The sequence below is a fragment of the Brevibacterium sp. S22 genome (assembly GCF_004745485.1).
Classification (GTDB): Bacteria; Actinomycetota; Actinomycetes; order Actinomycetales; family Brevibacteriaceae; genus Brevibacterium.
In genome coordinates this window covers 1-57671 of record NZ_RHFG01000007.1, presented here as the reverse complement: position 1 = coordinate 57671, position 57671 = coordinate 1, and the positions used below count along the sequence as shown (strand labels likewise).

Annotated in this window: 51 protein-coding genes and 1 pseudogene (1 of these 52 running past the window's edge); 16 read left to right on the top strand and 36 right to left on the bottom strand. The window is 64.7% G+C overall.

All coding sequences use genetic code 11. The features are described 5' to 3' along the window. Positions 1-104, top strand: the end of a protein-coding gene (locus EB835_RS08410) for an MFS transporter (protein WP_135809018.1). 1345 nt of this gene lie to the left of the window's left edge; the window shows 104 of its 1449 coding nt (coding positions 1346-1449); the start codon falls outside the window, past its left edge; its stop codon occupies positions 102-104. Positions 105-197: 93 nt separating this feature from the next. Further along, positions 198-1193: a PCC domain-containing protein gene (locus tag EB835_RS08405; RefSeq protein WP_135809017.1), complete on the top strand. Its 996-nt coding sequence runs from the start codon at positions 198-200 to the stop codon at positions 1191-1193. A gap of 86 nt (positions 1194-1279) precedes the next feature. On the opposite strand, the gene EB835_RS08400 is transcribed toward EB835_RS08405, so the two are convergent. The 9 genes and pseudogenes from EB835_RS08400 to EB835_RS08360 form a co-directional block, all read right to left on the bottom strand. Then, complete coding sequence (locus EB835_RS08400) at positions 1280-2047, bottom strand: SDR family NAD(P)-dependent oxidoreductase (RefSeq protein WP_135809016.1); 768 nt, start codon at positions 2045-2047, stop codon at positions 1280-1282. Between the two features lie 132 nt (positions 2048-2179). Further along, a complete protein-coding gene (locus tag EB835_RS08395; protein WP_135809015.1) occupies positions 2180-3703 on the bottom strand; it encodes a TRAP transporter large permease in 1524 nt (507 codons plus the stop codon). After that, positions 3700-4290, bottom strand: coding sequence for a TRAP transporter small permease (locus tag EB835_RS08390; RefSeq protein ID WP_135809014.1), 591 nt, complete (start codon positions 4288-4290; stop codon positions 3700-3702). Before EB835_RS08390 ends, EB835_RS08395 begins: the two co-directional genes overlap by 4 nt. A gap of 1 nt (position 4291) precedes the next feature. After that, positions 4292-5332, bottom strand: a complete 1041-nt coding sequence (locus tag EB835_RS08385) for a DctP family TRAP transporter solute-binding subunit (RefSeq protein ID WP_240688639.1) — start codon at positions 5330-5332, stop codon at positions 4292-4294. Positions 5333-5487: 155 nt separating this feature from the next. Next, a pseudogene (locus tag EB835_RS20605) lies at positions 5488-6329 on the bottom strand (SDR family oxidoreductase). Between the two features lie 77 nt (positions 6330-6406). Next, positions 6407-8089: an AMP-binding protein gene (locus tag EB835_RS08375; protein ID WP_135809013.1), complete on the bottom strand. Its 1683-nt coding sequence runs from the start codon at positions 8087-8089 to the stop codon at positions 6407-6409. Further along, positions 8089-9252 carry a thiolase domain-containing protein gene (locus EB835_RS08370; RefSeq protein WP_135809012.1) on the bottom strand — a complete coding sequence of 388 codons (1164 nt, stop codon included), beginning with the start codon at positions 9250-9252 and terminating at the stop codon, positions 8089-8091. Before EB835_RS08370 ends, EB835_RS08375 begins: the two co-directional genes overlap by 1 nt. Before the next feature lie 296 nt (positions 9253-9548). Then, a complete protein-coding gene (locus EB835_RS08365; RefSeq protein WP_135809011.1) occupies positions 9549-10937 on the bottom strand; it encodes a sodium/glutamate symporter in 1389 nt (462 codons plus the stop codon). Between the two features lie 11 nt (positions 10938-10948). Then, positions 10949-12091 (bottom strand): NAD(P)/FAD-dependent oxidoreductase, encoded by a 1143-nt coding sequence (locus tag EB835_RS08360; RefSeq protein WP_135809010.1) that lies wholly within the window; start codon positions 12089-12091, stop codon positions 10949-10951. A 119-nt stretch (positions 12092-12210) separates the two neighbouring features. Between EB835_RS08360 and EB835_RS08355 the strand changes: the two genes are divergently transcribed. Further along, the gene (locus tag EB835_RS08355; protein ID WP_135809009.1) at positions 12211-13068 is read left to right on the top strand and encodes a MurR/RpiR family transcriptional regulator; all 858 of its coding nucleotides are present in this window, start codon (positions 12211-12213) and stop codon (positions 13066-13068) included. Between the two features lie 419 nt (positions 13069-13487). Here the strand turns inward: EB835_RS08355 and EB835_RS08350 are convergent, their stop codons facing one another. The 4 genes from EB835_RS08350 to EB835_RS08335 form a co-directional block, all read right to left on the bottom strand. Continuing rightward, positions 13488-16022 carry a GcvT family protein gene (locus EB835_RS08350; RefSeq protein ID WP_135809008.1) on the bottom strand — a complete coding sequence of 845 codons (2535 nt, stop codon included), beginning with the start codon at positions 16020-16022 and terminating at the stop codon, positions 13488-13490. Positions 16023-16085: 63 nt separating this feature from the next. After that, positions 16086-17447, bottom strand: coding sequence for an MFS transporter (locus EB835_RS08345; RefSeq protein WP_135809007.1), 1362 nt, complete (start codon positions 17445-17447; stop codon positions 16086-16088). A gap of 84 nt (positions 17448-17531) precedes the next feature. Continuing rightward, positions 17532-19052: an iron-sulfur cluster-binding domain-containing protein gene (locus EB835_RS08340; protein WP_135809006.1), complete on the bottom strand. Its 1521-nt coding sequence runs from the start codon at positions 19050-19052 to the stop codon at positions 17532-17534. After that, the gene (locus tag EB835_RS08335) at positions 19049-20347 is read right to left on the bottom strand and encodes an aromatic ring-hydroxylating oxygenase subunit alpha (RefSeq protein ID WP_135809005.1); all 1299 of its coding nucleotides are present in this window, start codon (positions 20345-20347) and stop codon (positions 19049-19051) included. The genes EB835_RS08340 and EB835_RS08335 overlap by 4 nt, the downstream gene beginning before the upstream one ends. 191 nt (positions 20348-20538) lie before the next feature. Here EB835_RS08335 and EB835_RS08330 point away from each other — a divergent pair, with 191 nt between their 5' ends. Both EB835_RS08330 and fdhA read left to right on the top strand, forming a co-directional pair. Further along, positions 20539-21471, top strand: a complete 933-nt coding sequence (locus tag EB835_RS08330; RefSeq protein ID WP_135809004.1) for a LysR family transcriptional regulator — start codon at positions 20539-20541, stop codon at positions 21469-21471. Positions 21472-21645: 174 nt separating this feature from the next. Continuing rightward, the gene (gene fdhA / locus EB835_RS08325) at positions 21646-22860 is read left to right on the top strand and encodes a formaldehyde dehydrogenase, glutathione-independent (protein ID WP_135809003.1); all 1215 of its coding nucleotides are present in this window, start codon (positions 21646-21648) and stop codon (positions 22858-22860) included. A gap of 526 nt (positions 22861-23386) precedes the next feature. On the opposite strand, the gene eutH is transcribed toward fdhA, so the two are convergent. From eutH to EB835_RS08300, 5 genes are all read right to left on the bottom strand, one after another. Continuing rightward, the gene (gene eutH, locus EB835_RS08320) at positions 23387-24685 is read right to left on the bottom strand and encodes an ethanolamine utilization protein EutH (RefSeq protein ID WP_135809002.1); all 1299 of its coding nucleotides are present in this window, start codon (positions 24683-24685) and stop codon (positions 23387-23389) included. Between the two features lie 44 nt (positions 24686-24729). Beyond that, positions 24730-25896: a D-arabinono-1,4-lactone oxidase gene (locus tag EB835_RS08315; protein WP_240688638.1), complete on the bottom strand. Its 1167-nt coding sequence runs from the start codon at positions 25894-25896 to the stop codon at positions 24730-24732. A 195-nt stretch (positions 25897-26091) separates the two neighbouring features. Beyond that, positions 26092-27585, bottom strand: a complete 1494-nt coding sequence (locus EB835_RS08310; protein WP_135809000.1) for an aminobutyraldehyde dehydrogenase — start codon at positions 27583-27585, stop codon at positions 26092-26094. Positions 27586-27751: 166 nt separating this feature from the next. After that, complete coding sequence (locus EB835_RS08305) at positions 27752-28504, bottom strand: cache domain-containing protein (RefSeq protein WP_135808999.1); 753 nt, start codon at positions 28502-28504, stop codon at positions 27752-27754. Positions 28505-28531: 27 nt separating this feature from the next. After that, the gene (locus EB835_RS08300; protein WP_168216670.1) at positions 28532-29281 is read right to left on the bottom strand and encodes a FadR/GntR family transcriptional regulator; all 750 of its coding nucleotides are present in this window, start codon (positions 29279-29281) and stop codon (positions 28532-28534) included. 248 nt (positions 29282-29529) lie between these two features. On the opposite strand from EB835_RS08300, the gene EB835_RS08295 reads away from it, so the two are divergent. After that, complete coding sequence (locus EB835_RS08295) at positions 29530-30210, top strand: GntR family transcriptional regulator (protein WP_135808997.1); 681 nt, start codon at positions 29530-29532, stop codon at positions 30208-30210. Between the two features lie 193 nt (positions 30211-30403). Here EB835_RS08295 and EB835_RS08290 read toward each other — a convergent pair whose 3' ends face one another. The 6 genes from EB835_RS08290 to EB835_RS08265 all read right to left on the bottom strand — a co-directional run bounded on the left by EB835_RS08290 (position 30404) and on the right by EB835_RS08265 (position 35367). Beyond that, on the bottom strand, positions 30404-31450 hold the full coding sequence (locus EB835_RS08290; RefSeq protein WP_135808996.1) for an LLM class flavin-dependent oxidoreductase: 1047 nt from the start codon (positions 31448-31450) through the stop codon (positions 30404-30406). 85 nt (positions 31451-31535) lie between these two features. Further along, the gene (locus tag EB835_RS08285) at positions 31536-31733 is read right to left on the bottom strand and encodes a 2-hydroxymuconate tautomerase (protein ID WP_135808995.1); all 198 of its coding nucleotides are present in this window, start codon (positions 31731-31733) and stop codon (positions 31536-31538) included. A 4-nt stretch (positions 31734-31737) separates the two neighbouring features. Further along, positions 31738-33219 (bottom strand): aldehyde dehydrogenase, encoded by a 1482-nt coding sequence (locus EB835_RS08280; protein WP_135808994.1) that lies wholly within the window; start codon positions 33217-33219, stop codon positions 31738-31740. A 25-nt stretch (positions 33220-33244) separates the two neighbouring features. Continuing rightward, positions 33245-34093 carry an alpha/beta fold hydrolase gene (locus EB835_RS08275; protein ID WP_168216669.1) on the bottom strand — a complete coding sequence of 283 codons (849 nt, stop codon included), beginning with the start codon at positions 34091-34093 and terminating at the stop codon, positions 33245-33247. 15 nt (positions 34094-34108) lie between these two features. Further along, positions 34109-34660, bottom strand: a complete 552-nt coding sequence (locus EB835_RS08270; protein ID WP_135808993.1) for an amino acid synthesis family protein — start codon at positions 34658-34660, stop codon at positions 34109-34111. Then, a complete protein-coding gene (locus EB835_RS08265) occupies positions 34657-35367 on the bottom strand; it encodes an amino acid synthesis family protein (protein WP_135808992.1) in 711 nt (236 codons plus the stop codon). The genes EB835_RS08270 and EB835_RS08265 overlap by 4 nt, the downstream gene beginning before the upstream one ends. A gap of 142 nt (positions 35368-35509) precedes the next feature. On the opposite strand from EB835_RS08265, the gene EB835_RS08260 reads away from it, so the two are divergent. Both EB835_RS08260 and EB835_RS08255 read left to right on the top strand, forming a co-directional pair. After that, positions 35510-36469, top strand: a complete 960-nt coding sequence (locus tag EB835_RS08260) for a flavin reductase (protein ID WP_135808991.1) — start codon at positions 35510-35512, stop codon at positions 36467-36469. Positions 36470-36729: 260 nt separating this feature from the next. Then, the gene (locus tag EB835_RS08255) at positions 36730-38244 is read left to right on the top strand and encodes a BCCT family transporter (protein ID WP_276605992.1); all 1515 of its coding nucleotides are present in this window, start codon (positions 36730-36732) and stop codon (positions 38242-38244) included. A 316-nt stretch (positions 38245-38560) separates the two neighbouring features. Here EB835_RS08255 and EB835_RS08250 read toward each other — a convergent pair whose 3' ends face one another. Beyond that, positions 38561-39763, bottom strand: coding sequence for a M20 metallopeptidase family protein (locus EB835_RS08250; RefSeq protein ID WP_135808989.1), 1203 nt, complete (start codon positions 39761-39763; stop codon positions 38561-38563). A 182-nt stretch (positions 39764-39945) separates the two neighbouring features. Between EB835_RS08250 and EB835_RS08245 the strand changes: the two genes are divergently transcribed. Beyond that, the gene (locus EB835_RS08245) at positions 39946-40503 is read left to right on the top strand and encodes a dihydrofolate reductase family protein (RefSeq protein WP_205749893.1); all 558 of its coding nucleotides are present in this window, start codon (positions 39946-39948) and stop codon (positions 40501-40503) included. A gap of 35 nt (positions 40504-40538) precedes the next feature. Here EB835_RS08245 and EB835_RS08240 read toward each other — a convergent pair whose 3' ends face one another. Further along, on the bottom strand, positions 40539-40874 hold the full coding sequence (locus EB835_RS08240; RefSeq protein ID WP_205749892.1) for a winged helix-turn-helix transcriptional regulator: 336 nt from the start codon (positions 40872-40874) through the stop codon (positions 40539-40541). Between the two features lie 67 nt (positions 40875-40941). Here EB835_RS08240 and EB835_RS08235 point away from each other — a divergent pair, with 67 nt between their 5' ends. Next, the gene (locus EB835_RS08235; RefSeq protein WP_135808987.1) at positions 40942-41775 is read left to right on the top strand and encodes an NAD(P)H-dependent oxidoreductase; all 834 of its coding nucleotides are present in this window, start codon (positions 40942-40944) and stop codon (positions 41773-41775) included. A 56-nt stretch (positions 41776-41831) separates the two neighbouring features. Further along, positions 41832-43073, top strand: a complete 1242-nt coding sequence (locus EB835_RS08230; RefSeq protein ID WP_240688636.1) for an epoxide hydrolase family protein — start codon at positions 41832-41834, stop codon at positions 43071-43073. A gap of 108 nt (positions 43074-43181) precedes the next feature. On the opposite strand, the gene EB835_RS08225 is transcribed toward EB835_RS08230, so the two are convergent. Beyond that, positions 43182-43538, bottom strand: a complete 357-nt coding sequence (locus EB835_RS08225) for a VOC family protein (RefSeq protein WP_135808986.1) — start codon at positions 43536-43538, stop codon at positions 43182-43184. Positions 43539-43810: 272 nt separating this feature from the next. On the opposite strand from EB835_RS08225, the gene EB835_RS08220 reads away from it, so the two are divergent. From EB835_RS08220 to EB835_RS08205, 5 genes are all read left to right on the top strand, one after another. Continuing rightward, a complete protein-coding gene (locus EB835_RS08220) occupies positions 43811-44596 on the top strand; it encodes a SurA N-terminal domain-containing protein (RefSeq protein ID WP_240688635.1) in 786 nt (261 codons plus the stop codon). Between the two features lie 267 nt (positions 44597-44863). After that, positions 44864-46234, top strand: a complete 1371-nt coding sequence (locus tag EB835_RS08215) for an L-lactate MFS transporter (protein WP_135808985.1) — start codon at positions 44864-44866, stop codon at positions 46232-46234. 17 nt (positions 46235-46251) lie between these two features. Beyond that, positions 46252-46422, top strand: a complete 171-nt coding sequence (locus EB835_RS20265) for a hypothetical protein (RefSeq protein WP_168216668.1) — start codon at positions 46252-46254, stop codon at positions 46420-46422. Between the two features lie 208 nt (positions 46423-46630). Beyond that, positions 46631-48181, top strand: coding sequence for a S1C family serine protease (locus EB835_RS08210; RefSeq protein ID WP_168216667.1), 1551 nt, complete (start codon positions 46631-46633; stop codon positions 48179-48181). A 127-nt stretch (positions 48182-48308) separates the two neighbouring features. Then, a complete protein-coding gene (locus EB835_RS08205; RefSeq protein ID WP_135808983.1) occupies positions 48309-49124 on the top strand; it encodes a TVP38/TMEM64 family protein in 816 nt (271 codons plus the stop codon). A gap of 54 nt (positions 49125-49178) precedes the next feature. Here the strand turns inward: EB835_RS08205 and EB835_RS08200 are convergent, their stop codons facing one another. The 9 genes from EB835_RS08200 to paaA form a co-directional block, all read right to left on the bottom strand. Further along, complete coding sequence (locus EB835_RS08200; RefSeq protein ID WP_135808982.1) at positions 49179-49955, bottom strand: enoyl-CoA hydratase/isomerase family protein; 777 nt, start codon at positions 49953-49955, stop codon at positions 49179-49181. Between the two features lie 64 nt (positions 49956-50019). Further along, a complete protein-coding gene (locus EB835_RS08195; protein WP_135808981.1) occupies positions 50020-50877 on the bottom strand; it encodes a 3-hydroxyacyl-CoA dehydrogenase family protein in 858 nt (285 codons plus the stop codon). After that, on the bottom strand, positions 50874-51887 hold the full coding sequence (locus tag EB835_RS08190) for an enoyl-CoA hydratase/isomerase family protein (RefSeq protein ID WP_240688634.1): 1014 nt from the start codon (positions 51885-51887) through the stop codon (positions 50874-50876). Before EB835_RS08190 ends, EB835_RS08195 begins: the two co-directional genes overlap by 4 nt. Then, on the bottom strand, positions 51884-53047 hold the full coding sequence (locus EB835_RS08185; protein ID WP_135808980.1) for a thiolase family protein: 1164 nt from the start codon (positions 53045-53047) through the stop codon (positions 51884-51886). The genes EB835_RS08190 and EB835_RS08185 overlap by 4 nt, the downstream gene beginning before the upstream one ends. Before the next feature lie 139 nt (positions 53048-53186). After that, on the bottom strand, positions 53187-54293 hold the full coding sequence (gene paaE, locus EB835_RS08180) for a 1,2-phenylacetyl-CoA epoxidase subunit PaaE (RefSeq protein WP_135808979.1): 1107 nt from the start codon (positions 54291-54293) through the stop codon (positions 53187-53189). Beyond that, positions 54293-54874: a 1,2-phenylacetyl-CoA epoxidase subunit PaaD gene (paaD, locus tag EB835_RS08175; protein WP_205749891.1), complete on the bottom strand. Its 582-nt coding sequence runs from the start codon at positions 54872-54874 to the stop codon at positions 54293-54295. The genes paaE and paaD overlap by 1 nt, the downstream gene beginning before the upstream one ends. 5 nt (positions 54875-54879) lie before the next feature. Beyond that, complete coding sequence (paaC, locus tag EB835_RS08170) at positions 54880-55860, bottom strand: 1,2-phenylacetyl-CoA epoxidase subunit PaaC (protein WP_135808978.1); 981 nt, start codon at positions 55858-55860, stop codon at positions 54880-54882. A gap of 13 nt (positions 55861-55873) precedes the next feature. Continuing rightward, positions 55874-56140: a 1,2-phenylacetyl-CoA epoxidase subunit PaaB gene (gene paaB / locus EB835_RS08165; protein WP_135809100.1), complete on the bottom strand. Its 267-nt coding sequence runs from the start codon at positions 56138-56140 to the stop codon at positions 55874-55876. A 110-nt stretch (positions 56141-56250) separates the two neighbouring features. Further along, the gene (gene paaA / locus EB835_RS08160; RefSeq protein ID WP_135808977.1) at positions 56251-57219 is read right to left on the bottom strand and encodes a 1,2-phenylacetyl-CoA epoxidase subunit PaaA; all 969 of its coding nucleotides are present in this window, start codon (positions 57217-57219) and stop codon (positions 56251-56253) included. Positions 57220-57671: the final 452 nt, after the last annotated feature.

Genomic DNA, 57671 nt, shown 5'->3' with positions numbered 1-57671 from the left:
CGGGGGCCGCAGGTGCGATGACGATGGGAGCCGGAATCGCGGCACTCGGCGGCATCGGAATCGCGTGTGCCGTGATGATCTGGCGTCGCACTTCTGTGGCGTGATTCCTCGGGAACCGAGCAGCACCGCCCCAGCCTCGTGTTCCACATCATGGGTCCGAGCGGGCGCCGACACGCACCGCCGCCGATAATCGAGACATGAGCAATGGAGCCGAGACGACAGATCTGCCCGGACCGACCTTTCCCCTCAACCGACCGGGCACGGCGGTCATCCATGCCGGACCCCGCCAGGATCCCCGCATCGTCTCCGTGCCGACTCGCTGCGCCGAGCACACCCTTGGACTTCCCGAGGGCGCCGACGTGTTCGCCGCACTCGAGCGGTCTCTGGCCGATCACACCGCCTCCGGCATCATGGCCGAGTTCGACGACGGTCAGTTCGACCGCATCGACTATGTCCATCCCGCCTACGGCCCCGATGCCGATCACCCGATGTCGTTCACCGAGGCGTTCAGCGTCAGCGGTCCTGCACAGCTGCGCCATGCCTCGGCCACCGTCGGGTTCCGGAACGATGCCCCGTTCTGCCACATCCATGCTTCGTGGACCGATGCTGATGGCACGGTCCGGGGCGGGCATCTGCTGCCGGGCACGCTGGCCGGTCCCGAGGGTCTGAGGATTCGCCTGTTCGTTCTCGCTGATGCCCGGCTGGTCAGCGACGTCGATCCCGAGACCGGGTTCTCCGCCTTCGCTCCGCACCCGCTGGATCCGGATCCGGCCACCGCCGAGGCGCGGACAGCCGCGACCGACGCACCGACACAACCCGACGCACCGTCGCGGCCCGCTGCCCCATCGCCGACGGGCACTCCCGGCGCCGTCGTCTCCCGTGTCCGTCCTGGCGAACTCCTCGACGAGGCGGTCCTCGCTGCCGTCCGGGACGCCGGCTACGCGGAGGCCGAGGTGCTCGCGAGTCTCGGCAGCACGACCGGTGCCGTGTTCACAGGCGGCTCCGCGCCGTGGCCGGCCGTCGAGTTCACTCACCTGGCGGGCACCGTCACCGGCGCCCAGTCCGAGGATCCCTATGTCAGCCTCACCGGCGAAGTCGTCGACGTCGCCGGCGATGTCCACAACGGCACTCTCGCACCGGCAGCGAATCCCACCGCCGTGACCTTCGAACTCTTCGTCCGTCGAATCGGCTGAGCAGTGCCGCGCCTTCCCGACGGTGGGAGCCCGCGGCCCCGCCCCTTTACGCCGCCACGCCGCCACGCCGCCACGAGGTCACTCGGTCACGACATCACGGCACCGCCGTCGACGCGGAGGATCTGTCCCGTCGTGAACGCCGCGCCGTCACCGGCGAGGTAGGCGACCGCCTCGGCGATCTCCTCCGGCTGGCCCATCCGATCAAGCGCCTGACCCGAGGTGTCGTAGATCTGGCCGACGGTGAGGGCGGACTCGACCGGTCCCGGCGCCACCGAATTGCAGCGGATGCCCTGGCGTCCGTACTCCTTGGCCACCCATTTCGTCAGCGCGATGATCCCACCCTTGCTCGCCGCGTACGCCGGTCCCGACCGGGCTCCGGCCTCACCGTCGGAGACCGCTCCGCCGTTGATGCCCGAGATCGACGAGATGTTGATGATCGACCCGGTTCCCGCCTCGATCATGTGCGGGTGGACGGCGGCCTTGATGAAGTTGAACGTCCCGCCCAGATTGGTCGAGATGTCGCGCTGCCACTGCTCGGCCGTGATCTCATCGATGCCGATGCGTGCGGCCGTGCCCGCGTTGTTGACGAGCACATCGAGTCCGCCGAAGGTCTCGACGAACGAGCCCACCGCGGCGGTCACTTCGTCGGCGTCGCGGACGTCGAGTGAGAAGGCGGCGAAGCGCTGGTCCGGGAACTGTTCGGCCAGGGCTGCGGCAGCATCGTCGGCGCCCTTGAGGTCGACGATGCCGACCGAGGCGCCACGTCGGGCGAGCGCGGTGGCGATCGCCAGGCCGATTCCCTGCGCGGCCCCGGTGACCAGGACCGTCTTGTTCGTGAGCAGATAGGGTTCCATGATTCTCCTTCGAGGGTTGAGAGTGAAGCGTAGGCTGCGCTCGCCGATCCCGGCCGACCGAGTCCGCCGATCCCGGCCGGCCGAACGCGAGAGGCGCCGGCCGGCCGAGCCGAGCTCGGCCGACCCCATCGCCTACCCGACCCCGAGGAGGTCGGGCAGCCAGTTCGAGATCGCCGGAATGTAGGTGATGAGCAGCAGTGCGACGATCGCGCAGATGAGGAACGGCATGATTCCGCGCACCACTTCCTCGAGTCGCGTCTTGCCGATGCCGGCACCCACGTAGAGGTTGAGGCCGACCGGCGGAGTGAACAGCCCGATCGCGAGGTTGACGGTCATGAACACGCCGATCGTCGTCATATCCACGCCGACGCCGAGGAGGATCGGCACGAGAATCGGAATGAACAGATAGAACGCGCTGATCGCATCGACGAATGCGCCGACGATGAGCAGGATGACCGTGATCACCGCGAGGATGAGGTACTTGTTGTCCGTCACCGACAGCACCGCCGTCGAGATCCTCTCCGCGATGCCCTCGACGGTGATGACGTAGGAGAAGAGGCTCGCCACCCCGACGATGAACATGATCACCGCGGTCGAGACCCCGGACTCGAGGAAGACCTTCGGCATGTCCTTCCACCCGAGCTCGCGGTAGACGAACACACCCACGATGAGCGCGTAGACGGAGGCCACGGCACCCGCCTCGGTGGGGGTGAAGATTCCGCCGTAGATCCCGCCGAGGATGATCACCGGGATGAGCAGGCCGGGGATGGCCTTGACCAGCGCGGCGAGGATCTCCCCGAACCCGCCCTCGGGATTGACCGTGGCCGTCGGATCCGCCGATCCGACTGACCCGGCCCCGGACCCGGAACTCGCCGAGGCGGCCTTCCCCTTCGTCGTCAGCAGCTGAGTCTTCCCGCCTGCCGCGCCCTCACCGGAACCTCCGGTCCCGTTCGATCCGGCCCTATTCGGCTCAGCACCATCGGATTCAGCGCCGGTCGACGCGGACCCGGGTCCCGCCTCGGCGCCGGCCTTCACCGGCAGTCCCGCCATCTCACGAACCCGCGGCACGAAGAGAGCCGCGATGAAGAAGGCCACGGCCATGATGATGCCGGGAATGATGCCGGCGATGAACAGGCGCGAGATCGAGATCGATCCGAACTCGGCCGCGACGACGGCGAAGATGATGAACGCGATCGACGGTGGGACGACGATGCCCATCGAGCCGGAGGCTGCGACGAGGGAGACCGCGTGCTTCTTCTGGTACCCGTTGCGCACAAGCGCGGGGATGAGGATCGCACCGATCGCGGCCACGGTCGCCGGTCCCGAACCGGAGATCGCGGAGAAGAAGAACGCGGAGATGATCGTCACCGCGGCCAGCCCATGACTGAACCGACCGAAGATGAGGAACGCGAGGTCGACGAGCCGCTGCGAGATGCCCGTGTACTGCATGACGATGCCGGCGAGGACGAAGAACGGGATCGCCAGCAGCGTGCCCGAACTCATCGACGGGAACATCACGGAGGGCACCACGTCGAGCACCTGCACACCGTCGGTGGTGACGAGGGTGACGACGGCGGACAGGCCGAGGGCGAAGGCGACGGGGATCCCGAGGCCGAGGAACAGGAAGAAGCTGCCGAAGAGCAGGAGCGTGATCATTTCCGGCCTCCTTCGGAATCGGACGAGAGTTCGGACGGTGCATCGGACCGGGCACCGGACGAGAGTTCGGCATCGTCGATGACCGGAGCGGCTTCGCTGGCGAGTCGCCGGGTGACCGCCTCGGCGGAAGTGTCCTCATGAAGCGAGGTCCGCAGGGCCTGGATGCTACGGACGATCCCGAGCAGACCCGCCAGTGGGATGGACAGGGTGAACAGCCACTGCGGAATGCCCAGTGAGGGGGTCGCCCGTCCACGCAGACCCTGCGCGATCGTCATCTCGCCGCCCCAGATGAGGAGAACAGCGAGGAAGAGCACGATGAGCACGGTGCCGGTGATGAGCAGTGCCTTGCGCACCTGGCCCTTCGCGTTCTCGACGAGGTAGGTGAACCCGAGATGCGCGCCGAGGCGGATGCCGACGACGGCTCCCATCATCGTCATGACGACGAGGAAGTTGATGGTCAGCTCCTCGGAGAACGCCAGCGAGGCCTTGAAGATGTAGCGGGAGAGGACGTTGACGAAGGTGACGATCACGATGATCATGAACGAGGCGATGACGACCCAGTCCTCGAAGAATCTGATGACTCTCATCTCACAGTCCTTTCGGGATGAACGCCTGGGCCATATCGGGTCCCCAGACCTTGCGGTATTCGTCGTAGATCGGCTTCAGCTTCGTGCGGAAGGCGTCCTTCTCCTCGTCACTGAGTTCATTGACCTCCATACCGGAGTCCTTCAGTTCAGCGATGAGCTTCTCTTCGCCGTCCCGGTTCTTATCGATCTGGAATTCGTTGGCCTCACCGGCCAGGCGGGTCACGAGTTCCTGATCTTCCTGCGTCAGCGAGTCGAAGAGGTCCTTGTTGATACCCAGCACCAGCGGATCGTACGAGTAGTTCCACAGCGTCAGATACGGCTGGACCTCTTGGAGGTTCGAGGAGTGGATGACGTCGATCGGGTTCTCCTGACCGTCGATCGCTCCCTGCTGGAGTGCGGTGAACACTTCGCCGAAGGGCATCGTCGTCGGGTTCGCGCCGATCTGCCGGTAGAGGTCGGTGTACATGCCGAAGCCGGGGATGCGGAACTTCAGGCCGCGCATGTCCTCGGGCGTGTGGATCGGCCGGTGCGTGTTCGTCAGCTGCCGCATCCCGGATTCGCCGAAGCCGAGCAGGTGGACACCTCGTTCGGCGAGGTAGTCGCCGTAGACGTCCCCGCCTGTGCCGGCGAGCGCCTTCTGCCCGTCCTCCACGGTATCGAAGACGAAGGGGGCCGTCACCGCACCGAAGCGCGGGTCGACTCCGGCGTAGATGATCGGCGAGTTGTAGGAGAAGTCCTTCGCCCCGTCCATGAGCTGTTCGACTCCGGCCGTGGCCTCACCGGCCGACAGTCGTTCGTTGGCGAAGACCTTCATCGTGATCCGCCCGTCGGTGGCCTCGTCGAGGTCCTTCGCGAACTTCTCGGCCGCGAGGTACCAGGTGCTCGTCGAGCCCGTGGTCACCGTCATCTTCCACCGGTAGCGCTGCTTTCCGTCGTCGGTGGTGCCGAAGTTCGTCCCGCACCCCGCCAGCAGCAGGGCGCACACCATCAGTACGGCGGACCAGACGAGCATCGTCCTCGTCGTCCGTGTTCTCGGCACCATTGCCTCCTTCATTCCGTTATTTCGCTGTCGTATCCGTGGTCGGCAGGGTTATGCCCGCGCCGAGGTGGCCCGCAGTTCCGCACGCGAACGCCCGTCCGCGCCGGTCGGGTCTTCCCCCGCCGAGGTGGCCGCCGCCATCCGTTCGCACCGTGCCCTCACCGCTTCGGCATCCCTGCGTAATGAGTCAGTCCCCCGTCAACGGGGATGAGCGTGGAGTTGATGTACGCCGATTCGCTTGATGCGAGGAACACCGCGAGGTCGGCGATATCCTCGGGCCGGCCCATCTTTCCCGTCGGCGACTGGGCATGGCGGGCGGCGAGCATGTCCTCGACCGAGTCGTAGTGGCCGCTGATCGAGCGGTGGATGAGCGGGGTCTCGATGAGTCCCGGAGCGATCGAGTTCGCGCGGATGCCTTCGGAGGCGTACTGCGCGCCGACGACCTTCGTCAGTTCGATGAGTCCTGCCTTCGAGGCCGCATACGCCGGGTAGTCGTACCCCATGTAGCGCATGCCCCCGACGGAGGAGACCGTGATGATCGACCCTGTGCCCGCGGCGCGCATATGCGGCAGGGCGTGTTTGATCGCGGTGAAGGCCCGGTGAGATTGATGTCCAGGGCCCGCCGGAACCCGTCGGCATCAAGGGTGTCGACTCCCCCGTTGACGACGATGCCGACGTTGTAGTGGAGGACGGTCGGTCCGCCGAGGCGGTCGGCGCAGTGCGCGAACGCCGCTTCCACGGAGGCCTCGTCCCCGACATCGGCGACGACCGTGGTCAGCTGAGTGTCGAGGTCGACCTCGCCGAGGTGGCCCGCCGTTCCGGGGCCGTCGACCCTCCTGATGCCGGCGGCTGCCATCTCACCGAGCTCCTTGGCCGCCTCGTCGAGGGCCCGTGGATCACGGTCGACGATGCACACTCGTGCACCCTCACGCAGGAACGCAGTCACCGCGGCGAAGCCGTTGTTGACCTCCCCGTCCGGCGTGCCGCAGCCGATGGCCATGATCGTCGTACCGGCCAACCTGCCTGCCGCGCCTGCCACCCGCCCGGTCGTGCTCGTGCTGTCGCTTCCTGCCGCGCTCATCGTGCGCTGCCCCGTCCTTGGGAGTATTCGGCCTTGAGTTCCTTGCGGGCGAGTTTGCCGTAGGCGGTGACCGGCATCGTCTCGACGAAGTGGATCTCCTTGGGCACTTTGTACGAGGCAAGCCCCGACTTACACAGCGCGGTCAGGCGCTCCTGCAGATCATCGGCACGGCTCACAGCCGCCGCGAGGTCTGCGCCCGACGAGTTGCCTCCATCCGGTCCGCCGCCTCCATCTGTACCGGCGGGAGTCTCCGCTCTTTCGATGACGGCCACGCCGATCTCTCCCCACTGCGGATCGGGCACGCCCACGACGACGGCTTGGGCCACCTCGGTGTCGGTGAGGAGGAGTTCCTCGATCTCACGCGGGTAGACGTTCGATCCGCCGGAGATGTACATATCGGACTTCCGGCCGGTGAGGAACAGAAAGCCGCGCTCGTCGAGGTAGCCGACGTCGCCGGTGTGGAAGACGCCGCCGGCGAAGGATTCGGCGTTGGCGTCGGGGCGGCCGAGGTATCCGGCGCACACGGTCGGTCCGGCCACGCAGACTTCACCCTGTTCGCCGGCGGGCAGCTGCGTGCCGGTCTCGTCGATGATGATGATCTCGACTCCGGTGCGGGCGCGTCCGCACGTCCCGATACCCGCGTCGTCGACGGGGATGGCTCCGTGATCCTCGGGGCGGAGGATCGTGATCGCTCCGGTCACCTCGGCGAGTCCGAAGTACTGGACGAGGCAGGGCCCGAGGCGGTCGAGTGCCCGGGCCTGGTCGGTCGCGAGCATCGGGGCTCCGGCGTAGATGACGCGCTCGAGGGTGTGGTCCTCGGGGCCGCGCCCGGTCGGGTAGCCGGCGGCGATGCGGTTGAGGATCGTCGGGACGGTGAAGGCGTTGGTGATTCCGTAGCCGTCGATGGCCGGCCACAGGGACTCCACGTTGGGTCTGCCACCTGGGTGGATGATCGACGGTGTGCCGCCGAAGACCTGACCGAGCATGTGGATGCCTGCCCCGTGCGACAGCGGAGCGAGGACGAGGGAGGCCCCGGTCTCATCCTCGTTGGGGAACAGGTCGCAGCGGTGATTCATCAGCACCGCGCCGAGGTGGCGGTGTGTGAACGTCGCGGCCTTGGGTCGGCCGGTCGAACCGGAGGTGAAGAAGTACCAGCAGGGGTCGTCCTCGTCGACCGCTGAGTTGACGGCCTCCGCCGGTGCGGCTCCTGCCTGGGCGGTGGGCAGCTCCCCGATCCACAGGACGGGGCCGGAGAAACCGGTGTCCTTGAGGGCCGTGACGAAGCCGGAGTGGGCGCGATCGGCGATGACGGCGGCGGGGGCCACCTCGGCGCTGATGCCCAGCAGCTCCTCGGTGGACAGGGCCGCGTTCGGTGGGGCGATGACGCCGCCGGAGCGCAGGATGCCCCAGAAGGACTGGATCACCTCGGCGTGGTTGGCCGAGACGAGGAGGACGGTGTCGCGGCGGCCGACGCCGCCGGATTGGAGGGCGGCAGCGAGCGCTTCGGCGCGGGCGTCGAGTTCGGACCAGGTCCAGCGCTGTCCGTGGTCGTCGTCGACGACGGCGAGGCGGTCGGGCAGACGTCGGGCGGTCTGGGTGAGGAAGTGGGAGACGTTGACCCCGCGCCGAGGTGTGGGCGTGAAGTCCTTCGCCGGTGAGGTCGGGGAGATCGCGCGCATCAGCGGACGCGCTCGAGGACGGAGGCGAAGTTCGACACGGCGGCGCCGCCCATATTGAAGACTCCCGCGAGGTCCGGGCTCTCGATCTGGATGCCGGGTGAGCGGCCGGTGAGCTGGGCGGCGGCCAGGGCGTGCATGGACACACCGGTGGCGCCGATGGGGTGGCCCTTGGCTTTGAGTCCGCCGGAGGGGTTGACGGGCAGGCGGCCGCCGACTTCGGTGGCTCCGTCGTTGAGCAGGGTGTGTCCCTGGCCGGGGGCGGCGAGTCCGAAGGCTTCGTATTCGAGGAGTTCGGCGATCGTGAAGCAGTCGTGGGTCTCGAGGAAGTCGAGGTCGTCGATGCCGATGCCGGCGGACTTCAAGGCCTGGTCCATGGCGGCGCGGGCTCCGGCCATCTCAAGCGGGTCGCGCTGGGACAGGGGCAGGACATCGTTGGCGTTGCCCATGCCGCGCCAGGTCACGGCCTGCGGGGCGGAGGCGGCGACATCCTCGGCGGCCATGACCAGCGCTGCGGCGCCGTCGGAGACCATCGAGCAGTCGGTGCGGCGCAGAGGTTCGGCGACGAAGGGGTTCTTCTCTGACACGGTATTGCAGAAGTCGAAGCCGAGGTCTTTCTGCATGTGGGCCAGCGGGTTGTGGGCTCCGTTGGCATGGTTCTTGGCGGCGATCTTCGCGAGGGTCTCCGAGTGGTCGCCGTACCGGTCGAAGTACTGGCGGGCGATCTCGCCGAAGACTCCGGCGAAGGATTTATAGTGCTCTTCCTCTTCCCGGAAACTGGCGCTCAGCAGCACCTCGTTGACGTCGTGGCCGGAGGCCTGAGTCATGCGTTCGGCGCCGATGACCAGAGCGGTGCGGTAGCGGCCGGCGGCGATGGAGTCGTGGGCGGCGAAGATGGCTGCGGAGCCGGTGGCGCAGGCGTTCTCATGTCGGTGGGCGGGGGTGCGGGCGAGTTCGGGGAACACGGTGCCCGGCAGTGCGGCTTCGAAGCCTTGGCGGGAGAGTCCGTTGTTGAATACGCCGACATGGATGACGTCGATGTCTGCCGGTTCCAGGCCCGCCTCGGCGATGGCGTCACGGGCGACGTCGGCCATCATCTGCGGCAGCGGGGACTCGGATCGGCCGAACCTGCCGTGGGACCAGCCGATGATTGCGGGCTGAGGCATGGACACTCCTTCGGGTACCGGGCTCGTGGGTGTCGAGCGCATGAAAGGAAGACATCGTCCCAGGTGATGGCCGTGAGAGACGTTCCCGACGGCCGCCTCGGCGACACTGTGACTTCCCTCTCAATACTCGCGGCACGTTCACAGCCTGGTCAAAGAAAATCCACCATATGGAACATTCGTCCGGTGGATCGACTCTTACGCGACCGCCACCAGCCACAGGCATCGGTGATCATTCTGGCCCGACTGCCCCGCAGGGGAACCCGACCGGAATGGCCACCTACCGCTCCGCAGGAGTCTCAATAGTCGCGCGCGGCCTCCACCCGCTCCGCATCTTGACGCTTTGCTGAACTCGATGGCGCCCACAACCCGATCGCCCTGGCAAGCGGCATGAGAACAATGCAGAACAGCAGACATCCCAGCCCCACCCACAGATTGCCGTACTCCATGACGAGAATCGGAAACAGCGCTGTAACCAAGCCTCCTCCGATGAAAGGACTGATGAACGGTCGGCTGAGGGCAAGGCCACGATAGCCGTTGGATCGCATCTTCGGATCCGCGGTGCGAAGCAGCAGCAGAGCAGTCGCCACGACTCCAGTCTGTGTGCCGAACTGCACGAGACCGTTCTCGAACCAGTCCCGTTTGAAGATCCGAGGCGCGAGGAAGAAGAAGATGCCCAAGCTGAGAACGGCCATCGTCAGCGAGATGACTGTCAATGCGATCCAGTTCTCAAGAATCACGGGTATCGACAGGCTCGCAACTGCAGACACCACGAGGAAGTCGAGAAACACTGCTGCGATCGCGTCGAGCGTCGACTTGTCGACGAGCCGATAGAGACTCGTGCGGGAGATGGCCAGGTGCACGACGAAACCACCGATCATCGCCAGCGGAAACAGCGGCATTCCCGTGATGATCGGGTCGAGGACTGTCTTGAGCCCGAAGCCGATGAGAATGGCCACGAGGATTAGGGCAAAGTGGAAGCCCAGAGTACTCAGGGATTGGGGACTCAGCCGGGTCACCATGTGGCCCTCGCTCTCTTCTTCGCCAAGTACATCGGACCCGCCCGCATCGGACTTCTCGCCCAGGTATTTGAGGTGTCCTCGCCGAGCACCGATATTGATCAAAATGGTCCCCATAAGAATGCCGAAGATGAGACTGATGGTGGCGGCACCCAACGCCAAGGAAGTTCCTTCCTCCCACCCCAATGCCGACCATGCCTGTTCCATACCGGCAGCCGTCCCGTGGCCACCCGACCAGGAGGCTTCGAAAATGGTGGAGAACAGTGGATTTGTCCCTGTTCCCTGCTCAAAGACCAGGAACAGCAGAAGACACGGAATCGCGACCTGCGCCGCCGTGCTGAACCATGCCATCCAAACGTGCGGCCCGGCATCCTCGGCGACTTCCTTGATGCGAGGCAGCTTCTGACCGAGCAGCATCGGTGCGAACACGACCGATATCAGGACTCCGGCCAGCCCGCTCCACGTCGCAGAGATTCCCTCCGACACCAGGCCCACGACATTAGGGCCGAGAACGAGTCCGATCACACCGCCCACGAGCGAGGCGGGGAGGAAGATCCTCCGCAGCAGTGGCACCCAGATCCGGAGAAGTACGCCCAGGACGAGCAGGACCCCCAAACCAGCCACTGCCATCAGCAGTACAGTGAGCCCGTCACTGTCGAATTCCATCATTTCCATATGTCTCAGCCCCTCAAGCGTTCAATGGCGGTGTGGTCGATCTGATGCGGTCGGTGTCCTGTCGCCAGGAAGTCGGCGATATGGGCTGACATCGCGGGGAGCAATGCCCAACCATGGCCGCTCCATCCTGTGGCAACGACGACGCCCTGAGTACCTGGGATGGCGTCGATGATCGGAAGTTGGTCGACTGAACCGGACTCGGCACGGGACGTGTCGACTCCGAGTCGATTCAGTGAGCCCAAACCAGGGAACGTCGCCTCCAGTTCGCGGATGCTTCCGGCCACGTTGCCTTCCACAGGTGTGCCGGACCCTGTTGCCGGGTCGAAACGTCCCCGCCACCCGCCGCTGAGTTGGATGACACCCTCGTTGTCGACCTTCACTGACAGAGTTCGGCTGTCGTGTCCGACCAGGTACGGACACTGAAACTCGTTCTCGGGACGCAGCCAGACGGCCTGCGGGTATGCCGTCCACGTCGGAAGTCTGTACCCAAAGCTCTCGGAGGTGAGTGATCCGGCCGTGGCATTGGTGGTGATCAGGACAGCCTGACTCGCACTGACGAGCCCCGACTGGGCAGCTTCTGCACCGTGGCGAGCTCCACCGCCCCTATCGAAGATGCGCACGACCGGATCGTGCTCAGTGATCTCCGCACCGGCTCTTCTGGCCGCAGCGGCATATGCAAGGGTGGTGTCCTGGTGGCCGGCGACACCGTCCAGGGGAGCGTACAGTGCACCCTGTATCGATGAGCTCGCCTGCGGAAGCCTCTCCTGCACATCCTCTGCGGTCCAGAATTCCGTGGGCACCCCCAAATCTGACTGAGTCGCTCGAATCGCCTCTGCCGCCACCATGCCTCCGCGCATTCCGACGGATTCCTTTTCGATCAGGTTCACACCCCCCGTCCGCACATAACCCGTCGGGCCTCCGAGTTCCTCGGCCAAGGACGGCCACAGCTGATACGCCTCGCTGATCAAGGGCAGTTCACGGATGTCACGGCGGTTCCCGCGCACTCCACGCTTGCCACCTCCACCTGACGCTTCCGCAGCGATCTCGCCGGCCTCCAAGACGCGGACACTGTGCCCGCGTTTTGCAAGGTGATAGGCCACAGCGCATCCATAGGCACCGGCTCCGACGATGACGAACTCGTAGACCACGAGATCAGCTCCCTTTCGATAATGAGGTTCAGATCACTCTCGAGTGTAGATTTTCCTCCAATCAGATTCAATAGGTAGAAAATTCTACATGGGAGAATGGGAGCGTGACCTTTAAGGAGATGACTGGCGACGCGCAGCAGGAGCCTCTGAGCCCGAGCGAGGAGAGAGTTGCCGAATTTGCGCAACGTGACCCCCTGCGCTTTGCCACGATCACAGCAGCAGAGATCGCCGCACAGACCATGACAAGCGACGCAACAGTCGCGAGGACTGCACGGAAGCTCGGGTACGCAGGAATCCGCGAGTGGAAACGTCTCTGTGCCGAAAACGTCGACCGCGCCATCGGCTTGGATTCGAATCTCCGGTCTCAGCTCTCACGTCTGCCTGAACGAGACGAGGAGGGAGGGCAGGCAATTGCCATCAAACGGATACTTTCGACGTCCGCCCGATCCCTCGTCGAACTTGGAGACCAGCTCGACACTGAGACCTTCGCCGAGGCTGTCAGAGCCATCTCAGAGGCTGGAAGAGCAACGACTTTCGGTCTTGGCACCGGATTTCACGCAGCCGAGTACTTGAGCCTCAGCCTTGAACGCGTCGGCATCCGCTCTCAGGCGACAACCGGGAGCGGCCACATGCTCGCCGATGTTTTCCCTCGCCTACAGCATGATGACGTCAGCGTCGTCGTCGCGCCTCGGCTGCTGACAGCTGATGTTCTCTGGCATATCGAAGAATCTCTCAAGCGATGCCATATAACTGTGCTCATCTCGTCGGCAGCTCCACCACGCAACCTCGCGAAGGGCCTGCTGCACCTCTCTTTGCCCAGCGGAGAGGACGCCTCGGTGAACCGCATGGTCTGTACGTTCGCTCTGATCGACGTGCTCGCTTACGAACTCGCCCGACTCGCCCCATCTCGCGCAGTCGAACGAAGCGCCGAAGTCCAGAAGATCCGCGACCGGTTGAATCGATCACGCAGGAAATAGCTATTGGACACGCGAGGTCCAGAACCCAGCCCTGGTGCAGAACGTCGATACGCGGCGGATCGAGCCAGATGCCGATATTTCGAGCCAGATGCCGATATCGGGAAAGGCACTGACGTCGAAGCTCACGGCAGCTTCATGGAGCGCAATCATCGATCCTGCGATCCTCGTACACCACGGACTTGGGCAGTCATTCTGGCCCGACTTTCTTGCCTGTGGGAATCCCGACCGGAATGACCACCTACGCCGCTGCACGACAGCCGAACGTCACCCACCTCAGCGTTCCCCTACTCCTCGAGACAACGACTGAGCGCCGAGGCCACTGTGTGTGCACAGTGGCCTCGGCGCTCAACCGTTGTTTCGGCGATGCGGCTGCAGCCCTCACCCCTGCGACGCCCATGTCTCAGGGGTGAAGACGAGACTCACCCCTTCAGGCGCGTCATCTCCGGGTCGAAGAGCGGCTCGGCCGTGACTGTGGCCGGCAGGCGCTTACCCAGGTACTCGATCTCGACCGAGTCACCGACGTCCAAAGTGTTCGGCAGCCACGCGTAGGCGATGGACTTCCCGATTGTGTACCCGTACGCCGCCGAGGTGACATAGCCGTCAGCCTTCGCGCCCGTGTCGCCGGCAGCGCCCGAATTACCGGCGCCCCCGACCACGTACACGGGCTCGTTGCCGAGCACCACATCGGAGGGCACGTCCAGGGTCAGGCAGGTCAGCTTCGTCGTCGCCCGCGCAGCCCTGGCCTCGAGCGCCGACTTGCCGATGAAGTCATCGGTCTTCGACGCCTTGACTGCGAACCCGAGGCCAGCCTGCACCGGCTCGTGTTCGCTCGTCATGTCAGTGCCGAAGGACCGGAAGCCCTTCTCCAGGCGCATCGAGTTGAAGGCCTCGCGGCCGCCGGCGATGATGCCGAACTCCTGCCCGGCCTCCCACAGCACGTCCCACAGCCGCGACCCGAGATCCGCCGAGGTGTAGATCTCCCACCCGAGCTCGCCGACGTAGGACAGACGCATCGCCGTCACCGGCACACCGCCGAGGACGGCAGGCTTCGTGCGGAAGTACTTGAGTCCCGCATCGCTGAAGTCTTCGTTCGTGACCTTCGAGATGACCTCCCGGGCCAGCGGACCCCACAGGCCGATGCAGCAGGTGCCCGGAGTCGTCTCCCGCACGGTCACCCACTTCGTTGGATCCGCCTCACTCTGATGCCTGGCCGCCCGCGAAATATAAGCGAAGTCGATGTTCGAGTTCGCACCCACCTGGTAGGTCTGCTCATCGAGGATCGCCACGGTGATATCACTCGTGATGCCGCCGGCCGCATCGAGCAGCAGCGTGTAGCTGACCGCTCCGGGCTTGCGCAGCATCGACGAGGTGGTCATCCCGTGCAGGAGTTCTCCTGCACCCGGACCGGTGACCTCGAAGCGCTTGAGCTGAGTCATGTCGAACATCGCCACCGAGGTGCGCGTCTTCCACGCCTCGGCGGCAGCGATCGGCGAATGATACTGATTCGCCCACGCGTCGCGTTCGGGAGCCGCCCACTCGGACGGCATCTCAGACAGCAGTGACGCGTTCGCCTCGAACCAGTGCGGCCTCTCCCAGCCATTGGTCTCGAGGAAGAACGCCCCGAGTTCCTCCTGCTGCCGCCGGAACGGACTCGAACGCAGATCCCGCGGGGAGACCCGCGGCTGCAACGGGTGGATGACGTCGTAGATCTCGACGAAGTTCTGCTGCGAGGTCTCGCTGACATAGTCCGGCGTTGTCAGTGCGTCTTCGAAGCGGTTGAGGTCGATGCCGGACAGGTCGGTCCGCGACTGTCCCTCGGCGATGAGTTCGGCCACCGCGCGGGCGATGCCGGCACCACGGGTCACCCACACCGCCTCGGCGACGAAGAATCCGTCGACCTGGCGCGACTGTCCGACCAGCGACCCTCCGTCAGGGGTGAAGGAGAAGATTCCGTTGAAGCCGCGCTGGATCTGAGTCTGAGCCAGTTCCGGCAGCAGCTCCTTCGTCGCCTCCCATTCAGGTGCGAAGTCCTCGGGCGTGAACTCGAGACTCGAAGGCATCTTCTCCGAGGTGATCTCGTCAGGATCGTAGGTCGGCAGCTCGTCGAGGTCGACGGGCATCGGACGGTGGGCGTAGGAGCCGATGCCGATCCGCTCACCCCATTCGCGGTAGTAGAGGTCTTTGTCCTGGTAGCGCAGGATCGGCGCCTGGGCACCCGCGGGCAGCTCGTTCTTCCCGATCAGGGACGGTGCTTCGGTAGTCCAGGCGAACTGGTGGCCCAGCGGCAGCAACGGAATCGGCGTGCCGACCATCTCCCCGATCTTCGGTCCCCAGAATCCGGCACAGGAGACGACGACATCGGCGGGGATCCGCTCCTCGCCGGCCATGACAGCGGTGACCTTGCCGCCCTTCGTCTCGATGTCGGTGACCGTGGTCCGATCCCGGAACTCGACACCGGCGGCCTGGGCGCGCTCGATGACGATCTGGGTGCCCTTCGCGGCCAGCGCCAGACCGTCACCGGGAGTAAGCAGACCGCCGAGGACCATGTCCCGATTGAGCATCGGGAAGAGCCTGGCGCACTCGTCGGCATCGATGATGTTCGCCTCGACACCGTAGGACCGGTTCCATCCGGCACGACGGTGGAGGTCCTGGAGGCGCTCATCGGTCGTCGCGATCTCGAGCCCCCCGACGGGCAGGAACGAACCCCGGCCGTCGGAGCCCTTGAGAGAGGTGAGCTTCTCGATCGTGTACTGCGCGAACTCGGTCATCGACTTCGACCCGTTCGAGGAGAAGACGAGTCCCGGGGCGTGCGAGGTCGACCCGCCGGGGATGTTCAGCGGACCCTGCTCGATGACGAGCGTGTTCTTCCAGCCCAGCTGGGCGAGCTCGTCGGCGAGGTTGGCACCGACGATGCCGGCTCCGATGATGACCACTCGAGGTGTTGCGTTCGGCACTGAGTTCTCCTTGTTGGTGAAAGTGGTGGAGGCTTTGAGTCGCAGTGGATGTCCGGGCGGAGCTCAGACGTCCAGAGCGGAGTATTTGGTTTCCGGTGCCCAGAAGATCGAAGCGATGAACCCGACCAGGGGGAAGATCGCCGCGATGAGCAGGGTGCTCGACACACCGAGGTAGTCGAGCGTGACCGGAAAGAGATAGGTGGCGCCGGCGGCACCGACCCGGCTGAACGCCGCGGCATAGCCGACTCCGGTGCTGCGGAAGCGGGTCTCGAACATCTCCGGGGGATAGACGTACTGGACGCTGTTCGACGCGGTGATGATGAGGACGAAGGCTCCGAACACGAGCAGTGTGAGCAGCGCAGGCAGATCGGACCACCCGCCGAGGAAGACGAGCAGGACGACCATGAGCGCGAAGGTCCAGTTGACGAAGGTCCGACGCGGCAGCAGCCACAGGAGCCACAGCCCCACCCCGGCGCCGAGGAGCTGAAGCGCGTTCATGAGCAGATCTGTGGAGAAGCCGTTGTTGAGGCCGAGCTCGTCGAGGACGGGCACGATGAACGTGAAGATCGCGAACAGCGGCCCCACCTGGCAGAACCAGAACAGCCCGGCATAGACGACGGTGCGCCAGTCGTTCTCCGCGAAGAAGTCCCGCAGTCGGGTCTTGACCACCTCGGCGGGGGCCGGCGGCAGGCAGTACTGCGGTCCGTAGTGGGCGGAGATGATCGCCTGCGCTTCCTCGGTGCGGCCCTGCGACTGCAGCCACCTCGGCGATTCGGGCAGGGTCATCCTGAGGATGAGGACCGCGAGTGCCGGGACCGCGCTGGTGGACAGCAGCATCCGCCAGGAGTCGGCGTCCCAGACATGGGCGACGACGAAAGCCGCGATGAAGCCGATGAACCAGAACGCGGCGATTGACCCCAGCAGGACGCTGCGATGCCGGCGCGGCGTGAACTCGGCCAACAGCGAGGTGCCGACGGCGTATTCGACACCGATGAGCAGGCCGAGCAGCAGCCGCATGGCCACGAGATCCCAGGTGCCCACGACGAAGAGCTGAGCCAAGGAGACAACGAGGAATCCGACGAGGTTCCAGAAGAAGACCCGCTTGCGACCGTAGCGGTCGGCGATGCGACCGAAGAACAGACCGCTGACGAAGATCCCGATGAGCGCGCTCGACGCAATGAGACCTTGTCCCAACGTCGACAGCCCCAGTTCGGCGGCCGCGGGTCCGACGGCCCCGCCGATGACTCCGAGGATGTACCCGTCGATGAAGATGCCGCCGAACGCGGCGATCGCCACGATGATGACGAGTCGGTTCAGAGGCGCCTCATCGACCGAGATGCTCCCCTGCCGGTCCCGGTTCCCACCGAGCTGCGCGGTGACAGCGTCACGTCGGTCGACGCCCCCGATGCCCTTCTGCTGTGTCATGTGGTCTCCTTCGACTCACGGAACGGATGTGCCTGCGCCCGCCGACTGGCAGACGCCGCCCGGCGTGTGGCCGCACCTGATGACTCAGGCGTCGATGACGAGGTCTGTCGTCGCCGTCGAGCAGCAGGGCAGGAATTTCCCTGCCTCGATCTCTCTGGCGCGGATCCCGCCCTGGTGGTTCATCTCGACCTCGCCGTCGAGCTTGACGATCTTGCAGGAGCCGCACATCCCCTCCTGGCAGTTCGCGGGGATCTTCACTCCCGCCTGCCTCGCGGTCTGCAGCACGTTCTCGCCGTCGCCGATGAGGACGTTGAGACCCGAGCGCACGAAGGACATCGTGTGCTCGCCCTCCCCCACCGTAGGCAGAGTCGCGGGATCGACGACAGCGACTTCGTCATCTTCTGAAGGCTCCGGCACCGAGGTGGACGCCTCGGTTGCGGCCGAACCCCGGGACCCAGCGTCGGACGCTGGCCCGGGAGCCGCCTCGGTGAGGGTGTCATCGACGTCGTCGAGACCGACGACCTCGATCTCGACCTCGTCCTCGACGGGCACGACCGCCTCGGCGTCCACGGCCTCGGTCGGCACACCGGTCGCCTCGATCGGACCGTCGGCATCGTACTCGGGTTCGTACATGTCCAGCGCCGCGGGCTGGGACTCGAAGTACTCCTCGGTCGACGACGCGATCTCCTCGGCGATCTCGCCGGCGATGGCGACCTCTTCGGCGTATTCCGCGCGGATCTCGCGGTCGCCGGAGAAGAACTCCATGAACACCGAGGTGTCGTCGACGCCGACGCCGCGCAGCAGCTCGGTCGCCGAGTTGAGGTAGCCTTCCGGCCCACAGGCGAAGACCTGACGGCCGTTCGCGTCCGGGACAAGTTCATCGAGCAGCTCCGCCGAGAGCCGGCCCGTCTTCCCCTCCCATTCCTCGTCGCACGCCCGATCGCCGAGGCAGTAGATGATCTTGATCCGGAAGTCCGCCTTCGCGAGGAAGTCGAGTTCCTCGGAGAAGGCGAAGGCGTCCGGAGACGCACCGTGATAGAGGAGGACGACATCGGCCTGGCCCGGCAGCGAGTGCACGGTGCGGACCATCGACATCAGCGGGGTGATCCCGGCTCCCGCCGCAAGCAGAAGGAACCGCGCGCGGCGGTCGTAGTCGGCCAGGTGGAAGGCTCCGACGGGGCCGAGCATCTCCAGGGTCGTGCCGGGACGGATGTTCTCATGCGCCCAGGGTGAGACCTTCCCCTTGGGGTCGCGTTTGATCGTGATCGAGAACGTCCACGGCTCGGTCGGGGCGCTCGAGATCGAGTAGCTGCGCGAGGCCGGCTCGGCGTTCGGACCGTCGACGGGGAAGTCGATGTTGATGTACTGCCCCGAGCGAAAAGCCAGCGGTGCACCGTCCATGCGACGGAACACGAAGACCATCATTCCTCCCGCCTCGGGGATGGTCTCCACACACTCGGCCGTGAACTCCTGCGGATGCCACGGGCCCAGCGCGGTCGCGGCTCCGGCAGGACCCGCAGCACTCGAGAGCACTCGATTCCACGGCATCTCCAGACCCCGGACGCGCTGAGCCAAGGGCAGTGAGGGCACTGCGGAGGATCTCATCCCACGTGCTCCCGCATCCGCTGCACGTACCAGTTGATGAAGGCCTCGACCTGGTATTCGCTCTTCATGTACGGACCCTGCTCGTAGAACGGGCTGGACGCGCCCTGCTGGCAGAGTTCGACGAAGGCCTTGTCCTGCAGGTTCGTCTGCTTCCATGTATGAGTGAGCGTCTCGAGGTCGTAGTCGACGCCTTCGACAGCATCGTCGGCGACCAGCCAGGTGGTGCGCACGAGCGTCTTGTCCGCACTGATCGGGAACGCTGCGAAGGTGATGACGTGGTCGCTGAGCAGGTGGAACCACGAGTTCGGCTGCAGGTGCATCGAGCAGCGGCCGAGACGGAAGTCGGGCAGGTCGCCCAGCAGCTTCTTCGACAGGCGGCGCCCGTCGGCGGAGAAGGACTCTCCCTGGCCGTCGAGGGACTCACGGGAGATGCGGATGCCGCCGACGCGGGTGTCGAGCTCTTCGAAGACCTCGTACGGCAGACCGTAGCGACGGCAGCGGTATTCCAGGGAGGCCTGGGCCTGCTGGTTGCGGTCCCACACGTCCTCGAGGTGAGGCGGGATGGTCTCGTCGGTCAGTCCCCAGGTCGGGAACAGCGAACAGGCGAGTTCGGGGTGGCCGTCGCAGTGGTAGCACTCGCGATTGTTCTCCATCACGAGCTTCCAGTTGCCGTCCTCGACGATGTTCTGTTGGTAGGCGACTTTCGTCTTCGCGATCTCGTGCGGGGCGACGTAGGGTTCGAAGATCTTCGCCGTCTCGTGGAAGTCCGTCGGCGGTTCGTCGGCCAGGCAGATGAAGACGAGGCCGGCGGCGATCTTGCCGTGCGCGCGCTTGAGCGAGTAGCAGGACTTGTCGAAGGTCATCTCCCCCGGCGCCGAGGCGTGGATGAGGTCGCCTTCGGGAGAGTAGGTCCACGAGTGGTACCCGCAGACGAGGTTGCCCGTCGTGCCCTTCAGCTCAGTGAGCACGCGGGCACCGCGGTGGCGGCAGACGTTGTGGATGACGTTGACACCATCGTCGTCGTTGCGCAGCACGATGATCGAGTACGGACCGTAGTCGAGCGTGACGTAGTCGCCCGGCTCGGGGATCTCCGCGACGCTGCAGGCGAAGACCCAGTGCCGTCCGAAGATGGCCTGCATGTCGAGGTTGAATACGTCGTCATCCGTGTAGAAGGGTGCCTCGAGCGAGAAGCCGTCTCGACGGGTGTCGAGTCGGACTCGGAGTTCATCGAGCTTCTCCTCGGTGAAACCGGCAGGGAAGCCCTTCTTCGTCGGTGCCAGATTGGTAACGGTCAACTGTCATCTCCCTTGATGTCTGCCATTCGCGGCCTCATGGTGCTGCTGTGCTGGTGCTCCGGAGGTCGCCACAACCACTGCGTTCGGGCTCGGTGAGCTCGATCACGGATGACACATTAGCGAGCTTCATCCTGCAGGAAAAGCGCGAGTTTTTGTTTCGTATCGTGCGGTATCACTGCATAATTGACGTCATGATCGATCCGCGTCTGACTACGCTGCGCACCTTCGCCGAATGCGGCACCATCGCGGCCACTGCCGAGCTCACCGGGTACTCCCCTTCGGCTGTGTCCGGACAGCTGCGGGATCTGCAGCAGTCGCTGGGAATGACCCTGCTCGTCAAAGACGGACGCAGCCTTCGCCTGACGTCGACCGGCCGCTATCTGGTGCGTCGCTCCGATGCCCTCACGGCGATGTGGGAAGACATTCGCGCCGGTGCACTCAGCGCCGGGGATCAGGCCCCGAAGCATTTCGGCATCGGCGGCTTCTCGACCGCCTCGTCGAACCTCCTCGCTCCGCTCGCGGCGAACCTGCGCAAGAGCCACTCGGAGGTCAGCGTCCACGTGGTCGAAGCGAGCCCGACCCGCTGTTTCGAACTCCTCGTCGCCGAACGCATCGATCTGGCCGTCATCGTGTCCATGCAGGGTCATGTGCAGGTTGAAGAGGACACGCGCTTCGAAAGTGTCGACCTCCTCGATGACCCGCTCGACGTCATGGTGCCCTCCGACCACCCAGTTGCCGGCCGGGAGTCGGTGACACTGAGCGAACTCGCGGGAGAGGAGTGGATCACGGCGGGCCCGGGATCGCCCTATCACTCGCTCTTCATCGCTGCCTTCACGGCGGCGGGGGTGACACCATCGGTGGCGCACGAGTCAGCCGAGTGGGAGACCTCGGCAGCCCTCGTCGGGGCGGGCATCGGAGTCAGCCTGCTGCCGCGACTCGCGAGTCTCGCCGGCGAAGACAACGTCAGGCGCGTTCGCCTGACAGGATCCGGTCGACTGAGCCGGAAGATCATCGCCGCCATGCGGGCAGGCAGCCGCAGATCCCCGCTGATCAGGGATTCCCTTCAGCATCTGCGCACGACCTCGCAGTACATCCTCTCGACACGTCTCCGCGAAGATTCCTAAGCGACAGGGAAGGGTCCGGGCCGAGCCGGGAGGAGTCCTCGGTGGGGTTGACAGAGTTCGTCGACGACGGCGAGACTGCAGCTACGTCTGATAACAGACTGATATTTCAGGTGAGTCGCCCGACCCGCCTGCCTCTCTGAAATCCCGCATCTTCGCGCATATGGAGGCTCAACGATGAGCAATAAGGCAATCAGCTACGCAGGTCCCGGAAAAGTCGAAGTCGTCGACACCGAGTACCCGGACTTCGTCCTCAAGGACGGGCCCGGCGTCAACCCCGCCAATGTCGGCCGCAAGGTCGACCACGGTGTGATCCTCAAGACCGTCGCCACGAACATCTGCGGCTCCGACCAGCACATGGTCCGGGGGCGGACGACAGCACCCGAAGGCCTCGTGCTCGGCCACGAGATCACCGGCGAGGTCGTCGAGGTCGGCCGTGACGTCGAATTCGTCAAGGTCGGCGACCTCGTCTCGGTGCCGTTCAACATCTCCTGCGGCCGCTGCCGCAACTGCATCGAGCGCAAGACCGGGATCTGCCTCAACGTCAACCCCGACCGTCCGGGTTCGGCCTACGGCTACGTCGACATGGGAGGCTGGGTCGGCGGCCAGGCCGAGTACGTGCTCGTGCCCTACGCCGACTGGAACGTACTGAAATTCCCGGACAAGGACCAGGCGATGGAGAAGATCCTCGACCTCACGATGCTCTCCGACATCTTCCCGACCGGCTTCCACGGTGCCGTCAGCGCGGGTGTCGGTGTGGGCTCGACGGTCTACGTCGCCGGTGCGGGTCCGGTCGGAATCGCCGCGGCCACCTCGGCGCATCTCCTCGGTGCTGCCTGCGTCATCGTCGGTGACCTCAACGAGGACCGCCTGGCGCAGGCTCGTGCCTTCGGCTGCGAGACGGTCGATGTGTCGAAGGGCGACCCGAAGGATCAGATCGAGCAGATCCTCGGCGAGCCTGAGGTCGACTGCGGAATCGACGCCGTCGGCTTCGAGGCCCGCGGACACGGCAAGGACGCGAGCCACGAGGCACCGGCAACGGTGCTCAACTCGCTCATGGACATCACGCGGGCCGGCGGCAGCCTGGGCATTCCCGGCCTCTACGTCACCGGCGATCCGGGTGCACCCGACGAGGCGGCCAAGGAAGGATCGCTGTCGATGCGCTTCGGCCTCGGCTTCGCGAAGTCGCATGTCTTCGTCACCGGCCAGTGCCCGGTGATGAAGTACAACCGCGGGCTGATGCAGGCGATTCTGCATGACAAAGTCTCCATCGCGAAGAACGTCAACGCCACCCCGATCCGCCTCGAGGATGCCCCGCAGGGCTACGCGGACTTCGATTCGGGTGTCGCGAAGAAGTTCGTGCTCGACCCGCACGGCCTCATCACAGCCTGAGGTTTCGTCACGGCCCGAGGCTTCAACACTGCCTGAGGTTTCGTACCCGCCTGAGGTGGCGTCACCCCTGCTACCTCGTCGCAGCCTCAGGCCGTCGTCCCAATCTCAGGCACCTCAGACTCACGTTCCGCTCGTGCCTCTCTCATGGCTGCGAGACGAGAGTGGAACGTCGAGAACTCGAAGCCGCCGCTCGACCCGTTCCCTTCGAGGCGCGGGCCCGCCGCCCGGCTGCCGAGAAGTGGTCGCAATCGGATACTTTCAATGACTCCGAAGTATCCGATTGCGACCACTATCTTCGTTCAAACGCTGCTGGTGAGCCGCCTCTACGCAACTGCACCGCGCGTTGTCTGGGCGATCCACGGCGGTTTCGTCGCGTGAAACGCCGTGGAATGACCAGGCCACGCTCGCGTCCGCGCCCATGTCATGCATGACTCCTGTGGGTGGATCGAATCGAGAAAGGCGTTCGGAGGCAGAGCCTGCGCGTGTTATGCCGAGCTCCGCCTCCGAAGGCGATGATGGATCCGAACTACCGCGCGAGGGGTTCCCGCGGCTCCTCATCACCAGGTCGTGGATCGCGACCTGCAGCGGCTTCGTGAGATAGGTATTCCTCCGCTCCGATGACATCGGTCTCACGATCGATCGCCTCGAGCCGCCTCGCCTGAGGAACCGCCAACCACAGGGCAATGAACACGGCAAGAATCCCACCTGTCAGCTTTCCTCCCAATATCGCCACAATCATGCTGGGCTGGAAGTTCGCCGTGAACGCAAGATGGTCGCCGACAAGGAACGCCGAACAGACGGCGAACGCAATCGTGAGCACTTTTTCCTTGGGCGGCATCTTGCTCACGATCCGGAACAGCGCCAGAATGTTCGCAGCTGCCGCAAGGAACCCGCTCATTCCTTCCTTGGACATCCCAATTCGATGCCCCAGAGCCTCGAGGGGTTTTTCCAAACCGTGTCGGATAGCCCACACCATCGGGAACGCTCCCGAGAGCATGACTCCGATGTAACCAGCGATCTCGAGAGCCCTGAACTGGTCGTCGGCGTCGGCGATGAACGGGTCCAACGGCCATGACCCAAACACCGTCGAGAAGATCCCAGTGAAGTATTCGACAATGGCAACCGCCAACGCCGCAGTGAGCACCATCTCGAGTCCACGCCCGAAGATCAAGAATGCCTTGATTGTCGCTCCCGTGAAGAATCGCAGAGCTAACGCCAGGAGCAGCATGATCACAGCCAGCGGCAGAAGGTTGAGCAGAATTTCTCCTAAGGGAAGATCGAAAGGAGCCGTACCCTGCCCGGATGTGTTGATGTCCTCCCGGACCAGAACACCTGTTGATGACAAGATGAGGCATGCAGCGAAGACTGCGAACGGGATCGCCAGCAGGCCCGACATGACACCAAGTGCCAAATACTTATGATCGCGAACGTCGATGAGTGCCAACCCGACAGGGATGGAGAAGACGATCGTCGATCCCGCTGTGAAGCTCGCAACGAAAGCCATGATCCATGCACTGTGGGAGTCTGCGAGTTCGAAGGCAAGCTGGTAGCCGCCCATGTCACCGGCGATGAAAGTGCCGGCTGCCAACGCAGGATCCGCATGCATCCAGGCATACAGTGGAGCGGCGGTGTGGTTGATTATCTGGACAAGCACCGGAACCATCACCATCACTCCTCCGACAGGGAGGAAGATGTGACCGATTGCGAGAATGCCCTCTTTGAATTCCTTTCCCAACCCGGAGGCTGGCTTCGAGATGTACGCTCCTGCTCCGATGAGCACGAACGCCATCATGATATAGATAACTATTTGACCAACGACTTCCATGTCGTCTCCTCAGACTTCAGGATCCGCTGCATGCGAGCAGCAGATCAGGCGAGCAGTGCCCGGGTGTGGTCGTTGAGGAAGATACCGTTGGGGTCGAAGCGTCGGCGGATGTCGACGAATTTCTCAAATTCGGGATAGATGCGCGCGATGCGTTCTCGCGTCATGAAATGGATCTTGCCCCAATGCGCGCGGGCGTCGAATTGACTGAGCACCGCGTCAACATCCCGCAGGTAGGGCCAGTAATTCGTTCCCGGTGCACCGGAGACGGAGACGACCGTGGTGTCCCGATGGTAGAAGGGAGACAGGAGTCCCTCGTCTCCTTTCACCCAGCGAACCTCGATCGGGTATTCCTGATCTGGGTGGACGTCCCGAATGAGATCTTGCACCGCCTCGACAGCAGCACGCCCATGTTCCCTGGGTACGTAATATTCAAGCTCATGAAACGGGATCATGAATCCGCCGGGATAGATTCGGTAGGAACGGTCGCGCCGGGAGCCTTCCGTGTGATCGGCATCAGTATCGTCGACATCGACGGCATTGTAGCGCTTGGTGTAGCTGCGGTTGACCATCGATTCGCCTTCGGGAGTCGGCAGTTCGTACAGTGCCGCTGAGGCGTCCTGCTGACACCAGAGGAAAGAATAGTGGCGATTGCCGTCAATATCCTCGTCCCAAGTTGAAACAGTCTGCGACCAGGTTGGGTAGGTGATCCGCTCCTGCAGGTAATAGCGGTCGACGACCTGCAATTCAACCTCCAGGAAGATGCCGAGGGTGCCCAGTGCAACCTGCGCAGCACGCAGCTCGTCGATCTGGTCCTCACCGATTTCGACGATTTCACCGTGGCCGTTGACGAGGCGCACCCATCGCAGGCTGGCCGAGAAGCTGCCGAGATCGATTCCCGATCCGTGCGTACCGGTCGAGATTGCGCCCGAGATCGATTGCTTATCGATGTCGCCCTGATTCGACAATGCGAACCCGAGGTCCCAAAGGTCACCGCCGATCTCGCTGATAGGAGTGCCGCCTCGTACCCGGGCGCGCTTCGCTTCAGCGTTCACTCCCGTGACGCCGCTGAGTCCGGAGAGGTCGACAAGGATTCCACCGGTCTGAACGAGCGGGGTGAAGGAATGGCCAGCTCCCACGACGCGAATCTGCAGGCCCTCGCGGATCGCGAATCTGACGATGTCAACAACTTCGTCGTCAGTGGTCGGGCGCACAGTGAACGCCGGTGTTGCTGTCTGGTTCCCTCCCCAATTTGACCACGGCTTATGGGTGTCGCAGTCGACAGTCGGCAGGGTGTGGGCGGTGTCAATGGTCATGACGATACTTCCTTGTATTCGTGAGTGAATCTATTGGTTTTGCCTCGGCGGAGCTATCCGGCGAGATGAAAAAACGAGCAATCGGCTGGCGACTCAACCGCCGTAGTTGTGCATGACGTGCTTCGTGCGAGAGAAGTCATCGATGGCATAGAGCGAGAGATCTCGCCCGTAACCGGAGCCTTTGAAGCCACCCCAGGGCACTTCGCAGGCCAACGCAAGGTGCGAGTTCACCCAGACCGTACCGAAGGCGAGGCGCTTGGGTGCAGTCACCGACCGCGCAGCGTCCTTCGTCCACACTGAAGCGGCCAGACCATACGGAGTCTCATTGGCTCGGGAGTACGCTTCCTCTTCCGTGCTGAATGTTTCAACGGAGACAACGGGACCGAACACCTCCTTCTGGGTGATATCAGAACCACGTGGTGCGTCGACGACGAGAGTCGGTTCGATGTAGTACCCCGGGCCGTCAATCGCTGAGCCACCGACGGCGAACCGGGCTCCCTGTTCGCGCGCCCGTTCGAGTGCAGCGATCACACGTTCGTAGTGATCCCGAGAGATCATCGATCCGACCTCGACTTCGTCTCCAGCACCCGGAGCCCCGACAGTGATCCCGGAGATCTCGCGAGTCAGGATCGCTGTGAGTTCCTCGGCGACAGACTCATCGACAAGTATTCGGCATGCCGCTCCGCATTCCTGTCCGGCGTTCCAGAACCCGGCATTGCGAACTCCAGCGGCAACAGCCGCCAGATCTGCATCCGCGAATACGACGACAGGCGCTTTGCCGCCGAGCTCAAGGTGGACGCGCTTGAGCGAAGCAGATGCAGTGGCCGCCACAGCGCGTCCGCTTCCAACACTGCCAGTCAGAGCCACGAGGTCAACATCCGGATGCTCGGACAACCGCTGGCCCACGACCGGTCCATACCCAGTGACGATGTTCAAAACCCCGGCCGGGATCACCTCAGCGATGAGCTCAGCCAGCCGCAGAGTGGTCAGCGGAGTCTGCTCTGACGGTTTGAGAACCAACGTGTTGCCTGCGACGAGGATCGGGGCGATCTTCCACGCAGCCATGAGCAGAGGATAGTTCCAAGGGGTGACGACACCAACGACGCCCACCGGTTCGCGAAGGATCATCGATGTATGTCCCTCTGCGTAGTCGCCGGCCGCCAGCGAAGTGAGCGTCCTACCGGCCCCCGCAGCGAATCGGAATGTGTCGATTGCGCTGGCGATATCATCGGTAGCAACCGCGTCAGGCTTGCCTGTGTTCAACGCTTCCAACCGGCTGAGTTCCTCGGCATTGGCCGCGATGACATCAGCAATTGCGTGCACGCACTCGGAACGTTCCCGCGGCGTCGTTTCGGCCCATTCCGGCAGAGCGGCGCGAGCAGCGATCACGGCACGGTCAACATCCGAGGTCGTTCCCGCCGGCACAGAGGCGATGGCATCGCCCACTGCGGGATTCTCGAGTTCAATGCGCTCGTCACCGTCGCTGTCAACGAATGAGCCATCGATGAAATGACGCAGAGGAGGAAGTGGGGGATTCAGGACTTCAGCCGACCGGCGGACTGAAAATCTGTGTGACTGGGTCGTCATTGCTCTCCAATTCTGATGCCGAGCGCATAGGCGCGCGGTGCCGTCAGCTCTGACGGTCTTGGAAGTATGTAACCAGATTCAAAGCCTTGAAGCAATAACCTTTAATTTTAATGTTTAAAACCCGAGCAGAGTACTCGGATCACGAAGATGCTCGGCTGATCGGCGCTTAAGCTATGCCGGTGTTGCGGACAAATAGGTGCCAACCGGCGTCGGCCGTCGGGCCGACATTGATCGCAGTGGAGTCCCACGACGCGAATTCGTTCGTGCTGACGAGGTCCCCGGGCAAGTGGTCGGCAGAGTTCGATGCGATCACCCTGTTATCGGAGTTGATGAGCAGAGCAGAGCCGGACAACGCCCCGTCGACATCGGCAAGTGTCGCGGATGACAATAGGTAATCTTCGAAGTGGGATGCGTGGATATCTGCTCCAGCAACTGCAACATATGCTCCGCCGACAACGATCGGCAACGCGAGAGTCACTGTAGACGTATTGGTTCCTCCGAAGTCCACATATGGCCCTGTAACAGACATTCCGCCTGAACTCAGCGGGCGCGTGAACCAATCACGGTCGGCATAGTCATAGAAGTGATCGCGGGACGGATTCAGGCTGTGGGCGACAAACTCAAGCTCACGACTGTTCTTGAATCGCCACCATTCAATCCAGAACTGACTGTCCTGCAGATATCCGTTTACTGAGGCGATCCCAATTCCGTCGATAACGCCAGCATGATCATTCAGTACCGACTGCAACAGATCGCCCACACTGCTCAGGTCTTCACGCTGAGGCGGTCTGTCCCGGGAAATGCTGTCGAGGTGCCGTTCGGTCCGATCTCGGACAAGAGAAAGGCCTCCAAATGCAGAACGCAAGCGTGCACCCACCGCGGTGGCGATGACATCCGGCTCGATGTGATTGTGTTCCATGACGTTGTTGGCCCTTCTCTCAACTCGTCAGTGAGCAGACACTCTTAGGTGCGCATCGATGAGCACTCGAGCCTCTCGGACGAAATGATCCTGCGCGTACATCTGAGCGGAATCAGCATCCCGCTCGGTGATCGCCTGCACGATCTTGGCGTGGTCGGCAATAGATTTCTCGTTTGAGCCGCCATTATCGAGGTCCCACCTCAAAGATGCCAGCTCGCCGAGCAAAGGAACTATGGTGGTTGCCAAGCGAACCGACTGACCGATCACTGCGATCTCAATATGGAAACGGCTGTCTGCGCGCCTGCGCGCACTTAATGATTCTGCCGTCACGAAAGCATCTGCCCGAGCATGGAGACGCTCGAACTCGGACTCGAGTCCACGTTTGGCCGCGAGCCTGGCCGACATCCCGGCTGCTGCCGCGCATGCATCACCAAGGTCACGCAAATCGTCGACGCTTGCCGACCGAAGGCGCTCTAGAGCACGGTCAGCACCCTGATTCTGAGAATCGCAGATGTAGCTGCCGCCCCCACGGCCCCGCCGTGTTTCAACAAGTCCACGATCACGAAGCTTGGACAGCCCCTGCCTGAGGGTCACCGTGGATACGCCCAGGAGCTCGGCGAGCTTGACCTCTGTGGGAAGTCTTTCGCCGTCGCTGAGAAGCCCAACAGTCACAGCCAGCTCCAATTGCTTGACGACCCCGTCGGCTAGGCCATCGACATCAGTTGGGACCATTCGCCCCAGCCCATAAGGAAATGAACCGTCGCCGAATGTCTGCATACCCTCCATTTAACCATTCGGCTATGAAGACAGATCGCGAGAAAGAGACGACCCAACCGTGACCACGGCACGTGCCGACCACTCGGCACCTGAGCAAGACTCGTTGCATGGCAGAAATGACTGGCGGGATCCGACTCAATTGCATAAGAACCACTGATTTTGAGGATAGTCCCTTCCAACAGTCGCCATTCACCAATCGAGCAATACCCATCTTGACCCTTTCGATGCATGCAACATACGATCGGGCTATGCAGACCACTCCCGACTCCCCGCCGCCCACGCTCCTCGAACGCCTCCGCGCGAAGATCACGAGCGGCGAGCTGGAACCCGGGAATCCACTCTCCGAAGTCTCCCTCGCCCAGGAGTTCGATGTCAGCCGCACGCCGATCCGAGAGGTCCTCAAACAGCTCCAGCTCGAAGGACTCATCGAGATCCGCCCCAAGGTCGGCACCTTCATCCGGGAGCCCAACCGGCGTGAGATCGTCGAGCTCTTCCAGCTCAAAGAGGTGCTCGAAGGTTTGGCCGCGGCGCTCATGGCTCGCCGCGGACCGTGCCCCGAACTCGATCAGCTCGAGGACATCGTCGCCGCCTCCGAGGTCTCCTCGAAGGCCGGCGATACTGACACCTATGCCTCCCAGGTCCAGGACTTCCACCAGACCCTCGTCGACGGTGCCGACAACACCAAACTCGTCGAGCAGTACGACCGCCTGATGAATCAGCTCGCCTACTTCAGGCTCGTGCGCAAGACGCTCAAGCACCCGGGACGAGCCGTCGACTCGAGCCGAGAACACCGCCAGATCCTCACGATGATCCAGGACAAGGATCCGTTCGGAGCGGAGACGACGATGCGGGCACACGTATTCGCGTCGACACAGGAACTCCTCGTCCCCCCGACGCAGACGACGCTGTCTCTCGACCGCGACTCCTGACGAACTCGCGCACGACAACGGGGCCAGGAACCTCTTCAGGTTCCTGGCCTCGTTTCGTGCTGCTGCCGGCGATTCACCGTCCAATCTCAATGGACCGACCACCTCAGTGGACCGCCCGCCTCAGTGGGCACCCCACCGCAGCGGTCCGCCCCGCCTCAGCGGGCGAACCCCACCGAGGAGGCCACTGCACCCCTCACCGGAAGTTCGGGACCACCTCGTCGATGAAGAGCTGCAGCGAGGCCTTCTTCTCATCATGGCTCAGCGCATTGTCCGACCAGAAGCTGTACTCGTCGTAGCCGAGGTCCTCGTAGTGGCGGATTCGTTCGGTCACCTCGGCGGGGGTGCCGATCATCGCCGACTTGTGCAGCGACTCGAGTTCGAACTCGGGACGGTCGGCGAAGTTCTCCTCCGGCGTCGGATCGAGGAAGCCGTCGACCGGGTCCTTCTTCCCGAACGCCCACGACGAGAACGTGCGGTAGTACTTGTTGACCCCGGCGGCGCCGACCTTCCAGCCCTCCGGCTCCTCCGGCGAGTGCACATAGGTGTGGCGCAGCACCATGATCTCCGGGCGCTTCTCCACCTCAGGGTGAGCGGCGAGCGCCGTGTTGAACTTGTTCATCAGGTCCTCGACCTCGCGGTCGTCTTTCATCAGCGGCGTGACCTGGACGTTGCAGCCGTTGGCGACGGCGAAGTCGTGGGTCTCGGGGCTGCGCGCGGCCAGCCAGATCGGCGGAGTCGGCGTCTGCACCGGCTTCGGCACAGCCGTCGAGACCGGGAACTGCCAGTGCTTGCCCTCATGGGCGTAGTCGCCCTGGAGCAGCTTCTGCATCGCCGGAACGAGTTCGCGCAGGTACTCCCCACCGTCAGCGGCAGGCATCCCGTCGGCCAACCGGTTGAACTCGTACTGGTAGGCACCGCGGGCGATGCCCACCTCGGCGCGACCGCCGCTGAGCACGTCGAGCAGCGCCACCTCGCCGGCGGCACGGATCGGGTGCCAGAACGGGGCGATGATCGTGCCCGATCCCAGCCGGATCGTCGAGGTCTGCGCGGCCAAGTAGGCCAGCTGCGGCATCGGGCTCGGCGAGGAGACGTACTCCATTGAGTGGTGCTCGCCGATCCAGACGGTGCCGAATCCGCCGGCCTCGGCGATCTTGACGAGTTCGACGAGGTTCTTCCAGTGATCTTCGGGACTGATCGAATCGTCCCAGCGTTCCATGTGCAGGAAGAGTGAAAACCGCATGATGGCTCCTTACAGTGTTTGTTGCAGTGTCGTTTGTTGCAGTGTTTGTTGATGAGTGCGGAGGCATCCGTGCCTCCACTGCGTTCTAGTTCGCTTCTTCGCGTTCGGCGATCGTCGTGTTCGTCCGTGACCAGAGGTCCTTCTCGACCTCGCGGACGATCACGGTGATGTTCTCGTCCGCGGCGCCGGTCGTCGACGCGGCCGCCTCGTGGACTCCGGCGATGAGCGCGCGCAGCTGTTCGGGGGTCCGTCCCCGCGCGATCGAGATGTCGATGAGCGGCATCGGTTCACCTCCCCAGCACGAAGGGATCGGCGACCGGGCCCTCATCGGTGTTGATCCACACGCTTTTGAGCCGCGTGTACTCGTGCATCGACTCGAGCCCGTGCTCGATGCCCACACCGGAGTTCTTGAACCCCTGACGCGGGGACATCGGCGACATCGCCCGATACATGTTGATCCACACAGTGCCCGCATCGAGGCGTTGGGACATCCGCATCCCGCGGGCCAGATTCTGCGTCCACACGCCGGCGGCCAGCCCGTATTCGGTGTCGTTGGCCAGCCCGAGCACCTCCTCCTCGGTGTTGAAGGGCATGATCGCGGCGACCGGTCCGAAGATCTCCTCCTGGCAGATCCGCATCTCGTTCGTCGTCTCCGTAAGCACCGTCGGTTCGAAGAAGTACCCCGGCAGGCCGACGTCGGGACGCTTCCCGCCGTGGGCGATCCGTCCGCCCTCACCCTCGCCGAGGCGGACGTACTCCTCGACCTTGTCCCGCTGAGACTCGAAGGCGAGCGGTCCGAGTTCGGTGTCCTCGGCCATCGGATCGCCGATGACGATCGAGGCGGCCCTGTTGGTCACCTTCTCGAGCAGTTCGTCGTAGACCCCACGCTGGACGAAGACCCGGGAGCCCGCGATGCAGGTCTGCCCGGCGGCGGCGAAGATCCCGGCGATGACGCCCATCGCCGCGTTGGACACATCGGCGTCGTCGAAGACGATGTTCGGGGATTTTCCGCCGAGTTCGAGGGTTGAGCCGATGAAGCGACCGGCCGCGGACTGGGCGATGGCCGAACCCGTGCGCGTCGATCCGGTGAAGGAGATCTTCGCCAGCTGCGGTGCGTCGACGAGGGCCTGTCCCGCCTCGGCGCCGAGACCGGTGACGACGTTGACCGCGCCGGCGGGGAAGCCCGCCTCATAGGCGAGTTCGGCCAGGCGAAGGACCGTCCGCGAGGTGTATTCGCTCGGCTTGATGACCGTGGTGTTGCCGGCCGCCAACGCCGGGGCGAGCTTCGAGATCGTCAGCGTCATCGGCGAGTTCCACGGCGTGATGAGGCCGACGACGCCGAGGGCCTCGCGCTGGGTGAAGTTGATGACCTCGGGCGAGTTCGTCGGGATCTGCGAGCCCTGAACCTTGTCGGACAGCCCCGCGTAGTAGTAGAGGTACTCGGGCAGCCCCTGCAGCTGTCCCTTCATCTCGCGCAGCAGCTTGCCGTTGTCCTGGCTTTCGAAGTGGGCGAGCTCGTCGGCGTTCTGCCCGATGAGGTCACCGAAGCGGCGCAGCAGATGTCCGCGCTGAGTCGGCGTCGTCCGCTGCCAGGCCGTGGATTCGAAGGTCTTCTGGGCGGCCTCGACGGCGCGGGCGATATCGGCGTCGGTGCCGCGGGCGAAGGTGTAGAGGGTCTCGAGCGTGGCGGGGTTCGTACTCTCGAGGTACTCCCCACCGGCCGGGACGTGGTGTTCCCCGGCGATGAAATGGTCGAGTCGCGTAGTCATCGTCGACTCCCTTCTGTGTGGTGGATCAGGGCGCGGTGGTGGATCGGGATGCTGTGCCGGCACCGGTCGCGGTGCTGTCGATCAGCGCACCGAGGTGGCCCGCAAGCACCTCGGCGTGGGTGACGGGAAGCATGTGGCGGGCTCCCGGGACGACGACGACCCGCGTATCGGGGATCCGCTCAGCCAGACGCCGGCTCATCTCCGGGGTCGATCCCGGGTCGAGTTCGCCCGTGATCGCCAGGGTCGGCGCGGTGATCTCGCCGAGGCGGGGCGCGAGCTCTCGATCTCCGGTGGCGAAGACCGCGTAGGCGTGCCGATAGGAGACGGGATCATTGGCGAACAGCACCGGCCGAATCTCCTCGCGCAGAACCTCGGCGACTCCGCCCCCGGAACTGTCGACCGCCTTGGCGATACTGTTCCCGACACCGCCGGACGACGCAGCGCCGGCCTCAGCGGCCGCCTCGGCGGGGAACCAGCGCTCGAGCGCCCGTTCCATGCTCCCGGGGAAATCCGCGCCAGCTCCCTCGAGACGTCCCCGCACCGCGGCGGAATCGTCGTCGGTGCGAGCGCACACGGAGCTCACGCAGGCGAGGCTTCGTACACGCTCGGGCGACTCGATCGCGATCTGCTGGGCGATGAGCGAACCGAGTGAGAACCCGACGAGGTGGACGGGCCCGGCCGGCATCCGCTCGAGCACGTCCGCGGCCATCTCGGCCAGGTCCGTGGGTTCGCTCAGCCGGGGCTGCCGCCCGTGACCGGGCAGATCGATCGCCGAGGTGGTCCTGCCCAAGCGTGATTCGACCCGTGACCACACGGTGTGGTCGAGACCGACTCCGTGGAGGAGCACGACGGGGACGTCATCGTCGGTCGGCATCGTTGGACTCGCTTCCTATTGTTCCGTCGACAGCGAGGCGAGCCGCTGCTGCGGGCGTCCGCCGGTGGATCCGGCGAGCGCGATGAGGATCTCACCGGCGTGCGGAGCGTCGGCGACTCTCCACTCGAAGGTCTGATGATGGGAGCGGATGGTGGCGTCGGTGAAGTGCTTGAGCGGAATGTCGAACACCGCTCCGGCCTCTCCGCGCTTCTCCACGGCGGGCAGCAGGGTCGACGCCTGGGCTGCGTCACGGAAGTGGTTGCCGAATTTGAGGGTGTGGATGAGCGCCGAGCCGTGCTCGATCTCCCCGTCGAGGCCGACGATCGCGGCCTTGCCGTAGGCCTCGAGCGATCCGCCCAGGGCGTCCATGACCCGGGGGGCGAGGACGGCGCCGAGTTCGCTGGCCGTCGCGTCGATGCCTTCGGCCAGGTCCTCGACGAAGCCCTGTCCTGCCCAGGGGTTGTCGATGACCGCGGCCACGGCCGCCACGGTGACGACGGGGTCGGTCTTCCGTCCGCCCTCGGCGAGGATCTCCTCGGTCACTGTCGTGATCTTGCGAATCTTCATTTCGTCAGTCCTTTCAGGATGTCGGTGGTCACGGTGCCGTCGGTGCGGCGGTCGCCGATGCGGGCGAAGGGCCTCGGCCCGGTCGAGGCCGCCGCGATGACACAGAGCTCGTCCGCCTTCGGGGAGTCGGCCAGTCGCAGGTCGATGGTCTGGTAATGGTCACGTGAGGTGGCGTGGGTCTTGTGCCACATCGGGACCCGGATCGTCGCCGAGGCGGCCGACCGTCCGTCGGCGAAGCAGAGCACCGAGGTGCCTTCGAGCATCTCCCGCATGATATTGCCGAAGTATGGGGTGTGGATGAGAGCTCCGGCATGTTCGAGCTCTCCATTCGTGCCGACCACGGCACCCTTGCCGAAGGCCTCGATCGACGAGGCCGGGCCGAGTGCGTCGAGCAGACGGTCCGTGAGCACCTTCGCGAGCACGGGCGCCACCTGTTCGGCGGCGGGCGCGAGGTCGGCCTGCGTGCCTGTGCCCGCCCAGGGGTTGGCGAGAACAGCGATCGCGGCCGCCTGCTTCAGCGGAGTCGACAGGTCCTCTCCACCGTCGGCAAGGATCTCCTCCTGCTGCACGGTGATCGTGCGGACGCCGAGCCGCCACGCGAGTTCGTCGAAGTCTGCCGGCAGCTCATCGAAGTCGACGGATCGGCCGAGGCCGGCGCCGTGTCGTTCGAGGCCAGGCTCCTGCGTCCGTGTCGTTGTGGTGGTCATGCGTCCTTCTCTCGTGGTTGTTGCATACATGAAATCTACTTGCATGCATCGAAGCATGTCAACAGATCGGTGATTCCGCGCTAAATACGAGTTTTTCCCGAAGTATTGACGAATGCATCACATTAAATCTACGCTACCTAGCATGCAACAGATCACGATTGAACAGCTCAAGACAGAAATCCGCACCGTTTGGCAGGAGGCATGGGACCACGGGCGCACCGATGCGCTCGATTCACTCTTCACCGATGGCTATCAGCGAGTATCCGCGAACTCCGGTCGGACGATGACCGCCGCGGAGACGAAGGCCGAGATCAGCGAGATCCGCGCTGCCTTCCCCGACCTGACAACGACGATCGACCACATCCTCATCGAAGGCGATCAGGGTGCGATCTACTGGCACTCGACAGGCACCTTCACACAGCCGCTCAACGACGTCCCGCCCACCGGGCAGTCTGTGACGACGCACGGATCGAACCTCATCAGCTTCGACGGGGACCGGATCGCCCGCGAGGAGGTCACCTGGGATGCCCACGAACTGCTGTCCGACCTGGGACTGAAGTCCCTGGCCTCGGCGTTCGAGACCCAGCCCGAGGTCGTCACCGACGATCTCTCCGGCGAGCCCTCGGCCGATGCGCTCAAGGCCTTCAACCGGCAGTTCGTCACCGGCGTCACCGTCGTGACCACCACCGACGAGGACGGCAAGCCTCGGGGACTGGCGGTCAACTCCTACAATTCGGTCTCCCTCGACCCGCCACTCGTGCTCGTGTGCGTGCAGAAGACCTCGTCGACCTACCCCGCACTCTTCCGCTCGACACACATGGGCATCAACATCATGAGTCGGAATCAACGGGACACCATCGGCACCTTCGCGGCGAAGGGCGCGGACAAGTTCGCCGAGCTGGACTGGCACCAGGGTGCCGGCGGATCACCGCTCATCGACGGCTCGGCAGCGTCGATCGAGGTCGAGATCAAGGAGCGCTTCCAGGCACTGACCCACACGGTCTTCATCGGCCGCGTCCGCAGCGCCGAGGCGACCGAGGACGAACCGATGATCTACAAGGCGGGTCGCTTCTACGACAGCGAAGACCTCACCGCACTGTGACGACGAGGCTCCACGGACCCACTTGTTCGCGGAGCCTCGTTCGCTGTCATTTCCACCACTCACTGCTGCATTCCGCATGGCAGTCGGCGAAGAAGCTCGAGACTTTCTTCCGATAGCCCCTTTTCACTGCGTCAAGGTTCACCCACCCACATTTGGAGACAATGATGTCGATGCTAGAAGACCAAGAGGTACAACCAGGCGATTCGTCGCACCTGACAAGAGATACCGATCAAGACACAGGCGGCGGCGCAATCCGTTCAGTGGGAAGGGTCTTCCTCTGGTCGGTCGGGTTTGTGATTGCATTCGTCCTGTGGGCTGCGCTGTCTCCTGAGAGCCTCGGTGCCATCATGACCTCGGCAATGAATTCCGTGGCCTCGGGAATCGGGTGGATCTATCTGGTCGTCCCATTCGCGGCTATCGTCATGCTCGTCTGGTTCGCAGCAAGCCGGTTCGGCCGCATTCGACTCGGTTCAGAAGACTCACGACCCGAATACAGCACCATCACTTGGCTGGCTATGGTCCTCGCTGCAGTGATGGGAATCGGTCTCGTCAGCTATGGAGTTGCCGAACCGATGTCGCATTTCATGGTTCCGCCGCACGGGTTGGCGGAACCAGAAACGATGAATGCGGCGATCCGCGCAATGCAGTTCTCCTATCTCGACTGGGGCTTCCAAGCCTGGGCGATCTTCGGCGTATTCGGTTTGGCCATCGGCTACTCGACCCACCGCAAGGGCCGACCGGCTCTTGTCTCTACGATGCTGCGTCCGGTGCTCGGTCGCTTCGTCGACGGCTGGGTGGGCAACTTCATCGACATTCTCACCATCATTGCCACGCTGTTCGGCACAACGACATCACTCGGGCTCGGAGCATCACAGATCGGAGAAGGTCTCAACACCATCTTCGGCATCGACTCGACAATCCTTCTGCAGATCATTGTGATCGCGGTGCTGACACTGCTCTTCACCGGATCTGCATTGTCGGGAGTGAGCCGAGGAATCAAATACATCTCTCAGATCACGCTGACCATGGCAACGATACTGGGACTGTTCGTCTTCATCACTGGCCCAAGCGGCTTCGTCTCCAACCTGTTCGTCCGCTCCGTGGGTTCGTTCGCAGGAGACTTTCTGCAGCTCAGCTTCATGACCCCGTCAAACGCCGAAGACAGCGAATGGATGCTCAGCTGGACCTACTTCATGATGGCTTGGTGGCTGTCCTGGAGTGCATTCGTCGGCATCTTCCTGGCCAAGATCTCCAAGGGCCGCACGATCCGCCAATTCGTCGCAGGCGTCCTCCTGGTTCCGAGTGCCGTGTTCTTCCTGTGGTTCACCGTCATGGGAGGCTCTGCGATCAAGCTCGACATGGACGGAGCGTCGATCGGGCAGGCGACTCAGGACAATTTGGACACAGCATTCTTCAGTCTGCTCGACCAACTGCCGATTTCGCTGCTGTCCTCGATCTTCACGATCTTCATGGTCATTCTGTTCTTCGTCTCTTCTGCCGACTCCAACACCTTCGTCTTGAGTTCGCTGTCGTCCCGAGGTTCGTTCGAACCCCGCCGACCAGTGATCGCGACGTGGGGAATACTCACCGGCGCTTCCGCCGTCGTCCTGCTGCTGCTCGGCGGACTCCAAGCGCTGCAGCAAGCGGCAATGCTGTCAGCAGTGCCGTTTACGGTCATCGTCATCATTCTCGGCATCGCACTGATCAAAGAGCTGCGCAATGATCATCAAGTAGTCGAAGAGATCGCTCGTGAGCGACGGGTCCTCGGGCTCTGAGCTGCTGACCGGGACCCAGTGCACCAAGAACCACGCCTCGCAGCGAAATCGACCTCCATTCCGCACACTCCTGTGCCCATGCAGCGCGCATGCTTACTCGCTGGTCGATCCACGGCGTTCTCGTCGCCGCAAACCACGTGGAACGACCAGAGAATGCCTGCGAACTGCGAGGAGACGCGCTGCGCAGGGCCGAGCTTCGTCGAAGCAACGCCGGAGCGTCGAGACAACGGTGTGCGCGCCCACGTCTCGGCGCTCCACCGTTGTTTCGCCGGCAGGGCCCATCCTCAGCCCTCCGCTTCGTCCGCCAACCGCAGCCTCAGCCCTGCACAGCCTCGTCCGCCAACCGTGTGAAAGCGAGGTGGGCAAGCGCCGCGGCCTGATCGCCGAGCAGCCCGTCGTCGAAGACCACCCTGGGCGAGTGGTTCGTCTCCGCGTCGGGGTCGATGCCCTCGGGAGTCGCCCCGAGGAAGACAAATGTGCCGGGCACCTTCTGCAGCACGAACGAGAAGTCCTCGGAGCCCATCCGCGGATGCTCCATCTCAACGACCTGCTCAGTCCCGAACACCTCGCTCAACCGGTCAAGCACGACCGCTGACTCGGCGGGGCTGTTCACGGTCACGGGGAATCCCACCTGGAAGTCCACCTCGGCGGTGCAGCGGTGCGCCCGGGCGATGTTCTCAGCGATCTCGGTGACCCGCTCCTCGAGCAGTGCCAGCGATTCCGCGGAGAGGAAGCGGATGGAGGCGGTGAGCTTCGCCGAGTCCGGGATGACGTTGCTGGCCTGCGCGGCTTCGAGCTGGGTGACCGAGACGACGACGGGGTCGAAGATGTCGAAGGACCGGCCGGTCATCGTATTCAGCGCCAGCACCACCTCGGCGAGTGCGGGCACGGGATCGCGGGTCGCCTGCGGCTGGCTGCTGTGTCCGCCGGCGCCGTGGACGGTCAGGCTCAGGTCGGCGAAACCGGCCATGAGTGGGCCGCCCTTCGTCGTGAAGCGACCGCGCACATCGGCTTCGACGTGAACCCCGTAGGCAGCGACGACGGGGACGCCGGCAGCGTCGAGCACGCCCTCGGCGATCATCGGTTCTGCACCGCCCTCGACCTCCTCGGCGGGTTGGAACATGAAGATGATCGAACCGGGGATCTCTTCCCGGTGCGCGGCGAGCAGGCGGGCGGCGCCGACGAGACCGGCCGTGTGCAGGTCGTGCCCGCACGCGTGCATGTTCCCGTTCGTCGACGCGAAGTCCAAGCCGGTGTCCTCGACGACCGGCAGCGCGTCCATGTCCCCGCGCAACAGCACCGCGGGCCCGGGACTCCCGCCCTTGAGGACGGCCACCACCGAGGTCAACGAGTCACCCGTGGTGATCTCGAGTCCCAGCCCGGCGAGCTCGTCAAGCACTGTCTGCTGAGTGAAGGGAAGATCGTAGCCGAGTTCGGGATTCGCTTGGAGCTTTCGGCGCAGGGAGATGAGATCGCCGAGGTGGCCCTGCGCTTCGGTGCGGAAATCCGGGGTGGTCATGGGGCTCCTCGTGGTATGAGTCGGATGCTGAGTCCAATCTATGCCCCGATGGTGAACTCGCACGACCCCTGACTGGACGGGCACCTCCTCCGGGTCTTCTCCTGGGTCTCGTCGCCCTCTATCGCCGTCCTCCGCGGGCAAGTAGTGTTGATCACCCACGACGCTCAATGAGGAGACCGACCGTGCGCATCATCATCACTCAGAACATCACCCTCGACGGCCGTGTCGAGATGCTCGACGACTGGTTCGATCCGCAGGCCCAGGATGAGGAGCTCACGGCCGAACTCATGCGGCAGTCCGCGAATGAGGATGTGCTGCTGCTCGGCCGGCAGACGTTCGAAGACTTCCGCAGCTATTGGCCTGCCCAGACCGATGACACCACCGGGGTCGCGGCCCATCTGAACCAGGTCGACAAACGCGTCGTTTCATCGACGCTGACCGAACCGGACTGGCAGAATACCCAGGTCGTCAGCGAAGAACCCATGCGGGCGGTCGCGGCTCTGCGTGAGGAGCCGGGGCGCGATGCCATCGTCACCGGCAGCATCACACTGGCGCACGAACTCATCGCAGAGGGCCTGGTCGATGAGTATCGGATGTTCACCTACCCGGTATGGCAGGGGCGCGGACGCGGATTCTTCCACGACGGAGCACACTCGGCCAGGCCGCCTCGACTGCGGCTCATCGATTCGAAGCCGTTCCCCAGCGGGATCGTGTATTCGGCCTACGAACCGAGTGACTGAGGGCAGGTATCTGCCTCGGCGCGAAAATTCAGAAGTCATTCCAGCCGGTTCGCCGCGAAGTCCTTCCCCCACTCATTCATCGCCATCACGATCGGCTCAAGGCTGCGCCCCAGGTCCGTCAGTGAGTACTCGACCCTCGGCGGCACTTCCGAGTAGGCGGTGCGCAACACCACACCGTCCTCCTCGAGCTCCCGCAGCTGCCTAGTGAGGGTCTTCGTATTCGCCAACGGCACCAACCGACCGAGTTCATTGAATCGACGCGTCCCGTCAAGGAGATGCTTGACCAGGGTGAGCTTCCACGTGCCGCCGACCGCCGAAACCGCGACCTCGACAGGGCAGACATCCATCGCACGACGCACAGGCAACCGCATACACACCTCCACGGGGACAGAAATGTCCGTACTAGACAGTCTTACGCTAGGCGGCAACGATGGAGTCATGCAAGGAGACGAAACCCCTCGGACAGTCCTCTGGCTCAGTGCGCATCCCGAACCGAGATCTCTCAACGGAAGCCTGCGCAGCGCGGGAATCACCCATCTGCAGGAGGCAGGCCACACCGTCCTGACATCCGATCTCTACGCCATGAGCTGGGATCCGGTCCTGAGCCGGAGCGACGGTGCTCATCTCGTGGGCACCGATCAACCGAGCGCCGAGGCGACCGACAGCGATTCCGCCCACGCCCCCGCCCGCTTCCGCGTCAGCGCTGACACCCGCACTGCCCACGTCGACGGCACCCAACCGCACGAGATCACCTGCGAACAGGAGAAGCTTCAGCGCGCCGACGCTGTCATCGTTCAGTTCCCCCTGTGGTGGTACGGGATGCCCGCGATCCTCAAAGGCTGGTTCGATCGCGTCTTCGTCAGCGGCTTCGCCTTCGGCACCGACTCGACCACGGGTCGCCGCCTCCGCTTCGAACAGGGACCCTTCGCAGGCAAGCGGGCTCTCGTCGTCACCACCCTCGGCGATCGTCCTCTGGCCATCGGGCCCCGAGGCAAGTCCGGTGAACTCCGGGAACTCCTCTTCGGCCTTCTCCACGGCACCTTCGCCTACACAGGCATGAGCGTACTCGAGCCCTTCGCGATCCCCAGCGCCGACCGGATCGACGACTTCGACGCAGTCCGCGACCGCCTCGTCGAACGCCTCGACGGGCTCTTCACCGAACCTGTCATTCCCTACCGGCCGCAATTCACCGGTGACTACACACCTGAATGGGAACTCGCGCCCCATGTCTGCCCCGGCGAACACGGGGTTCGCATCCACACCGCCAGCTGACCGATCACGTCCGCGCTCTCCGTGCGACCGCACCCGACTCCCAGAGGAAACCCGTGATGTCCAATTCCCACGACTCCCGTCCAACCACCGATGTCCAACCAGCCGACATTGCCCAAGCAGCCGACGCCGACATGAGGGGTGAAGCGATCCGGGGATTCGCCTCACATATTCCCGAGACCGAACTCGACGATCTCCGTGCCCGACTGCAATCGGCACGCCTGCCCGAACCCGAGACCGTCGCCCGGCCAAGCCCCGATCCGCGACGATGGGACCAAGGCGTACCGCTCAACGACCTCACGGAGCTCGTCGAGTACTGGCGAACCGTCTACTCGTGGCGGGACTTCGAAGACCGCCTGAACGACATGGGCCAATTCCGCACCACCGTCGACGGCCTGGGCATCCACTTCCTCCACCGCCGTTCGTCCCGATCGAACGCGACCCCGCTGATCCTCACTCACGGATGGCCAGGCAGCATCGCCGAATACATCGACGTCATCGACGAACTGGCCGAGCCGACAGATCCCGATGCACCGGCGTTCCACTGCGTCGTGCCCTCGCTGCCCGGTTTCGGGTTCAGCGACAGACCGAGCGCCACCGGCTGGTCCACGGATCGAATCGCCGAGGCGTGGGTGACACTCATGGGCAGGCTCGGCTACGACCGGTTCGCGGCTTTCGGCGGCGACTGGGGCGGGGTGATCACAACCATCCTCGGTGGGCGCTTCCCCGAGCACCTGATCGGAATCCACACCACCTATGCGCCGGGAACCCCGGGAGCCTCACTGGAGGACCTGACGGCTGACGAGCGTGCCTGGGCCCTCGACGCCGAGGACTTCTGGACGCATCGGGCCGCCTATGCGCACCAGCAGGCGACGCGACCTCAGACCATCGGCTACGCCCTCGTCGATTCACCCGTCGGCCAACTCGCGTGGATCCTCGACAAGTTCGCCGAGTGGACGGACACCGCAGACTCCCCGTTCGAGACGATCTCCCGCGACCGCCTGCTCGACAACGTCTCCCTGTATTGGCTGATGAGCACAGGTGCCTCGTCGGCGCGGATCTACTTCGAAAGCCACAACTCCCTCGACCCCGACCTGCGCGTCGACGTTCCCACCGCGATCACGATGTATCCGTCCGACATCGAGAAGTATCCACGTGCCCTCTCAGAGCACCGATACCGCTCCATTGTGCGCTGGAGAGCCGCGGATCGCGGCGGACACTTCCCCTCGCTCGAAACGCCGGATGAGTTCGTCGCCGACCTCAGGGCCGGACTCTCAGCGATCCTCGCCGCGAACCGCTGAAGCACCTGGAACCGAGCATCTGCCTTCGAGACAACGGTGGAGCGCCGAAACACCTGTGTGTGCGCCGTGGTCTCGGCTCTCTGCCTGTGTCTCGAGCAGAACTGTGCCTCACGCAGTGCCGAACATGACCTTTCGGCCGTCGGGGTCCTCTACCGTGACGACGACGTCGTCGACGGCCACGAGCGGTGTGCCGGCGTGCCGGATCCGCTCGAGGAACTCCGCCTGATCGGGAATCCGGAAGTACAGGTGGGTGAGATTCGATTCGGCCACTGGCGGGAACGCATAGTCGGCGAACGCCTCCGCCGAGTGGAGAGCGAGCTGCACTCCCCCGGCCTCGACGGTGAAGTACGTGTACTCCTCATCGCCTTCGGTCGTCAGCGGCAGGTCAGCGATGTCGCGGTAGAAGGCGGCGGTCGCCTCGGCGTCGGTGCAGGTGAGGAACACCCCGCGAAACGTTGATTCCATGGCTGTCTCCCTTCGCCGTGGACGGCGCGGATCCGTCGCCGCGCTCTGCCGGTAGCCGCAGTGTACCCGCCAAGGCGGTCGACCGGGTACCCACCGAGGAGGCCGACCGTCAGCCCCCGAACGACGAATCCCTGGCGAACAGAAGGTGCGGAGAGCATCCCCGATTCCACCGCCCGCAAACACCCTTGCCAAGTGACACACATGGTCCACACATTCTTCGGGGAGTCGGCACTGTTAGCCTGGCAGGCTGAAACCGATGAGCAGGAGTGAATGTGCGAACGAACCGGTGGCTGCTGGGCCTGGCCATGTCCGTAAGCGTCGTGGCGCTGGCCGCGTGCGGAAGTCAGAACGACGAAGCGACGCCGAAGGAGTCCTCGGCCGCAGCCGAACAGTCCCCCGGCGCCGACTCTGCTCAGGACCAACAGGGTCAGCAGGGCAAACCGAACACGAAGGACATTCCGAAGGTCGTCGCCGAGGTCAACGGCGAGAAGATCACGAAGGACGAGTTCGTTCCCCTCTTCGAAACCCAGTACCAGCAGATGCAGATGCAGGCCCAGCAGTCCGGCCAGCCGGTCGACGAGAAGGATCTGAAGAAGCAGACGGCGGAGAACCTCGTGAGCACGGAGGTGCTGACGCAGGAAGCCGATAAGCGCGACATCTCGGTCACGGACAAAGACGTCGACAAGGGACTCAAGGAATCTGCGCAGTCGGGTCAGATGAGCGAGAAGGACTTCCTCAAGTCCATGCAGGACCAAGGCATGGATGAGAAGAAGGTCCGTTCGGAACTGAAGAACCAGCTGAAGATCGAAGGCCTCATCGACGACGAATACGGTGAGTTCGAGGTCAGCGGCGAGGAGATCGGGCAGGCCTACGAACAGGCGAAGGCCCAGCAGGAGCAGATGGCTCAGCAGGGCGGCCAGGGCCAGCAGGAGGTGCCGCCGATCGACGAGATGCGCCCCCAGCTCAAGGAACAGGTGAAGCAGCAGAAGTCCACCGAGGCGACCCAGAAGTACGCGAAGAAGCTGCGCAAGCAGGCCGACGTCACGATCCACCTCTGAGTTCGCGGGGCTCCTGCGCTGAGTCCACGGGGCTCCTTGTCGGGCACCCGCTCCTGCAGCATTCACCCCTCGACCACGGATTCCGTCCCACCTGGCAAGAAATTGTCGCCTTTTCTTAAGGAAACGCTGAGTATTCCTCGCATTTCCCTTGTGTGGAAACTACCCTGATGTGGACTATTCGATCGGTCGGATGACCGCCGGTCGCACGCTCCGTCCGCGCAACGATGTCGACGGTGACACGAGTTTCACTGAAGAAAAGGACTTCCCGTGGCTTCCATTCTCACGCGCTCGGCAATCGTCGCGCCGAAGAACTTCAACCGGTGGCTGATCCCACCGGCCGCTCTGGCCATCCACCTGTGCATCGGCCAGGTCTACGCATTCAGCGTCTTCAAGATCCCGTTCATGTCCCACTTCGACGCCGGTGAGGTCTCGATCGGCTGGATCTTCTCGATCGCGATCCTCATGCTCGGTATCTCCTCGGCCGTCTTCGGCCCCTGGGTAGAGAAGAACGGTCCGCGGGCCTCGATGGTCGCGGCCGGAACCTGCTGGGTCATCGGCTTCTTCATCGCTTCACTCGGCATCGTGACCGGTCAGCTGTGGCTGGTCTACTTAGGCTACGGAGTCATCGGCGGCATCGGTCTGGGCATCGGCTATATCTCCCCGGTCTCGACCCTGATGAAGTGGTTCCCGGACCGCCCGGGCCTGGCCACAGGCCTGGCCATCATGGGCTTCGGCGGCGGCGCTCTCATCGCCAGCCCGATGTCGAACCAGCTCATGGCCTTCTTCGGCGGCGGTGCCGATCCTGAACACCTCGTTGCGGGCCTGACCCCGACCTTCGTCACCCTCGGCATCGTCTATGCCGTCGTCATCGCCGCCGGTGCCTTCGTCATCCGCGTCCCCCACCCGGAGTGGACCCCGAAGGGCTTCGATCCCTCGAAGGTCGCAGCGAAGCCGATGCAGACGAAGGGCAACGTCTCGGTGCGCAACGCCATCCGCACACCGCAGTTCTGGCTGCTGTGGGTCGTCCTGTTCCTCAACGTCACCGCGGGCATCGGCATCCTCGAGAACGCCGCTCCGATGATCCAGGCCTACTTCGGCATCACCGCCGCCGCGGCTGCCGGTTTCGTCGGACTGCTGTCGATCGGCAATATGGGCGGCCGGTTCATCTGGTCGACGACCTCGGACTACTTGGGCCGGAAGAACAACTACATGATGTACCTCGGCGTCGGAGCGATCCTCTACCTCCTCGTCGCGCTCTTCGGCGGCGGATCGATCATCCTCTTCGTTCTGGCCACCCTCATCATCATCTCCTTCTACGGCGGTGGGTTCTCCACCATTCCCGCCTACCTCAAGGACCTCTTCGGGGTCTACCAGGTCGGCGCCATCCACGGCGCCCTGCTCACAGCGTGGTCGGCCGCCGGCGTGGCCGGTCCCCTCATCGTCAACTCCGTCGTCGAAGCCGGCGAGGCGGCCGGAAAGTCCGGTCCGGCCCTCTACACTCCCGGCATGTTCATCATGGTCGGCGCCCTGGTCATCGGCTTCATCGCCAATGCGCTGATCCGCCCGGTCGCCGAGAAGCACTTCGAACGTGAACAGGACGTCGCCGCCAAGCAGGCCGCCGCCCTCGAAGAAGACTGACAGAAGGATCACTGACAATGAATGACTCCACCCCCGTCGCCCACGTCCCCGACTCCGGTTCGCCGCAGTCCCCCGTCGGCGGCGCCTACAGGGCCGTCGGCTCCGTCCTCACCGTCGTCGTGGTCGGCGGCCTCGTCTGGGGCCTGGCCCTGACCGCGGTCAAGGCCGTCGCGATCTTCACCGGCTGACACCCTCGCCGAGGCGGCCCTGACCTGCCGCCCATCCGTGCCCTTCCAGTCATCCTCAATTCCGTACCGTCTCAGCTTTCGCCTGCCGAAGTCGAAGCATCACTCCAGCTGCGCCACAGCCTGGCCACAGCGTCCGGGTGCTGAATAGGAGTCATCAAGCACTCCCATTCAGCTGAGAAAGGCACAGATCATGAACGAGTCGAGGCGCATGAGGTCCAGTCGCACGGAGACCGGCGCTGGGCACAGCGGTGAGAACGCATACGCAGTCACGCAGGCGATGACCGCCTCGCCCGAGGGTACTCACAAGCGCCGCCTGGCATTGGCCGTCACCGGGGCCGCGGCAGCGCTGGTCCTGGCCGTGGGCGGGCTCGCAGGGGTTCCCGCCTCGGCGGCGGAGAATTCGACCGTAACAGCCGACTCGACCGCAGGCACGGCCATCCCCTTCACCGGCCGACCATCCGGCAACAGCGGCATACAGACTCCGAACACCGGCCAAGGCAACAACGGAATCCAGGGCGGCAACGGTTCGCAGGGCGGCAGTGATTCCCAGGGTTCGAGCGGTTCGCAGGGCGGCTTCGGCACAATGCCGGGCTCTGGTCAGGACGGCAACGGCTCTCAAGGCTCCAGCGGTGCACAGGGTGGCAGCGGTGCACAGGGCGGCAGCGGCGTCCAGGGATCGCAGGGCACGCAACAGGAGGCCACCCCGGCGAGCAAGAAGGAGTCCACCGGCGTTGTCCTCATCGACACCCAGCTCGGCTACGAGAACGCCGAGGCGGCCGGCACCGGCATGGTGCTGAGCAAGGATGGTCTGGTGCTGACGAACAACCATGTCATCGCCGATTCCACGAAGATCGCCGTCACGGTGGCCACGACCGGCAAGACCTATGAGGCCAGCGTCGTCGGTTCGGATTCGTCGCAGGACGTGGCAGTGCTCAAGCTCAAGGACGCATCGAACCTGCAGCCCGCCACGATCGACGATGACGATGTGCAGGTCGGCGACGACGTCACCGCCGTCGGCAATTCCGAGGGCGGCGGACAGCTCCAGGCCTCCGATGGGTCGGTCAGCGACCTCGGCGCTTCGGTCACCACGACCGCGCAGGGCACCGAGGACTCGGAGACGCTCAACGACATGATCCAGGTCCAGGCCGATATCGTCTCCGGCGATTCGGGCGGAGCGCTGCTCGATGACGAGGGCGAGGTCGTCGGCATGAACACCGCGGCCTCATCCGGGACCGCCCAGGTCACCGGATATGCCATCCCCATCGAAACCGCGCTGACCACGGCCGAATCGATCATCGCCGGCGAACAGACGAGCACGAACACGCTCGGCTATCCTGCCTTCCTGGGCATCGGCGTCGGCCGATCCGACCAGCAGAGCCAGTCCGGGCAGCAGAGCCAGTCCGGGCAGTCTTCGCAGGGCAGCCAGTATGGCCAAAACGGACAGTCGGGCCGGTACGGCCAGGGCAGCGCGAACGGCCAGTCCGGTCAGTCCCCACAAGGCGGTCAGTCCGGCATCTCATCGCCGGCCGACGGCGCGGTCGTCGACGGAGTCTACGAGAACACCCCCGCCGCCGAGGCTGGGCTGAGCGCCGGTGACACGATCACGAAGATCGGGTCGACGCAGATCACCGACGGCACCGCTCTCTCCCAGGCCATCGCAGAGCATAAGCCCGGCGACACCGTGTCCCTGACCTGGACGGATGCCGACAGTCAGTCCCACACCACGAAAGTGACCCTGACCGAGGGCCCCGCAGCCTGAGCCCGGTTCGCACCGCCTGAGCCCGATTCCGAGACGCTTCGGCTCCCGCCTGAACTTGTTGCAGACGGGAGTCGAGCCCCGTTCGGCAGATTGCCGTCACGCCCTTGCTCCGACGTAAGATCGGTCCATGCCCGGACACGACGACCCCTCAGCACCGAAGCGGAGATCACGCTCCGAGGGTTCGCCTGTCGGCAGCCCCGATGGCTCCCTCGCTGACCACACTTCCGACGACAAAACCCGCGCGGGACGATCCCGCCTCGACTGGCCGACGATCCTGCGCAACATCGCTCTCGGCCTGGTCGTACTGGCAGCAGTATGGGCCGTCTTCAACGTGCGCCTGCCGTCGGTCGACGTGCTGCAGGCCGATATCGCGGCGGCCGGGTTCTGGGGCTTCGCCGTCTTCATCCTCATCTACGCGGCCGTGGCCGCCACTCCGATCCCCGTCACGATCATGGCCACCGCGGGAGGCCTCATCTACGGTCTTCCCTTCGGAACGCTGTGGTCGATGATCGGAGTCGTCCTCGGCTGCTGGGGCGGGTACTGGATCGCCCGGGCGCTCGGCCGGGACACGGTCATGAAGCTGCTCGGTTCGCACGCCGAATCCGTCGAGTCCAGGCTCACCGGCGGCGGGTTCTACGCAGTGTGCACCCTCCGCCTCATGCCCGGATTCCCCTATTGGCCGGTCAACTACGGCAGCGGGGCGCTCGGCATCGACAACCGCACGTTCCTCACCGCCACCATCGTCTCGTCTCTGCCGGGGCAGCTCTCCCTCGTCGCCGTCGGAGCCTTCATCGGGGAACCGACGATCTTCCACGGCGTCGCCGTCGGGATCTCCTGGGCACTGGTCATCACGCTGACCATCATCACGATGCGCCGGTGGAAGCGAACTCGCGACGCCGAAACCGCCGAAAGGCCACAGGGCGAAGCACCGGAAACGGGCTGAGGTCAGCGACCGTCCGAGATCAGAGGCCGGCCGATACCAGAGACGGACCGCGCCTCACTCGAAATTCGGTGACCGCCGCTCCTGGAAGGCGCGGAAACCTTCGGCGTAGTCAGGTGTCTGGCGGGCCGACTCCTGCAGAGCGGCCTCCTCGGCGAGCACCTCGGCAAGACTCGGGCGGTCGTCGGCGAGCTTCTGCACGAAGCCCTTCTCCATCGCGAACGCCTCGGCGGGTCCGGACACGATCTTCTCCAGTTTCGACTCGACGAATTCAGCCAGCTCTGCCGCTGGGACCGCGCGAGAGACGATCCCGGTCGCGGCCGCCTCGGCGCCGGTCATGAAATCACCTGTGACGATGAGGTCCATCGTCCGGTGATAGCCGACCCGGTCGAGGAACACGTGGTGGGCGCCGGAGTCGAGCATCGCACCGATCGCGGCGAACGGAGACCCGAACTTCGCGTCATCGGCGGCGAAGATGATGTCGGCGGCCGCAGCGACACCGTAGCCGAGCCCGAGGGCCGCCCCCTGGACCTGCGCGATCACCGGGATCGGCAGCGCCCTGATCGCCTGGAAGACAGGGGCGAAGATGTCGGCGAGGAACGCGCGGGCGTCATCGGTTTCGACGTCGACGTTCGCGATATCGCGACCCGAGCTGAAGACCTTGCCCTCACCGCGGATGAGGAGCACACGCACATTCGGGACCGCCTCGGCGACCTTGGCCACGGCGGCGGCGATATCGCGGAGGTTGTCCGCGTCGAGGGCGTTGCGGGTCTCCGCTCCGTCGAGGACGATCTCGGCGATCGGGCCGCGGTTCTTCAGCTGGATCTCGGTCATGGATGCTCCTTTGCGTGTCCTTACAGTGGGTCCGGATGTCCTCTGCCGGTGCGGTGGCCGGGTGTCACCAGGTGTAGAAGCCCTGCCCGGTCTTGCGGCCGAGTTCACCGGCGGCGACCTTGTCCTTCAGTATCTGCGGGGGTGCGAACCGTTCGCCGATCTCGGCGGTGAGGTGCTCGGCGATTCCCAAGCGCACATCGAGACCGACGATGTCCGTCGTCTGCAACGGCCCGGCCGGGTGCCGGTAGCCCAGGGTCATGGCACGGTCGATGTCTTCTGCACGTGCGACTCCGTCTTCGACCATCCGCATCGCTTCCAGCGCCAAGGCCACGCCGAGGCGGGAGGAGGCGAATCCGGGCGAATCCTTCACGGTGATCGCCGTCTTCCCCAGTCCCGTCACCCATTCCTTGGCGACCTCGACGAGTTTGGGATCCGTGTGGGTGCCGACGACGACCTCGACGAGTTCGGACACGGGCACCGGGTTGAAGAAGTGCAGCCCGATGAGAGCCTGCGGGCGCGGCAGTGCCGCGGCCAGCTCGTCGATCGACAGCGCCGAGGTGTTCGTTGCGATGCTCGCTGCCGGAGCGTGCTTCGCGATAGCGGCGAGCACCTCCTGCTTGAGTTCGACGATCTCGGGCACAGCTTCGATGACGAGGAGGGCCTCGTCGAGCAGGGTGGGGTCTCGGTCGACGACGACTGCTCCGGGCACGTCGATGCCTTTGGCGTTCGACTTCTCGATCGAGGCGTCGATGCGCTGCCTGGCCGCGTCCACGGTGTCGACGGTGTTCTCGATGACGATGACTCGTGCGCCGGCGGTGGCGAAGGCATGCGCGATTCCTGCACCCATCCGACCACCGCCGTAGACGCCGACGACGTCGGGGACGCGGGGGACCGGGGTGGCTGCGGTGTCGGTCTCGCTCATTCGGTGTTGCCTCTCTCGTCGGTGCGGGGCACTTCGCCTACGGCCCGCGGGTCTGCCTGGTCGGACTGCGGCGCCGTTTGCCCGGACTGCGGCGCCGTTTGCCCGGACTGCGGCGCCTCCTGCTGGCTCATCGCCTCGGTGGCCACAGCCTCGGCCTTCGCACGTTTCTTCGCTTCCCTCTTCGCGAGGAACGCGTCCATCCGCGCGTACTTCTCTTCGGTTTCGAAGAGCACGGCCTGCGCTACGTTATCAATGAGCGGGTGGGCTTCTCGCGGTGCGTGGAACGCCGATTTGCTCAACCGCACGGCCAGGGGTGCGAAGCTCGCAATCCGATCGGCAAGCGCCTGACCGGCCAGTTCGAGATCTTCGGGGTCGACGACGTCGTTGAGCAGACCGATCGCCTTGGCTTCGTCGGCCTGCAGGGTCCGACCGGCGAGCAGGATCTCCTTGGCGCGGGGTTCGCCGACGAGTTCGCGCAGACGCCAGGCGGCTCCTGCTGCGGCAAGGATGCCGAGTCCGGTCTCCGGGTTGCCGATCTTCGTCGACGGGGTGCCGATGCGGAAGTCCGCGGCGAAGGCGAGTTCGGCCCCGCCGCCGAGGGCGAATCCCTCGACGAGCGCGATGACCGGCATCGGCAGTTCCTGGATGCGGGTGAAGATCTTCGAGTTGATCCCGGCGAGCGCGTCATCGCGGCGACGATCACGCAGCTGGGCGATGTCCGCACCTGCGGCGAAGACTCCCGAAGTGCCGGTGAGAATCGCGACCTTCGGATCGGCTTCGAGCTCGGCGCACACGGAGTGGAGGGCATCGACCATCGATTGGTCGATGGCGTTGCGCACCTCGGGCCGGTTGAGCCGGATGATCGTCCGATCGGGCAGGCGTTCGATGAGCAGCGGGGAAGTTTCGCCGGGACTCGCCGAGGTGGCACCCGCGTTCGAAGCGGAACCTACGCCCGAATTCGACGCCGAACCTTCACCCGCTTTCGGGGCCGAAGCGTCTCCGGCACTCATGCGCGCTCCAGCAGCAGAGCGGATCCCTGGCCGACGCCCACGCACATGGTCGCCAGCCCGCGCTTCGCTTCGGCCTGTTCCAGGCGGTTGAGCAGGGTGAGGGTGATGCGGGTTCCCGAGCAGCCGAGCGGATGCCCGAGTGCGATGGCCCCGCCGAAGCCGTTGACGGTCTCCGGGTCGAGTCCGAGGTCGCCCATGCAGGCCAGCGACTGGGAGGCGAAGGCTTCATTGAGTTCGACAGCCTCGAGGTCGCCGACCTTCCACCCGGTGCGCTCGAGGACCTTGCGGGTGGCGGGTACGGGTCCGACGCCCATGATGTCCGGGGAGACTCCGGCATTGGCCCCGGCGACCACGCGAGCCCGGGGACTGAGCCCGTGCTTGCTCGCGTAGTCCTCGGACACGAGGATCGTCACCGCAGCCCCGTCGTTCAGCGACGAGGAGTTGCCGGCGGTGATGAGGCCGCCGGGTCCGTGGATCGGGCGCAGCTTGCCCAGCTTCTCCAGGGTCGAGTCGCGCGGTCCTTCGTCCGCGGTCACCTCGCCGATGGGAAGGATCTCGGGGTCGAACTTCCCCTCACGCTGAGCGGCCAGTGCCTTCTGGTGCGAATGATAGGCGAATTCGTCGAGGGCGTCGCGGGTGAGCTTCCACTTCTCGGCGACGCGTTCGGCCGTCTGCGGCATGGACAGGGTCGTATCCTCGTCGAAGGCCGGGTTCGTGAACCGCCACCCGATCGAGGTGTCCCACGTCTTCCCCGGCTTCGACCACGCGCGGGAGGGCTTCTCACTCACCCAGGGCGCACGGGTCATCGATTCGACTCCCCCGGCCACGACCACCTCGGCGTCTCCGGCGGCGATCATCGCCCGCGCGGTCGTGATCGCGGTCATCCCCGAGGCGCACAGGCGGTTGACGGTGAACCCGGGAACGGATTCGGGCAGCCCGGCCAGGAGCACGGCCATGCGGGCGATGTTGCGGTTGTCCTCGCCGGCCTGGTTCGCCGAGCCGAGGATGACCTCGTCGATGTCGGCCGGGTCGATCCCGGACCGGTCGACGACGGTCTTCAGCGTCTGGGCCGCGAGGTCGTCGGGCCGCTGATCGGCCAGCACTCCCCCGTACCGGCCGATGGGGGTGCGCAGTCCGTCAAGAATGAATGCCTCGGGCATGGGTCTCCTCGGTGATGTGGTGTGGGCTCACGCCCGCGTGGATTGGTCGGAGTCCCGGCCAGTGTACGGTTCGTCGGTCACCGGCCGGAAGACTCCGAGCCGGAGCGCCCCGGTAGGGAGCGGCTCGCGGCGGGGTGAGTCAGGAGTCGAAGTCGACCGTGACCTCGTCGCTGACGGGGAACGTCTGGCAGGTGAGGACGAAGTTCGCCTCCACCTCGGCGTCTTCGAGGGCGTAGTTGCGGACCATGTTGACCTCACCGCCGCAGATCTTCGCTCGGCAGGTTCCGCACACGCCGCCTTTGCAGGCGAACGGCAGATCGGATCGGGATTCCTGGGCGGAATCGAGGATGGTCTTGCCCTGCGACATCGCCGAGGTGGAGCGTTTGCCGTCGAGGATGACCGTGACGTCGCTGGTCGCACCCTCGACGACCTTGTCCGCGTGGACGACCTCCGGCGGCGGTTCGTCGACATAGAAGAGCTCGAAGTGGATCTTCTCCTTCGGCACGTCGAATTCGGCGAGCACCTTCCGGGCGTCGCCCAACATGCCGAAGGGGCCGCACAGCCACACATGGTCCATGCTGCCGATCGGGACGATGGCGGTCAGCAGGTCCCGCAGCTTCTTCTCGTTGAGGCGGCCGGAGAAGAGTTCGACATCGCGGGGTTCGCGGGAGAGCACGTGAACGAGGTCGAGCTGCTGGTTGCGGGCGTCCTTGAGATCGGCGAGCTCCTCGGCGAACATCACGGTGTTCGTGTGCCGGTTGCCGTAGAGCAGAGTCACCGAGGCTTCGGGGTTGGACAGCACGGTCGAAGCGATCGAGAGCATCGGGGTGATTCCCGAACCCGCGGCGATGCACAGATGCCTGCCGCCGGCGGAGGCATCGGCGCGGAAGCTGCCCGAGGGCGGCTGCACCTCGATGGTGTCGCCGGCTCGGACCTCGCCCACCAGCCACAGGGAGAAGAGCCCCTCGGGGACCTCGCGCACACCGATGCGCGGAGCGGTTCCGGCCGGGGCGCAGATCGAATAGGTGCGGCGGTGCTCCTCACCGTCGATGAAGCGGCGCAGTGTCAGCGACTGTCCTGCCGCGAAGTCGAAGAGTTCGGCGTATTCGGCCGGCACGTCGAAGGTCACGGCGGCCGAATCCTCGGTGAGGTGGTCGACGGCGCTCACGGTCAGCGGGTAGAAGGCCGACCGGGAGAGTCCGTCGGCGGGGGCCGCCTCGGCGGTCTGATCGATCAGCTCGGTCATCAGATCTCCTTCACATGGTCGAACGGTTCGAGGCAGTCGTTGCACTGGTACATCGCCTTGCACGCGGTCGCACCGAATTCGGAGGACAGCCTGACATCGTCCGATCCGCACAGCACGCAGGTCACGGCGCGGCGGGTGGGCATGAGGGTCAGTGCCACCGGGCCTTTTCGGGCGGGTGCGGCTCCGGGCGGCGAGATTCCGGCGTCCTTGAGCGCCTTCTTCCCTTCTTCGGTGATCCAGTCGCTCGTCCAGGCCGGCGACAGCGACACGCGCACCTCGGCGTCGGGGAATCCGGCCTCGAGGAGTTCGCGCTGCAGATCATCGCGCATCGTCGCCATCGCCGGACATCCCGAATAGGTGGGGGTGATGGTCGTGACGACGTGGCCGTCCTCGACCTGCACGTCCCGGAGCACACCGAGGTCGAGCAGAGTGAGCATCGGCATCTCGGGGTCGGTCACGCGTTCGGCGGCGGCCCAGGCACGCTCGATCGCCTCGGCGCCGGTGGCCGAGGTCTCTGCCGGGCGAGTGTCGGTCGGGCGGGTCTCGGTCGGGCGAGTGTCGGTGGGGTACGTCTCGAGCATGGCGGTCACCACTGTCCCTCCGGGTGTTCGCGAGCGACGACCTGCATCTCGGCGAGCAGCTTCGACAGGGCCTCGGTGTGGAGTCCGTCGCGGCCCTTGCCGCCGTGGACGCCGACTCCGGCCAGACCTCCGCGCTCGGGTCGGTCGATTCCGGCTGCGGCGAAGACCTGGTCGATGATCACGGATGCCTCATCGGCCACCTCGGCGGGATCGACTCCGATTCCGGCTGCGGTCACAGCAGCCTCGACCGGATGGGTCTCGAACAGCTCGGTCCACAGCGGCCACAGTCCGTCGAGAGCCGTGACCAGGCGGAACCTGGACTCCTCGGTGCCGCGGGCCAGGGTGAGCACCCAACGTCCGGCGAAGTCGCGGTGATAGGACATCTCCTTGACACCCTTGGCCGCGATCGCGGCGAGCACGGTGTCGCGGCTGGTCACGAGGCGTTCGAAGATCGACAGGCGCCAGGTGGAGTAGATGAGGATCTTCGCGACCGCCTCGGCGAAGTCGCCGTTGGGGACCTCGGCCAGGCGGACATTGCGGAAGGCCAGATCGTTGCGGAAGTACGCGAGTCGGTCCTCGTCGGGCACCGGCGAGCCTTCGGGGAGTTCGGGCACAAGCTCCGGATCGGCGGCTGCGGCGCGGGCGAGCAGGAGCCTCGACTGCCCGAGGAGGTCGAGCGCGATGTTCGCCAGTGCGATGTCCTCTTCGAGGTCCGGGGCGTTCGAGCACCATTCGGAGATGCGCTGGCTGAAGACGAGGGCGTCATCGCCGAGCATCAGGCAGTACGCCCCGAGATCCTTGGGGTCGACGCCGTCGGGCACGGTCGTGTCGACACCGGCCAGGGGGTCTTCGAAATCGGTGCCGAAGGCCCAGTTCGCGTCGTTGACGAGCAGTCCGGAGTACGCGTTGTCGTGCGTATCGTGGTCGACGTTCGTACCGGCTTCGTCGTGTTCGACATGGATGGTGGGTTCGTTGTTCGCAGTCATCGGCTCGTCCTCCTCACATATGGGGGACATCGGAGGGGATGTCGTAGAAGGTGGGGTGGCGGTAGACCTTGTCGCCGCTGGGGGCGAACATCGGGTCCTTCTCGTCCGGGCTCGAGGCCGTGATGTCGGCCGCGCGGACGACCCAGATGCTCACTCCTTCGTTGCGTCGGGTGTAGACGTCGCGGGCGTGGTGGAGGGCCATCTGATCATCGGCGGCATGGAGAGATCCGACATGGACGTGGTTGAGTCCGCGCTTACCGCGCACGAAGACCTCGTACAGCGGCCATTCTCCGCGGGTCGAGCTCGCCTTCGTCTCTGTTCCATTCGCCGAGGTGGCTGCCGCCTTTGCGGCGGATCCGTTCGCCGAGGCGGGGCCGGAGTTGGTCTCGGTCATTTCGCTGCCTCCTCGGCGGCTTGGTTCTCGGCGAAGGCGAGCGCGGCTTCGCGCACCCATGCGCCCTCGTCCCACGCGCGCTTGCGGTGGGCGACGCGCTGTTCGTTGCAAGGACCGTTGCCCTTGACGACATCCCAGAACTCGTCCCAGTTCGGGGTCGAGAAGTCGTAGTGGCCGCGCTCTTCGTTCCACTTGAGGTTCTCATCGGGGAACGTCACTCCCAGGGCCTCGGCCTGTGGGACGGACATGTCGACGAACTTCTGGCGCAGCTCATCGTTGGTGTGGGTCTTGATTCCCCAGGCCATCGACTGCTCGGTGTTCGGCGAGTTGTCGTCGGGCGGGCCGAACATCATCAGCGACGGCCACCAGAAGCGGTTGACCGATTCCTGGACCATCTCACGTTGGGCCTCGGTGCCGCGCATCATCGTCATCAGCAGTTCGTACCCCTGCCGCTGGTGGAAGGATTCTTCCTTGCAGATGCGGATCATCGCGCGACCGTAGGGTCCGAAGGAGGTCCGGCACAGCGGCACCTGGTTGCAGATCGCGGCACCGTCGACGAGCCAGCCGATCGTGCCGACGTCGGTGTAGGACAGGGTCGGGTAGTTGAAGATCGAGGAGTACTTCTGCCTGCCGGCCACGAGCTTCTCCGTGAGTTCGTTGCGCGTGGCGCCCAGGGTCTCGGCGGCCGAGTAGAGGTACAGGCCGTGTCCGGCTTCGTCCTGGACCTTCGCCAGCAGGATCGCCTTGCGCCGCAGGGAGGGTGCGCGGGAGATCCAGTTGCCTTCGGGCTGCATGCCGATGATCTCCGAGTGCGCGTGCTGCGCGACCTGGCGGATGAGTGTCTTGCGGTAGGCCTCGGGCATCCAGTCCCGGGGTTCGATCCGATCCTTCGCCTCGATCGTCGCGTCGAACTGCACCTGCAGCTGCGCCTCGTCGTAGCGGTTGTCGTTCACTTGAGTTGTCATGACCACTCCACCTTTGGATGTGCCCTTGTCCGGACCTGCCACGGTCAGCGGCTGCCGACTCCGTGTGCGGGTCGAACCATCCTACGAGGTTCCCCCGGGGCATCCATTTACTGACCGTTTGTTCTGTATTGTTGATATCAGTGTCGCATACCCCACGCCCGGGTGCAACGCAGCACCCGCAGCGCAGGCCGGGCGGCGGCCACGACGTCACGACGCCACGTTCGCGAAGCCGCGCGAGGGCCTGCCGGGCCCCGCCGGGAGCACGAGAACGCACCGAGAGCGCCCGCAAAGCGCATTGTCTGGTCGATCCGCCGCGATTTCAGCGCTTGGGTTCAAGGAGTCGTCGCAACACCTCCAGTGAGGAGGATGTTGCCATGGTCCGTCCCGGACCCCGTTCCCTGCCAAGCACGGTCGAGGCCCAATTCTGGGACCTGATCAGGACAGGGTTAGGC

Coding starts and splice junctions, on each gene's coding strand:
- EB835_RS08405 (WP_135809017.1), top strand. CDS start 198: ATGAGCAATGGAGCCGAGACGACAGATCTGCCCGGACCGACCTTTCCC.
- EB835_RS08400 (WP_135809016.1), bottom strand. CDS start 2,047: ATGGAACCCTATCTGCTCACGAACAAGACGGTCCTGGTCACCGGGGCC.
- EB835_RS08395 (WP_135809015.1), bottom strand. CDS start 3,703: ATGATCACGCTCCTGCTCTTCGGCAGCTTCTTCCTGTTCCTCGGCCTC.
- EB835_RS08390 (WP_135809014.1), bottom strand. CDS start 4,290: ATGAGAGTCATCAGATTCTTCGAGGACTGGGTCGTCATCGCCTCGTTC.
- EB835_RS08385 (WP_240688639.1), bottom strand. CDS start 5,332: ATGGTGCCGAGAACACGGACGACGAGGACGATGCTCGTCTGGTCCGCC.
- EB835_RS08375 (WP_135809013.1), bottom strand. CDS start 8,089: ATGCGCGCGATCTCCCCGACCTCACCGGCGAAGGACTTCACGCCCACA.
- EB835_RS08370 (WP_135809012.1), bottom strand. CDS start 9,252: ATGCCTCAGCCCGCAATCATCGGCTGGTCCCACGGCAGGTTCGGCCGA.
- EB835_RS08365 (WP_135809011.1), bottom strand. CDS start 10,937: ATGATGGAATTCGACAGTGACGGGCTCACTGTACTGCTGATGGCAGTG.
- EB835_RS08355 (WP_135809009.1), top strand. CDS start 12,211: ATGACTGGCGACGCGCAGCAGGAGCCTCTGAGCCCGAGCGAGGAGAGA.
- EB835_RS08345 (WP_135809007.1), bottom strand. CDS start 17,447: ATGACACAGCAGAAGGGCATCGGGGGCGTCGACCGACGTGACGCTGTC.
- EB835_RS08340 (WP_135809006.1), bottom strand. CDS start 19,052: ATGAGATCCTCCGCAGTGCCCTCACTGCCCTTGGCTCAGCGCGTCCGG.
- EB835_RS08330 (WP_135809004.1), top strand. CDS start 20,539: ATGATCGATCCGCGTCTGACTACGCTGCGCACCTTCGCCGAATGCGGC.
- fdhA (WP_135809003.1), top strand. CDS start 21,646: ATGAGCAATAAGGCAATCAGCTACGCAGGTCCCGGAAAAGTCGAAGTC.
- eutH (WP_135809002.1), bottom strand. CDS start 24,685: ATGGAAGTCGTTGGTCAAATAGTTATCTATATCATGATGGCGTTCGTG.
- EB835_RS08310 (WP_135809000.1), bottom strand. CDS start 27,585: ATGACGACCCAGTCACACAGATTTTCAGTCCGCCGGTCGGCTGAAGTC.
- EB835_RS08305 (WP_135808999.1), bottom strand. CDS start 28,504: ATGGAACACAATCACATCGAGCCGGATGTCATCGCCACCGCGGTGGGT.
- EB835_RS08300 (WP_168216670.1), bottom strand. CDS start 29,281: ATGCAGACATTCGGCGACGGTTCATTTCCTTATGGGCTGGGGCGAATG.
- EB835_RS08295 (WP_135808997.1), top strand. CDS start 29,530: ATGCAGACCACTCCCGACTCCCCGCCGCCCACGCTCCTCGAACGCCTC.
- EB835_RS08290 (WP_135808996.1), bottom strand. CDS start 31,450: ATGCGGTTTTCACTCTTCCTGCACATGGAACGCTGGGACGATTCGATC.
- EB835_RS08285 (WP_135808995.1), bottom strand. CDS start 31,733: ATGCCGCTCATCGACATCTCGATCGCGCGGGGACGGACCCCCGAACAG.
- EB835_RS08280 (WP_135808994.1), bottom strand. CDS start 33,219: ATGACTACGCGACTCGACCATTTCATCGCCGGGGAACACCACGTCCCG.
- EB835_RS08275 (WP_168216669.1), bottom strand. CDS start 34,093: ATGCCGACCGACGATGACGTCCCCGTCGTGCTCCTCCACGGAGTCGGT.
- EB835_RS08270 (WP_135808993.1), bottom strand. CDS start 34,660: ATGAAGATTCGCAAGATCACGACAGTGACCGAGGAGATCCTCGCCGAG.
- EB835_RS08265 (WP_135808992.1), bottom strand. CDS start 35,367: ATGACCACCACAACGACACGGACGCAGGAGCCTGGCCTCGAACGACAC.
- EB835_RS08260 (WP_135808991.1), top strand. CDS start 35,510: ATGCAACAGATCACGATTGAACAGCTCAAGACAGAAATCCGCACCGTT.
- EB835_RS08250 (WP_135808989.1), bottom strand. CDS start 39,763: ATGACCACCCCGGATTTCCGCACCGAAGCGCAGGGCCACCTCGGCGAT.
- EB835_RS08240 (WP_205749892.1), bottom strand. CDS start 40,874: ATGCGGTTGCCTGTGCGTCGTGCGATGGATGTCTGCCCTGTCGAGGTC.
- EB835_RS08235 (WP_135808987.1), top strand. CDS start 40,942: ATGCAAGGAGACGAAACCCCTCGGACAGTCCTCTGGCTCAGTGCGCAT.
- EB835_RS08230 (WP_240688636.1), top strand. CDS start 41,832: ATGTCCAATTCCCACGACTCCCGTCCAACCACCGATGTCCAACCAGCC.
- EB835_RS08225 (WP_135808986.1), bottom strand. CDS start 43,538: ATGGAATCAACGTTTCGCGGGGTGTTCCTCACCTGCACCGACGCCGAG.
- EB835_RS20265 (WP_168216668.1), top strand. CDS start 46,252: ATGAATGACTCCACCCCCGTCGCCCACGTCCCCGACTCCGGTTCGCCG.
- EB835_RS08210 (WP_168216667.1), top strand. CDS start 46,631: ATGAGGTCCAGTCGCACGGAGACCGGCGCTGGGCACAGCGGTGAGAAC.
- EB835_RS08205 (WP_135808983.1), top strand. CDS start 48,309: ATGCCCGGACACGACGACCCCTCAGCACCGAAGCGGAGATCACGCTCC.
- EB835_RS08200 (WP_135808982.1), bottom strand. CDS start 49,955: ATGACCGAGATCCAGCTGAAGAACCGCGGCCCGATCGCCGAGATCGTC.
- EB835_RS08195 (WP_135808981.1), bottom strand. CDS start 50,877: ATGAGCGAGACCGACACCGCAGCCACCCCGGTCCCCCGCGTCCCCGAC.
- EB835_RS08190 (WP_240688634.1), bottom strand. CDS start 51,887: ATGAGTGCCGGAGACGCTTCGGCCCCGAAAGCGGGTGAAGGTTCGGCG.
- EB835_RS08185 (WP_135808980.1), bottom strand. CDS start 53,047: ATGCCCGAGGCATTCATTCTTGACGGACTGCGCACCCCCATCGGCCGG.
- paaE (WP_135808979.1), bottom strand. CDS start 54,293: ATGACCGAGCTGATCGATCAGACCGCCGAGGCGGCCCCCGCCGACGGA.
- paaD (WP_205749891.1), bottom strand. CDS start 54,874: ATGCTCGAGACGTACCCCACCGACACTCGCCCGACCGAGACCCGCCCG.
- paaC (WP_135808978.1), bottom strand. CDS start 55,860: ATGACTGCGAACAACGAACCCACCATCCATGTCGAACACGACGAAGCC.
- paaA (WP_135808977.1), bottom strand. CDS start 57,219: ATGACAACTCAAGTGAACGACAACCGCTACGACGAGGCGCAGCTGCAG.